General features: G+C 34.5%; 40 protein-coding genes (2 of these 40 cut by a window edge). 12 read left to right on the top strand and 28 right to left on the bottom strand.

Translation table 11 applies throughout. The features are described 5' to 3' along the window. From P2W75_RS06290 to P2W75_RS06265, 6 genes are all read right to left on the bottom strand, one after another. Nucleotides 1-1,336, bottom strand: partial view of a T9SS sorting signal type C domain-containing protein gene (locus P2W75_RS06290; RefSeq protein WP_276379581.1) — the 5' end (the start) only. The gene continues 2,210 nt to the left of window position 1, outside the view; 1,336 of the gene's 3,546 nt are visible here — the first part of the coding sequence; the start codon lies at nt 1,334-1,336; its stop codon lies beyond the left edge, outside the window. Nucleotides 1,337-1,836: 500 nt separating this feature from the next. Next, on the bottom strand, nt 1,837-1,932 hold the full coding sequence (locus tag P2W75_RS06285; protein WP_276379580.1) for a hypothetical protein: 96 nt from the start codon (nt 1,930-1,932) through the stop codon (nt 1,837-1,839). Nucleotides 1,933-1,981: 49 nt separating this feature from the next. Continuing rightward, complete coding sequence (locus P2W75_RS06280; RefSeq protein WP_276379579.1) at nt 1,982-5,662, bottom strand: delta-60 repeat domain-containing protein; 3,681 nt, start codon at nt 5,660-5,662, stop codon at nt 1,982-1,984. A 150-nt stretch (nt 5,663-5,812) separates the two neighbouring features. After that, nucleotides 5,813-8,887, bottom strand: coding sequence for a T9SS sorting signal type C domain-containing protein (locus P2W75_RS06275; protein WP_276379578.1), 3,075 nt, complete (start codon nt 8,885-8,887; stop codon nt 5,813-5,815). A gap of 163 nt (nt 8,888-9,050) precedes the next feature. Further along, nucleotides 9,051-13,115 (bottom strand): T9SS sorting signal type C domain-containing protein, encoded by a 4,065-nt coding sequence (locus P2W75_RS06270; RefSeq protein WP_276379577.1) that lies wholly within the window; start codon nt 13,113-13,115, stop codon nt 9,051-9,053. Between the two features lie 399 nt (nt 13,116-13,514). Further along, nucleotides 13,515-13,991, bottom strand: a complete 477-nt coding sequence (locus tag P2W75_RS06265) for a regulatory protein RecX (protein WP_276379574.1) — start codon at nt 13,989-13,991, stop codon at nt 13,515-13,517. 383 nt (nt 13,992-14,374) lie between these two features. On the opposite strand from P2W75_RS06265, the gene P2W75_RS06260 reads away from it, so the two are divergent. After that, nucleotides 14,375-19,621 carry a T9SS sorting signal type C domain-containing protein gene (locus P2W75_RS06260; protein ID WP_276379572.1) on the top strand — a complete coding sequence of 1,749 codons (5,247 nt, stop codon included), beginning with the start codon at nt 14,375-14,377 and terminating at the stop codon, nt 19,619-19,621. Nucleotides 19,622-19,742: 121 nt separating this feature from the next. On the opposite strand, the gene P2W75_RS06255 is transcribed toward P2W75_RS06260, so the two are convergent. The 11 genes from P2W75_RS06255 to P2W75_RS06205 form a co-directional block, all read right to left on the bottom strand. Beyond that, nucleotides 19,743-20,609 (bottom strand): TraB/GumN family protein, encoded by an 867-nt coding sequence (locus tag P2W75_RS06255; RefSeq protein ID WP_276379570.1) that lies wholly within the window; start codon nt 20,607-20,609, stop codon nt 19,743-19,745. Between the two features lie 271 nt (nt 20,610-20,880). Beyond that, nucleotides 20,881-21,519: an NAD(P)-dependent oxidoreductase gene (locus P2W75_RS06250; RefSeq protein WP_276379568.1), complete on the bottom strand. Its 639-nt coding sequence runs from the start codon at nt 21,517-21,519 to the stop codon at nt 20,881-20,883. Between the two features lie 244 nt (nt 21,520-21,763). Next, a complete protein-coding gene (locus P2W75_RS06245; protein WP_276379567.1) occupies nt 21,764-22,192 on the bottom strand; it encodes a DUF2007 domain-containing protein in 429 nt (142 codons plus the stop codon). Nucleotides 22,193-22,347: 155 nt separating this feature from the next. Then, nucleotides 22,348-22,629, bottom strand: coding sequence for a F0F1 ATP synthase subunit epsilon (locus P2W75_RS06240; protein WP_276379565.1), 282 nt, complete (start codon nt 22,627-22,629; stop codon nt 22,348-22,350). An 83-nt stretch (nt 22,630-22,712) separates the two neighbouring features. Continuing rightward, on the bottom strand, nt 22,713-24,224 hold the full coding sequence (atpD, locus tag P2W75_RS06235; RefSeq protein WP_207294306.1) for a F0F1 ATP synthase subunit beta: 1,512 nt from the start codon (nt 24,222-24,224) through the stop codon (nt 22,713-22,715). Between the two features lie 237 nt (nt 24,225-24,461). Then, a complete protein-coding gene (locus P2W75_RS06230; RefSeq protein ID WP_276379563.1) occupies nt 24,462-26,006 on the bottom strand; it encodes a G-D-S-L family lipolytic protein in 1,545 nt (514 codons plus the stop codon). Between the two features lie 75 nt (nt 26,007-26,081). Beyond that, entirely contained in the window at nt 26,082-28,892 is a 2,811-nt protein-coding gene (locus P2W75_RS06225) for a carboxypeptidase-like regulatory domain-containing protein (RefSeq protein ID WP_276379562.1), read from the bottom strand. A gap of 311 nt (nt 28,893-29,203) precedes the next feature. Further along, nucleotides 29,204-30,187 carry a hypothetical protein gene (locus tag P2W75_RS06220; protein WP_276379560.1) on the bottom strand — a complete coding sequence of 328 codons (984 nt, stop codon included), beginning with the start codon at nt 30,185-30,187 and terminating at the stop codon, nt 29,204-29,206. Between the two features lie 154 nt (nt 30,188-30,341). After that, the gene (glmS, locus tag P2W75_RS06215) at nt 30,342-32,189 is read right to left on the bottom strand and encodes a glutamine--fructose-6-phosphate transaminase (isomerizing) (protein ID WP_276379558.1); all 1,848 of its coding nucleotides are present in this window, start codon (nt 32,187-32,189) and stop codon (nt 30,342-30,344) included. A 10-nt stretch (nt 32,190-32,199) separates the two neighbouring features. Further along, the gene (locus P2W75_RS06210; protein ID WP_276379556.1) at nt 32,200-33,810 is read right to left on the bottom strand and encodes a DUF4270 domain-containing protein; all 1,611 of its coding nucleotides are present in this window, start codon (nt 33,808-33,810) and stop codon (nt 32,200-32,202) included. Between the two features lie 21 nt (nt 33,811-33,831). Then, nucleotides 33,832-34,638 (bottom strand): glycogen/starch synthase, encoded by an 807-nt coding sequence (locus P2W75_RS06205; RefSeq protein ID WP_207298624.1) that lies wholly within the window; start codon nt 34,636-34,638, stop codon nt 33,832-33,834. A 78-nt stretch (nt 34,639-34,716) separates the two neighbouring features. Between P2W75_RS06205 and panC the strand changes: the two genes are divergently transcribed. The 5 genes from panC to P2W75_RS06180 all read left to right on the top strand — a co-directional run bounded on the left by panC (nt 34,717) and on the right by P2W75_RS06180 (nt 40,733). Next, entirely contained in the window at nt 34,717-35,595 is an 879-nt protein-coding gene (gene panC / locus P2W75_RS06200) for a pantoate--beta-alanine ligase (RefSeq protein ID WP_276379554.1), read from the top strand. Between the two features lie 14 nt (nt 35,596-35,609). Beyond that, nucleotides 35,610-35,960, top strand: a complete 351-nt coding sequence (gene panD / locus P2W75_RS06195; RefSeq protein WP_008465481.1) for an aspartate 1-decarboxylase — start codon at nt 35,610-35,612, stop codon at nt 35,958-35,960. Between the two features lie 195 nt (nt 35,961-36,155). After that, complete coding sequence (locus P2W75_RS06190; protein WP_207298622.1) at nt 36,156-37,310, top strand: alpha/beta hydrolase; 1,155 nt, start codon at nt 36,156-36,158, stop codon at nt 37,308-37,310. Continuing rightward, on the top strand, nt 37,310-38,671 hold the full coding sequence (radA, locus tag P2W75_RS06185) for a DNA repair protein RadA (protein ID WP_207298621.1): 1,362 nt from the start codon (nt 37,310-37,312) through the stop codon (nt 38,669-38,671). The genes P2W75_RS06190 and radA overlap by 1 nt, the downstream gene beginning before the upstream one ends. Nucleotides 38,672-38,771: 100 nt before the next feature. Continuing rightward, nucleotides 38,772-40,733: a transglycosylase domain-containing protein gene (locus P2W75_RS06180; RefSeq protein WP_276379516.1), complete on the top strand. Its 1,962-nt coding sequence runs from the start codon at nt 38,772-38,774 to the stop codon at nt 40,731-40,733. Between the two features lie 148 nt (nt 40,734-40,881). Here the strand turns inward: P2W75_RS06180 and P2W75_RS06175 are convergent, their stop codons facing one another. Then, nucleotides 40,882-41,628 (bottom strand): LytTR family DNA-binding domain-containing protein, encoded by a 747-nt coding sequence (locus tag P2W75_RS06175; RefSeq protein ID WP_276379912.1) that lies wholly within the window; start codon nt 41,626-41,628, stop codon nt 40,882-40,884. Then, the gene (locus P2W75_RS06170; protein WP_276379515.1) at nt 41,628-43,445 is read right to left on the bottom strand and encodes a histidine kinase; all 1,818 of its coding nucleotides are present in this window, start codon (nt 43,443-43,445) and stop codon (nt 41,628-41,630) included. The genes P2W75_RS06175 and P2W75_RS06170 overlap by 1 nt, the downstream gene beginning before the upstream one ends. A gap of 147 nt (nt 43,446-43,592) precedes the next feature. Here P2W75_RS06170 and P2W75_RS06165 point away from each other — a divergent pair, with 147 nt between their 5' ends. The 4 genes from P2W75_RS06165 to P2W75_RS06150 all read left to right on the top strand — a co-directional run bounded on the left by P2W75_RS06165 (nt 43,593) and on the right by P2W75_RS06150 (nt 48,308). Next, complete coding sequence (locus tag P2W75_RS06165) at nt 43,593-44,558, top strand: SIMPL domain-containing protein (protein WP_276379514.1); 966 nt, start codon at nt 43,593-43,595, stop codon at nt 44,556-44,558. A gap of 107 nt (nt 44,559-44,665) precedes the next feature. After that, nucleotides 44,666-45,826 carry a hypothetical protein gene (locus P2W75_RS06160; protein ID WP_276379513.1) on the top strand — a complete coding sequence of 387 codons (1,161 nt, stop codon included), beginning with the start codon at nt 44,666-44,668 and terminating at the stop codon, nt 45,824-45,826. Nucleotides 45,827-45,834: 8 nt separating this feature from the next. Next, entirely contained in the window at nt 45,835-46,458 is a 624-nt protein-coding gene (locus P2W75_RS06155; RefSeq protein ID WP_276379512.1) for a murein L,D-transpeptidase catalytic domain-containing protein, read from the top strand. Between the two features lie 221 nt (nt 46,459-46,679). Then, nucleotides 46,680-48,308: a DUF4139 domain-containing protein gene (locus P2W75_RS06150; RefSeq protein ID WP_276379510.1), complete on the top strand. Its 1,629-nt coding sequence runs from the start codon at nt 46,680-46,682 to the stop codon at nt 48,306-48,308. Between the two features lie 73 nt (nt 48,309-48,381). On the opposite strand, the gene P2W75_RS06145 is transcribed toward P2W75_RS06150, so the two are convergent. From P2W75_RS06145 to P2W75_RS06135, 3 genes are all read right to left on the bottom strand, one after another. Further along, nucleotides 48,382-49,419: an aldo/keto reductase gene (locus tag P2W75_RS06145; RefSeq protein ID WP_276379508.1), complete on the bottom strand. Its 1,038-nt coding sequence runs from the start codon at nt 49,417-49,419 to the stop codon at nt 48,382-48,384. A gap of 264 nt (nt 49,420-49,683) precedes the next feature. Continuing rightward, nucleotides 49,684-50,628, bottom strand: coding sequence for a flagellar motor protein MotB (locus tag P2W75_RS06140; protein ID WP_207298613.1), 945 nt, complete (start codon nt 50,626-50,628; stop codon nt 49,684-49,686). Nucleotides 50,629-50,739: 111 nt separating this feature from the next. After that, on the bottom strand, nt 50,740-51,501 hold the full coding sequence (locus P2W75_RS06135) for an exodeoxyribonuclease III (RefSeq protein WP_207298612.1): 762 nt from the start codon (nt 51,499-51,501) through the stop codon (nt 50,740-50,742). 121 nt (nt 51,502-51,622) lie between these two features. On the opposite strand from P2W75_RS06135, the gene P2W75_RS06130 reads away from it, so the two are divergent. Beyond that, the gene (locus P2W75_RS06130; RefSeq protein ID WP_207298611.1) at nt 51,623-53,431 is read left to right on the top strand and encodes a lysophospholipid acyltransferase family protein; all 1,809 of its coding nucleotides are present in this window, start codon (nt 51,623-51,625) and stop codon (nt 53,429-53,431) included. Between the two features lie 52 nt (nt 53,432-53,483). On the opposite strand, the gene P2W75_RS06125 is transcribed toward P2W75_RS06130, so the two are convergent. The 6 genes from P2W75_RS06125 to P2W75_RS06100 all read right to left on the bottom strand — a co-directional run bounded on the left by P2W75_RS06125 (nt 53,484) and on the right by P2W75_RS06100 (nt 56,664). Further along, nucleotides 53,484-53,789 (bottom strand): hypothetical protein, encoded by a 306-nt coding sequence (locus P2W75_RS06125; protein ID WP_276379506.1) that lies wholly within the window; start codon nt 53,787-53,789, stop codon nt 53,484-53,486. Nucleotides 53,790-53,885: 96 nt separating this feature from the next. Continuing rightward, nucleotides 53,886-54,251 (bottom strand): DUF805 domain-containing protein, encoded by a 366-nt coding sequence (locus P2W75_RS06120; protein WP_276379505.1) that lies wholly within the window; start codon nt 54,249-54,251, stop codon nt 53,886-53,888. A gap of 208 nt (nt 54,252-54,459) precedes the next feature. Then, nucleotides 54,460-54,708, bottom strand: a complete 249-nt coding sequence (locus tag P2W75_RS06115; RefSeq protein ID WP_207298609.1) for a TM2 domain-containing protein — start codon at nt 54,706-54,708, stop codon at nt 54,460-54,462. An 85-nt stretch (nt 54,709-54,793) separates the two neighbouring features. Next, nucleotides 54,794-55,072 (bottom strand): TM2 domain-containing protein, encoded by a 279-nt coding sequence (locus P2W75_RS06110; protein WP_207298608.1) that lies wholly within the window; start codon nt 55,070-55,072, stop codon nt 54,794-54,796. A gap of 22 nt (nt 55,073-55,094) precedes the next feature. Continuing rightward, nucleotides 55,095-55,520 carry a DUF805 domain-containing protein gene (locus P2W75_RS06105; RefSeq protein WP_276379502.1) on the bottom strand — a complete coding sequence of 142 codons (426 nt, stop codon included), beginning with the start codon at nt 55,518-55,520 and terminating at the stop codon, nt 55,095-55,097. 193 nt (nt 55,521-55,713) lie between these two features. Then, nucleotides 55,714-56,664, bottom strand: coding sequence for a 2-hydroxyacid dehydrogenase (locus P2W75_RS06100; RefSeq protein ID WP_276379500.1), 951 nt, complete (start codon nt 56,662-56,664; stop codon nt 55,714-55,716). Nucleotides 56,665-56,839: 175 nt separating this feature from the next. Here P2W75_RS06100 and nhaA point away from each other — a divergent pair, with 175 nt between their 5' ends. Beyond that, nucleotides 56,840-57,671, top strand: partial view of a Na+/H+ antiporter NhaA gene (gene nhaA, locus P2W75_RS06095; protein WP_276379498.1) — the 5' portion only. 311 nt of this gene lie beyond the right edge of the window; 832 of the gene's 1,143 nt are visible here — the first part of the coding sequence; its start codon is at nt 56,840-56,842; its stop codon lies off the right edge, out of view.

The raw sequence follows: 57,671 nt of genomic DNA, 5'->3' as shown, positions 1-57,671 counted from the left end.
CCACAGAACAATTACCGTTTTGGATTACGGCTCTAAATTGAGTAGTTGCTGTAAGTGCTCCCGAAGTATAAGTGGTTGTAGTATTAGCAATTGGTGTCCAAGTTGAAAAGGGGCTTACTGCCGATTCCCATCTTATAATTGATCCAGTTTGTCCGCTCAAGGTTAGAGTACCACTTGTTGCTCCAGAACAAATAGTCGTTGTTCCCGCGACACTACCTCCTACGGTTGCGGCATTGATAGTTAGTGAAGCCACATTATTTGTTGTGATATTTGAAGAACACGCTGCCGATGTCAGATTCGTAACGGTTATGGTACTTGTTCCAATAGTGTTTAGACCTACGGCAGTAAAAGTTCCAGTTCCTGCTGTCGTAACCGTCATTACTGCTGTAAGACCTGTTGCACTTGGATTACTACGATTATAAGTCACTACATAAGGACCGGTTGGTAATCCTGCCGCACTTGATGCTAATGTTACTAGAGAAGTTGTTCCCGCTGAATTACAAACATCTGCTGCTGAAATTCCGGTAATGCTGTAGGCAGGACAAGTATAAGTTATAATTACACGACCAGCCGCACCATCACCACCAACTTGAGCAGCAGATCCTGCCAACTGCATACCACCACTTCCACCACCTCCTGGCGAATTTCCAGCATAACCTGGTCCGTTTCCTAAAAGTAAGCTCCCACGTGCATCACCTCCTGTACCACCACCAGTTCCGCCAGCAGTTCCTCCTGCTCCTGAGAATAGTCCAAGGCTTAATAAAGCCGTATTTCCAGTTCCTCCGTTTGCTCCAGAAACAGTTGAAACAGAACCAAATGAGGAGGTACTTAAACCTCCGGATCCGCCTGCAGGTGTGCCGCCAGCAGAATTGGCGGTACCTCCAATTCCTCCTGCTGCAAATAAGATTGTTTCGTAGCTGTCAATTGTTGAATTTCCTCCATTACCTCCATTACCTGTTGTACCTGTTGTAACTGGGGCAACTCTAACGTTTAGTGTTGCACCAGCAGTAACTGAGATATTACCGCGCGCAAAGGCTCCTCCGCCTCCGCCTCCGCCACCTCTTCCGGTTAGGGCGGCCGAGTTACTAGCACCTCCTCCGGCACCTCCTCCTCCCCAAGCTTGTACATCCATAGTGGTAATACCAGCCGGAACGACAACTGTTCCATTTGCATTAAGGGTATGCGGCGGCTGTGCCCAAAGAGAAAAACAGACAAAGGAGAGCAGTAAAGAAAGCTTTACTTTTAAAAATGATTTTTTAGAATTTACACTAGATAAAGAAAAACAATGAAGTAGATTTTGGGGAAAAATAAACGAGGCAGGTAATTTTTTTTTCATCGCACTTATTTTTTAATTAAAAGAACATTCAAAATCAGATGAAGTCTGATCAAATTATAATTCTAAATACCTCAAAAAATAAATTTTGACTATCAATGACGCATCAATAATCAAAACCAAAAAAATATTGTAGATGCACTTTTTTTAGTGGTATTTAAAATTGCAATCAATAATTTCTGGCGGATAAAAATGTAAATGCCTTTTCGATTTTTTAAAGAAATCAAAATGTGCATTTTGACGGCTTTTATTTATGTTTGTCGAATAAGATCACAACAAGGTACGATTTTATTTACAATTGAAATAAATCTGATTTGTTAAAAAACTAATTTTAACATTTTAAACCTGATTTTAAGAAACTCATTTACAGCGCTTTAAAAACCAAAAACTGCAGTAAAATCAATACTTGGCAGAAAAAACCTACGATATGTATATGGCTTTTTTTAAATAAAAAAAATCCACCTTAAAATCTAAGATGGAACTATTATTTAGTGGTTTTTACTTTAAAAAATGATTTTTTTAACTTCTGAATATTCATTTTCTAGTGTTATTTTCAGCAGTAAAACTTGATGTGCAGCATTGAGATTGGAAATCTCCAAATCTGATTTTCCAATTTTCTTTTTTGAATAGATTAATCTACCTCTTGTATCAAAAAATATCCACTGTCTTCAGATTTTCATTTAAAGAATTAATATTTATTATTTTATGTTTGGAAGAAACTAAAATATCATTTTTATGAGTCTCAATTTTTTTGTCTCCAAGGGTTTGGTATTTATAATGCAATACAAATCGATCTTCAAATGTTCCGATTGGACTGGTAAAGGCATAATCTCCAGATTGCAGGTTTTGCCAATTTTGATTTAGCTTATCTTCTAGATAAATGTCTTGATCGACAAAAATCCCGTCAGTATGATCGATTCCAATTGTAAATTCTCCTGAAATTGTAGTTTTATAACCTAAAATAATCTGATCTGTGTCTTCAAACGGAAGTCCTCTTCCTTGAATAGCTAGTTTTTTGTTTTCAACTATACTATAAAAATCTACAAATTGGTTTCCTTCTAAAATTTCACCATCATAATTAATATCATAATTGTTTGTTGCTCCTGTAACGTAACCGGCCAAAAGTTGTTTAAAAGCTCCTTTATTATTTCTTAGATTGAGCCAGAAACGGTGTTTTTCGATTTCATCTTTTACCAAATTCTTATTTTCTGATGGTTTGAAAAAAGCGTTATTTTGATTAGGAATACGCATACCGTCATTAAATTCAATGGTACCGGCTGCATTACTTTTGATAAAGAAAGATTGTCCCGACGCAATTTTACCATTAGGAATTGTTTCGTTTATTCCATCTGAATTGGCTTTGGTTCCAATGCCTCCAACGAGATTGTAAACGGCATAATCATCAGCTGTATATTCGTAATTGGTTATGGGTGTGTTGTGAGTCCAGAAATAAAGTGTTCCTTTAGTTTTAAATTCATTTTTCTTCAGAAAAACATCGGCGTCAATTGCAGAAGCATATGGATTTCCAATTAAATTGAACGAATCTTCTGCTCCCATATTCACGTCAATTTTACCATTATTGGGAATTCCTTTAAAAATGGCTTCATAAGTTGAAGCTGTGGAGGTTGAAAATTCCTGTGGGCCTCGTATTATATAGCCTTTACCTGAAATCATATCAAAATATGGATTTTCAAACTGCCATCCAGATTCGGGATTATAGGAAAAGTATTTATCATATAATGTATTGGGCGACACATCAATTAATTTTTGATTTTGCACGGGTGCAGACCAATAGGTGTAATCGAATTTTAAAATTGGTTTTGTGTTTCTTTTTAGATGTATTATTCCTGTATTTTTAATATCATCATCTGACTGATATAAACTTGCAGAGTCTTCTAGGTTTAAAATCCCTTCTCCAGAATATGAAAATTCAATACTCAAGGTTTGACCACTTGGAATTGTAACTTCTTTTCCTGAATCGATATTACAACTGCAAACATCTGAGGATACTAAAGCTGGAAAATCACCTTTAAAAAATATTTCTTTTCCTCCTGACGGATATCCATTTGACCATGAAATACCATCCCAAGTTGTCGAGTCTAAACAAAGTTTTAATCTTGCTATACGATGTTTAGAAACACCCGAAACAGAATTAAAATCTCCCCCAATTAATAATCGATGGTTATATGTTAAACCAAAAGTGTACAATTTATTATTAAGAGTTGCTGTGAAAGAAGGATCAAAATCTCCATTTTTCATCAATCTGATTAATCGCAAAGCACTTGTGTTTTTATAAGTTCCCGAAAAAGAACCTCCAACTAAAATACGACCATCCGGCTGTATAAGAAAAGCACGAACATCGCCTTTATTAAATCCAGTTCCAGAATCAAAACTGGTATCTAAGCTTCCGTTTGGGTTTAAGCGTAAAATTCTTTTTTGTGACTGTCCGTTAAAAGATAAAAAAGAGCCTCCGACTAAGATTTTATTATCAGATTGAAGCGCTATTGCATACACATTTTTATCAAAGCCATTAACTCCAATATTAAAATCTGGATCTACACTTCCATCGCTGCTTAACCGAACCAAATGTCCGTTAAATCTTCCTGCTGCTAAAATTTTTCCATCAGGTTGAACTAGGACATCATCAATAATAGCCTCAATTCTTGCATTAAAAGTAAAATCTCGAGAGCCGTCTGGTAATAATCTTAGTATTCGTTCTACGGAAGAATCGTTATTAAATCGGGTAAAATTTCCTGCTACGATTATTTTGCCATCTGACTGAATTGCCATTGCATAAATCTGATTGTTAAATCCAGATCCAATGTTAAATCTAGGATCGAAAGATCCATCAGGTAGAATTCTGGCCATACGATTACATAAAACATCATTGTATTTGGTAAAGTTACCTCCAATAATGATTTTACCATCTGCTTGCAAAATTGCGGATTTAATCAAATTATTGGCTCCGGTTTGTTCTTTGTTAAAATCAGGATCGGAAGAACCATCTTCCAAAAGTCTTGCAATTCTAGGAGCTGGGGTATTATTAAAAGTGATAAAGTTTCCCACTACAATTGTTTTTTTATTTTCTAGCGGAATTATTTTAAAGACTGAGTTATTAAATCCAATACCTGATGATAAATAACTACTATCTTGTTCTCCTTCGAAATTTACTTTAGCCAATCGTCCTTGATTCTGCCCATCAAAAACTGAAAATGAACCACCAATAAACCATGAACCTTCCTGATCATTAGCAAGTGCAAAAACAGATGCTGATGCAGGACCTAATCCTATATCAAAATCGGTTTTTAAAAGTCCTTTTGAATCCAGTAATACTACTCTGTTGACATCTGTTCCATTATACTTACTTGTAAAGTTACCGCCAACCATAATGTTACCCTGAGTATCCGTTTTTATAATCTCGACATTTCCACTATTGAAACCTGTTCCTTGGAATTCTGTATCGACAGAGCCGTCTTGATTTATGCGGATAATTCTATTTGCTGTGTTTTCTTGATAAGAAGTAAAGTTTCCTCCTAAAATAATTTTGCTATCGGGCTGAATTACAATTGCATTTACATCATCATTAAAACCTGTTCCAATATTAAAGTTTGTATCAACGCTTCCATCAGTGTTTAAACGAATTATACGGTTACTTTCTATTTTATTAAATGAAATAAAATTTCCTGTTAGTAGTATTTTCCCATCCGAAAGAATTCTGGAATTGGTAATATTTAAAGTGGAACCTGTTCCGGTATCAAAAAAGGGATCTAAAGTACCGTCTGGTAAAATGCGTGCTATTCTGTTAACGGTTTTTGTATTGTATTTGGTGAAACTACCCACAATAATAATTTTACCATCGGACTGCAGACTAATATTGTAAATAATTCCTGTTGGGGCTCCAATTGAGGTATTAAATGACAAATCCTGTGTACCATCATTGTTTAATCGAATTATTCTTCCAGCACTGTTTCCGTTATAAGCTGTAAAGTTTCCTGCGGCGATTATTTTTCCGTCGGGCTGTACGTTTATGGCGTATATTTTTCCATTAAAACCTGTTCCTGTATTAAAATTTTCATCGATGGTGCCGTCTGGTTTTAATCGTGTTAAATAGGAAACTGACGATCCGTTAAGACTTAGATAATCTCCTCCAACCAATAAGTTTTCGTCTGGTTGTAAATAAAGTGCTCTTACTACATCATTAAAACCATCCCCTTTTAATCCGTCATCAAGTGTATTAAAGGTTATATCTATTTTTCCCTGCTGGGCGTAAAGGCAATTATTATAAAATAAAAGAGCAATTAGAAAAGTCAGGAGTATTTTTTTAATCAAAACTAAAAATTAAGGTTAATACTTATTGTATAATTAACCGAAATTATAGGGTTTGCAAAATGTACACAATACCCACTTTTGGTGATTTTTTGGAAATAAAAAACTCCACTTATCAATTGACAAATGGAGTTTTTCTGTTTGGAAGTTGGTTTATTTAAAAATAATCTTTCGGGTTAACAGCGCATTGTTTTCAAGTACAGTTTTTACCACTAACACTTGATCTGCAGCCTGCAGGTTTGAAATTGAAAATTCAGCTGCCCCGATTTTCTTTTTATTGTAAAGAAGTTTTCCTGAAATATCATAAATGTTTACTTCTTTAATAGTTTCTTTTGAAGAAATAATTTTAATTGTTTTGTCTTTTACAGAAATCAATAATGCATCTTCTGTATTTTCAAAATCTCCTGTTCCTAAATTTTTATTGGTATAACGAAGAACGAAACGGTCTGTAAAAGTTCCTGTTTCGGTATTGAATTTATAATCCGAAGCTTTCAAATCATGAATGATATTTGCTTTTTTATCTTCAAGATAAATTGCTTGCTGGTTAAACAATCCGTCAGTATGATCAATTGCAATCGTAAATTCGCCTGCAACTGTAGCTTTATATCCCATTGGAACTACATCGGCATCATCAAACGGAAGTGCGCGCGCCTGAATGGTAAGCGATGTATTATCATTGATACTGTAAAAATCAATATAGGTATTTCCATCAAGTGTAATGGCATCGTATTGTAAATCCCAATTGTTTGTTGCGCCTCCTGCATATCCTACCAAAGCTTGTTTGAAAGCCCCTTCAGCATTTGTAAAATTCAGCCAGATGCGATTTCTTTCTATAGCATTTGTATTGGCTGTTTTATAAAACTGAGTATTGTTTCCTGCCACACGCATAGTGTTGGTAAATGTAATACTGCTTCCAGATCCTGTATTGGTAAAGAATGCTTGTCCTGCAGAGATATAACCATTTGGTGCTGGAGAACCGCTGGCAGTTCCGGTGGATCCCAGTAAGTTAAACACTGCATAATCTGAAGCTGTATAATTGTAAATAGCATCTCCTGGCACCGATCCGCTTGGAGGCAGATTATGTGTCCAGAAATAAAGTGTTCCTATTGTACTGTTAGATGTAATTAATGAGGTCGCATCAATTGCAGATGGATACGGATTTCCAATTAAATTCCAGCTGTTTGGAGCTACAGCGATGGTTGTGTTTCCATTATTAGGAACTCCAATAAATGAAGCTGAATAAACCGCCGGTGTTACAATACTAAAAGTTTGTGGTGCTCTTACAATATAGCCACTTCCTTTTGCCATAGTCAATGTTCCGTTGTAATTTATTACCCATCCTGTACTTGGATTATAGCTGTAATATTTATCTCCTAATGTAGCAGGTGAAAGATTTGCCAATGTAAAGGCAGGTGCAGCTGTAATTGGTGAAGACCAATAGGTATAGTCATAACGACGCACGGGCTGTGTATCTCTTCTATATGTAATATTTCCTGTATTGATATTGGTTCCTGTATTCGTTTGAACTAAACTTGAGTTATTGTTAAATACTAATGAAGCTCCTGAATTTACTGTTAATCCATTTACAATATTCAATGTAATCCCTGAAGGCACTACCATATTTACTGGAGAATTTATGGTGCATGAACACGCTGTTAAATCAGCTGTTATGGTATAGGCTCCTGTAAAAACTGCTCCTTTCGTTGAAGTTGGGGTACCATTTGACCAAGCTGTACCATTCCAAGTTGTTGAAGATTGGTCCGTGATAACTGCACTTGCACTTGCTGGTGATTTGCAACCTGTAGAATTGGTTACTCTAAAAGTGTATGTCCCGGCCGGAATACCTGTAATAGTTGCTGTTGTTCCGGTTCCAGTCGTAGTAACAAGACCTGGACTTCTTTCTACTGTCCAAGTTCCTGTTGATGGCAAATTATTTAATACTACTGTTCCTAAAGCGGTACAAGTTGTATTGGTAATTGTGCCAATTGTTGGTGGTGCTAGAAGATCAATTGTTGTTGCAATATTATCTGTATAGGTTTGCCCTGAAATATCTTCTACAATATTTAGTGAAGGATCTGTTCCGGTAACTTTTGCTGAATTTATAACTCTTCCTAAGTTCACATCGGCAGCTGTGATTGTATAGGTTCCTGTTACCGTAGCAGTTGCCCCGACTGCCAAACTGCTGATAGGATTTCCTGTAATGACTAATCCTGGCATTGGATCAGTAACATTAATATCGGTAATAGGCACCTCGCCTGTATTTTTGATATCAAAAGTATAATTGATCACATCACCTACTTTTCCGCAAGAGGTCATTGATGCTTTTTTAATTAAACTTAATTCTGCAATTTTTAATGAATTTGTATTGAATGCAATAAAAGCACAGTCTGAGCTTCCAGAAAAAGTAACTACAAAGCGATCCACCTGAGCAGCATTTGCAGATGTGATTCCGAATTCGCTGGTTTCAATTCCTAAGACACGAATATCTCTGGTTGAGGCTGCAGGAAAACCTACCGTTCCATCCATTTTAAACAAGTCAAGGCTGTATGTTCCAACTGCATTAACCGAATTAAAGTTTATCGATAATTCTGTTCCCACTGTATTTCCTAGTGCGTCAATAAATTTAAAAGTATCTGGTGTACTACCTCCCGGGTCTGCAACCTGAGTTACAATTAAATCGGGAATTCCATCACCAAGACCTGAAAGATTGAGGTTATTGGTTCCAATTTTAAATTCAGCAGTTCCTGCTTTTATATTTGCAATTCCAGTTCCCAGAGTCAAACCATTTGTACCGTCTGTTAATCTTGAAGCAAGTTCGGCACCAGTTGCAGTAGATCCTGCTATTGGCGGCACTAATGTAGCTGTAGATGCAGATCCGTCTATCATGGACCCTTGTAGAAAATACATACTCGATGTTGAACCTAAAGTCTGAATTTTTAAAGCTCTAAATCTTTGGGCGTTATAAGTAACACTATTATTATTCAAAATCGTGTTATTAACTCCAGTTGAATAAGTCGTACCATGCCATGTAAAAGCCAGCAGGTTATTAACATCATCTGGGCGGTTTCCTACTCCTGTTGTTGTAGTAGATGACCAATAACCTTTCCAGTCAGTGATAATTCTTGAAACGGTAGACTGTGCTGCCATTTCAAATGAGACTAGAAAGAAAAATAAAACTATACTTTTAAGAACTAAAGAACGGGCAAACAAAAGTAATTTCGGGGACATACAATTTGTAGTTTTGGTTTGATTTGGTTGTTTTTCACGGGGTTTGCTGCACATTTTTTGTCAGCATCAATTTGATCTTGTATTTAATTATTTATCTATTATTATAACATGGAAAAATCCGGCAGTAAAAAACTGTCGGATTTTTCTATTGATTATATTTTATTTACTTGAATATAACTTTCTTTGTCATGGTATGATTATTTTCAAGTATTACCTTCACTAATAAAATCTGGTCGCTTGACTGCAGATTCGAAATCTGTAGTTCTGTTGTTCCAACTTTATCTTTACCATATAGAAGCCTACCAGAGATATCGTATATAGTAACATCTTTTATATTTTCGGTTGATGTTAATTTGATTACCTTATTTTTTACAGAAACTAAAAGTTCATTGTCAAAATTTTCAAAATCATCAGTTCCTAATGTTTTACCAGTGTATCGTAATACAAAACGATCTCCAAAAGTTCCGGCTTCAGTTTTAAATTTATAATCACCAGTTTTTAAATCGTAAATAGTATTAGTTGTTTTATCTTCTAGATATACGCCTTGATCTTTGAACAATCCATCTACGTGGTCAATTGCGATCGTAAATTCACCAGCAACTGTTGTTTTATATCCAAGCGGCACTAAATCACTATTTTCAAATGGTAAAGAACGTCCTTGAATAGTCAATTCAGTACTATTGTTAATACTGTAGAAATCTACGTAGGTATTACCGCTTATCGTCATTGCATCATAATTTGTATCCCAATTATTAGTAGCTCCATCCATATAACCTACTAAAGTTTGTTTGAATGCTCCTTCAGCGTTAGCGAAGTTCAACCAGATACGGTTTTTTGCAGTTGCTGCTGTTTTAAAGAACTGATTATTGTTTCCTGCCAAACGCATATTGTTTGTAAATGTGATAGGGTTGCTGGTGCTTGCTACAAAGAAAAATGCTTGTCCTGATGCAATTTTTCCTGTAGGGGCTGGCGAACCTGTACTTGTTCCTGTACCTCCTGTTAAATTATACACTGCGTAATCATTTGCAGTATAATTGTATTTTGCATCTCCAGCCACAGCGCTGCTTGGAGCAGAATTGTGAGTCCAGAAATATAACGATCCTACATTGCTGTTTGCTGCCATAAGTTTATCTGCATCAAGGGCTGATGGATATGGATTACCCATTAAATTCCATCTATTTCCTGCTGGCGTTACTGTAATATCACCATTATTTGGAACTCCAATGAAAGAAGCTGTATATACTGCGGGTGTAGTAATGTTATAGGTCTGTGGTGCTCTTACAATGTATCCTTGGCCAGGAGCCATAATCTGCGTTCCGTTATAATTAATTATCCATCCTGTATTTGGGTCGTAGCTATAATATTTATCACCTAATGTTGCTGGAGATAATTTTGCCAGTGTAAAGTTTGATGCCAATGTTACTGGAGAAGACCAATAGGTAAAATCATAACGACGTACTGGCGCTGTATTTCTTAGCAATTCAAATGAAGTTGTAGTTCCTAAATATGCTGTTGCTGCGGTATTGGTTTGTAATAATGATCCGTTGTTTTGAACTTGCAGTTTTCCTGTTCCGTTTACCGTTATTGTTTCATCTACAGTTAAAGTTCTATTTGCAGGAATTGCGAATGTAACTCCTGTATCAACGGTACATGAACAAACTTGTAAGTCAGAACCTAGCGTTGTATTAGCGCTAATTCTAATAGAAGTATCACTTGCAATACTGCCTGATCCGTTATAAACTGTTGGAGTATCAATGAAATTTATCGCAATGTTAGCATCTCCTCCATCTTCTCTAAGGCGAACTTCTACTTTAGAATTTTTATTTAATTGATACGTAGTTCCACCATTTATGATGGTTGATGTTCCAGTATATGAACTTTGAGTAAAGATTTTAGTTCCATCAATATAAATTTCTCCAACATCATCGCAATTTACTAATTGAATCTGATAACGACCACAAGGGAACCCTTGACGTTTTAATGTTAATGTAAATTGATCTACTCCAATTGGAGCTCCTTGCCAGCTTGAAGCATCAGATGGTGATCCAGTTCTTGTCCAAAAAGTTTGTGTATTGATATTTACATTATTATCAACATATAATCCGGCATATGCATAAGAAGGTAACGCTATATTAGCTACTGAAAAACCATATGCATTCCATTTGTTATCTCCGTAAGGAAGTGAAACATCTCCTTTTATTTCACCATATGAAAATGCAACTCTTGAACTACCGTCGTTTTCATAATACTCTAAAATAAAGTTATGAGTTCCTGCAGTAAGATTAACTTGTGCCGCATAAGTTACATAACTATGTATACTATAATTAGTTGTTGGAGTTACATTTACTAAAGTTCCATCGATATACAATCTTACACCATCATCTCCACCAATCGTAAAATTGTAAGTCCCTGCAGTTGTTGTTGTCTGCATTTTATAACGAACAAAGAAATAATCAGAAGGAGGAGTATCACAAGTAATATTTCGGGTCAAACCATTTACTTGACCTGTTCCAACACTTCTGTCAAAAATACGGTTTTCTGTTACTGTTCCTATATAAGTTGATGTAGACGAAATTGGTAAAGTGGTTGGAGTAGCTGGGTTTGGAGTAGCACCTGTCCAATTATAAACATATCCAATCCAAGAGTTTACACCAAAACTTGTTTGGTCACCAGTAGGAGTACAAGTTACAATTTCATCTGCACCCATAAATGGTTTTACTCTTGCATCACCATCAATATCTGTTGTTATTCCAGCAATTGTTGTTCCTGTCAATGTATTATTTGCTGCAACATTTTGTAAATGAAAGTTTGTAGCAGAAACAAAAGTAGGCGCTAAAATTACAGAGTTTGAATCAGATACTGCTGTATTCCAAGCTGGAAATCCCGACGCACCAGTCCCTATGTATTCAGTTCCACCTATTCTGTTTGAAAAAGAGTTAGTACTATTCGTAACATAATAGTCATTATTACTTACCGATGATAAAGTTCCGCCATTATTAAAAATAGCATATTGTCTATTAGATTGTGAATTAATTAAAATATTATTTCTAACATTTATACCAGATCCGCCTGTTATATATATACATGAAGCATATGTTGTAGTTGTCGGCGCACCGCTAGCAATTATTGTATTATAATATATATTTGTAGCACTTCCTGATGTTACAAATATATTGTTCCCTTTATTATAAAAATTTCCACCTGAATCTGCTACAGTCTTATATACATTACTAATAATATTGTTAGTAATAGTAGTAGTACTCGTTGATTTAACCAAAATACCCGCTGTAAAATAACTGTTATCGGAAAGTATATTTGCAATATCATTAATTACATTCCCAATAATTGATCCAGAACTTGTTCCTAAAAGTATGATTGCTGCTGCATCATTTGATTGATTTACAGTATTTCTAATTCCTGAAATTGTATTACCGGAAATTTCATAATTTAAAGCATTAGAAATATACAGTCCTCTAATTGGTTTTTCAGCATCAACTGTACTACCAATATTGTTTCCCTGTATTTTCCAGTTAAGTGGTGATCTTGAGGCTGTACTATTTCCATTAATATAAATTGCATCTTTAACGTTAGTCATGTCATTATTGACAATATTCACATTTGAGTTTGCAGCAGTATTTACTTGAACATCGATTGAATTATTCCCTCCTGTACCATTATTTCCCGAATATACTCCTGTTAAAAGCGTTACTCCTTGATTACGAGTTGAAAATTTAAGAATACTATTTTTGATTGTTATGTTTGAAGAACCTGTTGTTCCATTATTAGCAATCCAAATAATAGACCTATCCGTATAATTTAAATTATCATTATTTAACAACGTCAAATTTTTAGTACTTGCTGTAGAGTTACTACCGTCGATTATCACATTACTGACTCCATTAAACATAAATACAGCTGGAATTCCTGTGTATCCATTTGGCATATTTGCTGTAATCGTAATATCCTTTGATGTATTAGGTTTAATGGTCAAAGTATTCACCGCACTACTGCCCGCGAATTGATCAATAACAATTGTTGATGTTACAGTTTGATTTTCATTCAACAAAAACCTAACAGGTCCAGTAACACCACCTGCTTTTATTGCAGCCACTGCACTAATCAATGTTGGATAATTGCCACCACTACCGATTATATAATCCCCATTAAGAGCTTGTGCACCACCCAAAAAAGGTATTAATAACAAAAATAAAAGTAAAGTTTTTTTCATACTAGATGTTTTTCTATCAGGTTGTTATGCTGGCATAACGAATATAACCAAGCAAATATAGACACATCTACGTGATGGATTTAAAAGTGGTTTTTAGAATGACCATATAATCGATAAACCGACAAAATACTCGATGAATTACATAATAAATCTGGGTATTTTATGGAATTTCTTATAAAAAAATTTAACTAAAAATAGGAAAAATCCGTAATAAGAGCGTTTTTTTACGCTTTGAAAAAATAAAATCGTCGGAAAAACGTCGAGTTTGATGAAAAAGTGACAGAAAAGTAATATTTCACAACAAAAAGTCATTTTTTATTCCGTAAGGAATTTAGGATATTTTCGACTCGATTTATGGTAAAAAAAGGATAAATTTCATTAACTGTTTTTTGAAAAATTTCAGGATTTATTTCCTTCTAATTCTTTAACCTTATCATAAACTAAATTGCTTTCATATCCTCTTCGAAGCATATAATCACAAAATTTTTTGCGTTTTTTTAGATTGTTTTTTTCCGAAATAGAATTCCAGCATCTTTCAGAAAGATTTTCAAAAGTATCTGAATATTCCTCAGCAGAAATTTGTTTAAGAGCCAACGTGATATTTGTCGAAGAAATATTTCGCATTTTAAGCTCATTTGTAATCCTGATTTTACCCCAATGTTTAATTCTATGCTTTCCTCTTGCAAAGCTGCAGGCAAATCTTGTTTCGTTCAAAAAGTTATTTTCAATCAATTGAACTACAATAAGATCAATCTCATCAGGAGTCATTTTAAGCGTGTATAGCTTAGCCACAACTTCATCATGACAGCGTTCTTGATACGCACAAAAACGTTCTAACTTCTGTAAGGCTTGTTGTGGTGTAAAAAATGAATCCATGTGTATTTTCTCGCTTTTTAACTATTAATGATAAAAATAAACAAACAACTGTTAAATTTTAAGATAAAATATTCACTTTTCTTAAAAACCATTTTTTGAAGAGTTGTTTTTTATTCCAAATTGTAATAATTTTGTGGGTAAATTCTGTTTGTTAAACTGTTTAAATCATTGAACAGTTATTAATAAGAATTTAACCCCAAAATTACATATTAAGTTTTAGACAGAAAACTTAAAGTTTTTTTACCCCCCAAATCCAAAACAAAAACTTAAATACCATGCCTACTATGATTAGAAAACTACTTTGGTTCGTTTATTCATTTTTATTTTACCCCAAATCTATTAGCAAAAAAATTTTTGTTCCTCATTTAAATCTGATTTGCTTAATGATGTTCTTTTTTGTTTCATTTTCTAACGCCGCAAATAGATATTCTGTTGCAAATGGAAATTGGAATTCTACTGCAACATGGTCAATTTCTTCCGGAGGAGCTTCTGGAGCAAGTGTTCCTGTAGCAGGAGATGTTGTATATATTGAAGGGCATTCAATCGTTGTAACTGCGAATGCAGCTTGTAGCTCTATAACATTTAGGGGAAATGCAAATACATTAACCGTTAATACTGGAATTATTTTAACGGTAGCTACAAGTGGAGCTATCATACATGAATCATCAGCTTCAAGCTCTCGAACAGTAACTTTAGCTGGAACAGGGACAATAAATTGTAGTTCGATAACCGTCGGTAGCAATGTCAATCCAAATTCTGCTATTGGTACTACCATTAACTCAACTATTTCAAATTTAAATGTAAGTGGAAATTTAACACTCGATAGTAGAAGAAATAGTGGAAACCTTTGTAATGCAACATTTAATCTTCAAAGTGGCATATTGGATCTTGATGGACAAATAATCTCTAACAATGAACACGCAAACAATAACTCCACATTTTCAAATGCAACTGGAGCACAATCAGGGACTTTATTATTAAGTGCAACAACCCCTTTCAGTTTAAGTGGAACAGGGACAAATACCATAACATTGAATGGAAGCAATTCGATTGTGAATTACGATAGAGCTGGAAATCAAACAGTGTACTCAACCACATATAATAACCTGACTATATCAGGAGCAAGTGGGACTAAAACTTTAAGCACTGCAATAACAGTTACATCTAATGCAACTATAGGAAATGGAGTAACATTTGCAACAAACAATTATAATTTAACCATAGGAGGCAACTTTACAAGCACTGGTACATTTACTCCAGGAACAGGCACAGTTACTTTAAATGGAACAGATCAATCATTTAACGTACCTAATTTCAATAACCTAACTTTTTCAGGAAGCGGAACGAAAACTTTTGCTTCTAGCGGTGCGACTTCAATAACTAATAGTTTAATTATCAATTCTGGGGTTACTGCTAATTTAGGTACTCAAACACACAACGCTAACATCTTATCTTTAGGCGGTACTCAAGTTTTACCAGGTTCTTGGGGAAGTACAAGTTCACCGGCAACCTATAAAAACAATACTTATTTCACCGCAACAACAGGACAGATCAATGTTTCATCAAGTACTTGTACTTCCTTTTCAACAGTTTCACCTATTACTTCTGTAAAATTTAATACGCTTGATAATACAACATCTGCTTCAAGCACGGTTTCTTACGAAAGTTTTCCAGCTTCTACTACTACAACCACTGTAAGTACAGGCCAGTATTATGCATTAACTGTAAAAGGAAATACAACTGGAGACAGAAACGGATATTATACTGCTTTTTTTGATTGGAATGGAGATGGAGATTTTGCAGATGCCGGAGAAGGACCATTTCAAATTGGAACAATAAACAATTCTTCAGGTATAGATAGTAAAGCAACCTCGGTATACATTCAAATTCCATCAACAGCAACGGGTACCAATATAAGTATGCGTATTATAGGACTTGTGGGATCAGGAACTTATAACTCAACACCCTGTACTGTAAGCACTGGTATTGGGCAGGTTGAAGATTATGTAATTACACTTCAATCAGGATGTTCACTACCAGCAGGTGTCAGCACATTATCGACAAGTACTTCTGTCTGCCCAAATATTCCTTTTACACTTTCTTTAGGAAGCATATTTACAGACAATACTACCTACACATGGCAGACTTCGCCTGACGGCAATGCTTGGACAAATGCTACACCGGCTCCAACAACATTTTTTAATAACGATTTCACAACTGCACAATCTGCCAATACAACTGTAGGAAATATAAGTTTGTATGGGAATGACACTTCAATAACAGGAGGCGAATTATTTTTAACTCAAAACAATGGAAGTTATCTTGGAGGTTTTTTAATTAATGCTACTCCAGGAACAAATCAAAATGCTTTTTCAGCTTCTTTCGACTATAAGATATATGGAGGAAGTGGAGCTGACGGATTAAGCTTAAGCTATGCCGGAAATATCGCCAACAATGCAGGTGGCGGTGAAAGCGGTGAAGGTTCTGGAATCGTTTTACAACTTGATACTTACGATAATGAAGGCGTTGCTACTGGCAGCCGTGTAAGAATACTTTATAATGGTTATTCGATATTTAATTCTGCAATAAATGTTCCGTTTAATTTAAGAACTTCAACGGCACGAAATGTTGTAATGTCTGTAGATTCAAATGGCAGATTAACTGTAACTATTGGAGGTACTGTTATTGTTTCTAAATTAACTTTACCTGCTAGTTATCTTACAGATGACAAATCGAACTGGAAATTTAAATTTTCTGCTCGAAATGGAGGATCAACAGATATACATGTAATTGACAATGTTAGAATTCAGTTTTTAGATGTTGCAAATTCTAATGCTACTTTCACCACATCGCAAACTACAAAAACGTATTACCGTGCAGTAGTGACTTGTGGTGCTTCTTCTATAAATTCAACTCCAGTTTTTGTAGACATGACTTCTGCTGTTATTACAACACAGCCTACGGCTCCAACAGCGGTTTGTTCTGGTAATGGTGTTCGAACTATTTCAGTTACAGCAACAGGATCAAGTTTAGCTTATTCTTGGAGATTTAATGGAAATCCAATAACGAATGGCGGAGTATTCAGCGGAGCAACTACAAATACACTTACTATAACAAATCCGTTAGCCGCAAATGCTGGTAATTATAGCGTTGTGGTTACTGGGGCATGTTCATCAAGCGTAACTTCAAATGCTGTGGCACTTACAGTAAATGCATTACCTACTCCAACATTTACAGCACAACCCGGTTCTCCAACTTGTGTGGGAACAGATGTTACTTATACAACTCAATCTGGCATGACCAATTATGTTTGGGGATTCCCAGGAGTTTTAAATACCAATTACAGCATTATTTCTGGTGGTTCAACAAATGACAATACTGTTACTTTACGATATTTAACTGCGGGAAGCAAAACCGTAACTATTAATTATACAAATGGGAACGGTTGTACAGCAACTGCTGCGACTTCATCCAATGCAATTACTGTAAACGCTTTACCTGTTATTACAACACAGCCACAAGCTTTGGCACTTTGCGAAGGACAAAACGGAAGTTTTACTGTAACAACTTCAGCGTCTAGTCCAACTTATCAATGGGAATATTCAAATAGCGCATCTGGTCCTTGGACTATAACAAACGGAGCTGCAGGAGTAAGCGGACATAATACGGCTATTTTGGCATTGACAAGCGTTCAGTTAGGTTATTCAGGATACTATGTTCGCTGTACAGTAACAAGTGCAACTTGTAATACAATATCAAATGTTGTAATGTTAACGGTAAATCCATTACCAGCTGCTCCTTCAGCAGGAACCACAACAAATGAAACTTGTACAGTGCAAGGTTCAGTGGTTTTATCAAATCTTCCTGCCGGAAGCTGGACAATCAATCAGTCAGGATCTAGCTCAAGAACAATTTCTGGATCAGGAAACAGCTATACTGTGACTGGTTTGGCTGCTGGAACCTATACTTTTACGGTTTCAAATGGGACTTGTACTTCAACATCAACTGGTTCTGTGGTAATCTCGGACAGCACAACGGCAACATGGAATGGTGCCGCATGGGTTGGCGGAGTAACTCCAGATAACACAAAACGAATTGTCATTACTTCTGCAGCAAGTCAGCCATTTACTGCAAACACAACAGGCTGTTCTTTAACCATTAATGCGGGTGTAAATGTAGTAGTTCCTGCAGGTGTTACTTTAACCATTACAAATGCAGTAACTACAAATGGTTCATTAACCTTCAATAATAATTCTAGTTTAGTACAAACTACAAATGCTGTTAACACAGGGAATATCACTTATCTACGAAATACACAACAAGTACGTCGATATGATTTTACCTATTGGTCTTCGCCTGTTACAGCAACACCTGCCTATACACTGGCAAATCTTTCACCAGCAACATTAGGAGATAAGTATTACAGCTTTAACCCAAGTTCAGGATGGGTAATAAATTATAACGGGACATTACCAATGGAAAAAGGAATAGGTTATATCGTAAGAGCACCGCAGACTTTTGACATTGTAAACTCGTCAATTTACACGGCATCTTTTGTGGGAGTTCCTAATAATGGAGATGTTACTATTCCAGCAGCTTCAAACAGCTGGAATTTAATTGGTAATCCATATCCATCCGCTATCGATGCTAATTTACTTATGAATTCAAACAGCAATATTGGATCTCTTTATTTCTGGATGCACAATTCACCTCCAAATGGTTCTGTTGTAGGAGATGCCAAATACAATTATACCGCAAATGATTACGCTGTTTTCAATGCTACAGGTGGGGTTACAACTTCAAATCCTGCACAAACACCAACAGGCTTTATTGCTGCTGGACAAGCTTTCTTTAGCAACACTGGAGTTGGAACCAACATTACCTTTACAAACAATATGCGCGTTTCTGGAAACAATAGCCAGTTTTACAAACCAGCAACTACTAACAGCATTGAAAAAAATCGTATCTGGCTGAATATTTCCAACAAAGAAGGCGCTTTCAAACAAACCCTGCTTGGCTATGTAGGCGGTGCAACAAACAACTGGGATTTACAATATGATGCTATTACACTGGATGGAAATACCTATATTGATTTTTACAGTATTAATGACAATACATCACTTACCATTCAGGCGCGTGCACTTCCTTTTGAAAACACCGATGTAGTTCCAATGGGATATAAAACTACTGTAGCTGGTGAATTTACGATTGCAATTGACCATACTGACGGATTATTTAACGATCAAGCTATTTATCTTGAGGATAAAAAAACCAATGCTATTCATGATCTGAAAGCTTCTGATTATAAATTCAATACTGCAGCAGGAACTTTCGCAGATCGTTTCACGTTGCGTTACACCAATAAAAATTTAGGAACAGGAGATTTCGAAAATGCTGAATACGGACTGTTGATTTCTGTAAAAGATAAAGTTATTAAAGCAACTTCTTCAAAAGAAAACATTACAGAAATTACGATTTACGATGTTACAGGAAAACTTCTTTATAACAGAAAGAAAATCGGGGCAGCTGAATTTTCAATTTCAAATCTACTGGCAGCGGATCAGGTATTAGTGGTAAAAGCCGCACTTGAAAACAATGCTCAGATAACCCGAAAGATTATTTTTAAATAATACCAACTTCCAAAAGAAAAACTCCATTTGTCAATTGATAAATGGAGTTTTTTAATGCTTACAAATAAATGATTTAGTCTTGTTATCTGACCATTTGAAAATTCATGATCATCTTCAAAATCTATTTATTCAGAACAGGTTTAACAGTATAACCTAAATTTCGCAACAACTTAATAACCCCAAATTCCCCCACTAAATGTGCTGCTCCGAATGCGAAAAACACACTCTGTTTTTTCATCAAATCAGGCATAATTTTCACCCAATTTAAATTCCTCTCATCCAAAATAATTTTCTTGATTTTAGCACTGGTATATTTTTCATCGGCAGCAACATCGTACATTCCCTCAATATTTTCAGATTTATATTCAGAAACCAATTTATCTGTTTCTTCCAAAGTCGATTCATCAAGCATATTAATCATTTCATCATTTGTATAAGCTCCTTCTAGAATTGCAAATTGAGATTTTACGGTTTCTAATCCACCAATTTCAATATTTCTCTCCTTAGCTTGTTCTGTAAATTCCATTTCGTAAAATTTCAAATCCAAACAACCAAAAGTTTTCATAGAAATCAAACTCATTACAGTCAGCAAATTAAAACTATCAACTTGTTTTACAGACATTCCGGTCGTTTTCTTCAAAATAGCATCTAGCTTATTCAATTGCTCTGGACTTAATTTTTTACTTAAAGGCTCTTTGCCTATTGCCAGCTGCTGCATTTCAGAAAATTCTTTGGGATCAGCAACATTAATTTCTAAAACCAATTTTTCAGATGCTTCGAAAGCTTTTTTTGTTTTATCCGAAAGAAAATAATCCGATGAGCAGATCATATGTATCGTTCCATACAAATAAGAAGGCTTTGAAAGTCCGTTTCCAGAAACTTCCCATAAGAGTGAATCTTCAGTTTTTATAGGTTCTGATTGAGCAATCATTTTTGAACCCAAAAACATCATTAAAAAAACAGCAAATAGATTAAATATATTTTTCATTTTGTACTCAGTAATTAAAATTAAAAATTATTGATTTAGTTAATTATGTAGTGTAAGTAATCAAAATTTAAAAACGTTACAAAATTTCTTCCCTATGATTAATGAAGTTCTACTCAAAAACATCTTTTCTTTAGATATAAGCTTAAAAATTATTAAAACCATCTTCTTGCTGCTTAGAAGAAAATTAATTCCATTTTGGCTTTAATTTAGCTTTTGCATTTTGAATTAAAAAAGTCGGCATGAATTTCATACCGACTTTTGAATTTATAATTTATACTTCACTAATAAATGGCGACTGCCTGATAAAATTTTCTTCAACCATTTCCTTAATCATAAATGAAGAAATATTGAAAGCACTAATTTTATCACCAAGACAATCTTCCAGATTCACAGAAATTTCAGAATTGCGATCCGTAAATTCAATTAGTGGAACGCGAACCTGAGTCCACTTAGCAGCACTTGCTTCTAAAATATCATAGGTTTTCTGACGGTCTTTCTGAATTTCTGGAAAATTAGTTTTCATCCAATCTGTAGCCATCATTGTTTTAGGACTTTTTTTATCGAAAGGAGTATCGATATTAAGACCTGCTAAAATCAAATATCGGTCAATACAATATTCCTTCATAGCATGTAGTACATTTTTTGTCGCCTGACTTGCTACCATTGGTTCGCCCGGTCTTTGACCAATTGTACTCAATACAGCCTGACAATTGTTTAACAGCAAAGAAATAGATTCTTCATAAATAGCATCACCTTTAATAATTTCGAGCTGTGGATTTTGAATGGTAAAATTATCTGGATTTCTCACTAATGCTTTAACACTAAATCCTTGATGCAATAACTGGTTTACAAGAAATTGTCCAGTTCTTCCCGCGCCGCCAAGAACAGCGACTTTTGATATATTTTTCATAAATATTCTTTATAAAATTTGACATAAGATAATTGCGCTTCATAGGCATATGAAACGAAAACATAAAAGCTTACTGAGCTTTTAAAAAGGATCAAATATTTTATAAAGAGATTCTAATACCTCAAAAGTAAAAAATAAAAAAAGCCAAACAAAACGTTTGACTTTCAAATTATTGTATTTTTCTTCGTTTTGGATAACTAGATACTTATTTCAAAACCTCATCTGAATAATTATATTATGTCTTTTAAAATTCTGCCTTACAACAATTACATTTATAACAATACCTTGTGTAAAAGGGAATCAAACTAAAAAGCAATGAAAAAATAAATATGATTAATGATTTCGCATCTCCTATTGAAGTAGTCATCTCAACTTGTTCTGCCCCACACTTAGGGCATTTAATTAAATCATTTTTTTCATCTAATGAATATTGACTAATTGTTGATAAAACTTCACTAGCCTTGTCAAAATCTTCACTTTTTACAAAAAGCTTAACTCCGCCTACAGCATTACTCCAAATAGGATTTGAATCTACAATATGATTATCTCTCAAATAAACTTCAACTCCTTCAGACTTCAATTTTCCGACAAATACTTGAGCTTCCGACGAGTATTGATAAGTCCTAATTAACTTAAAATCTTCTTTCATAATTTTAAAAACACTCTCTTTCATAAATACGAAAGTTAACTTCTTTATTACAAAACTAAAAAACATAACAAAAAGAATAAAAATTAAGATTATTCTTTTCCAATTTTGTATTCTCAATTCAATAGTTAAAAAAAAAGCCAAACAAAAATGTTTGGCTTTTCAATTTATTTTAAACTGCTTTAGTCAACTAAAACAATTATTTTATTGTCTTTCATTTCGATAGTACCTGACGTAATTTCTAATGTATAGGTTTGGTCATTAACTTTCGTAAATTTATCTGCTACCTCTTTAGAAAAATTAAAGCTTGGAGCTACAATTTTAATCGTTCCTTTTTCTAAAATAGAAACAATAGGTGCGTGATGATTTAAAATCTGGAAGCTTCCGTCAACTCCTGGCAAAGTAACCGAAGTAACTTCTCCTGAAAATAATTTCGCTTCTGGTGATACTATTTCTAAAATCATATTTTTTTTTAGTTAATAGTTGATGGTTGATGGTTGATGGTTGCTTTCTAACAACTGACAACTAGCAACTAACAACCAAATTATTATGCTTCAGCTAACATTTTCTCTCCAGCTTCGATTGCATCTTGAATAGAACCTTTCAAGTTGAAAGCTGCTTCTGGAAGGTGATCTAACTCACCGTCGATAATCATGTTAAAACCTTTGATAGTATCTTTAATATCTACTAATACTCCTGGGATACCTGTAAATTGTTCTGCTACGTGGAATGGTTGAGACAAGAAACGTTGTACACGACGAGCTCTTGATACAGCTAATTTATCTTCTTCAGATAACTCTTCCATACCTAAGATCGCGATGATATCTTGTAGTTGTTTGTATTTTTGAAGAATTTCTTTTACTCTTTGTGCACAGTTGTAGTGCTCATCTCCTAAGATGTGTGGAGTTAAAATTCTTGAAGTAGAATCTAACGGGTCAACCGCAGGATAAATACCTAACTCAGCAATTTTACGAGACAATACTGTTGTTGCATCTAAGTGCGCGAAAGTTGTAGCCGGCGCCGGGTCAGTTAAGTCATCTGCAGGAACGTAAACCGCTTGTACAGATGTAATAGATCCTTTGTTTGTAGATGTAATACGCTCTTGCATAGCACCCATTTCAGTTGCTAAAGTTGGCTGGTAACCTACTGCAGATGGCATACGACCTAAAAGTGCCGATACCTCAGAACCTGCTTGTGTAAAACGGAAGATGTTATCAACGAAGAACAATACGTCTTTACCTTGATCAGATCCAGCCCCATCACGGAAATACTCAGCGATAGATAATCCTGAAAGTGCCACACGTGCACGAGCTCCAGGTGGCTCATTCATTTGTCCGAAAACGAAAGTAGCTTTAGACTCTCTCATTCCTGGCATATCTACTTTAGATAAATCCCATCCTCCATTTTCCATAGAGTGCATGAAATCATCACCGTATTTAATAATTCCTGACTCTAACATCTCACGAAGCAAGTCATTTCCTTCACGTGTTCTTTCACCTACTCCAGCGAATACTGAAAGTCCACCGTGACCTTTTGCGATATTGTTGATCAACTCCTGAATCAATACAGTTTTACCTACACCAGCACCACCAAACAATCCAATTTTACCTCCTTTTGCGTAAGGCTCGATCAAATCGATTACTTTGATACCTGTAAATAATACTTCAGATGAAGTTGATAAATCTTCAAATTTTGGAGCTTGTCTGTGGATTGGCAGACCGTTTTCTCCAGTTTTAGGTAAATTACCTAAACCATCAATGGCATCTCCAACAACATTAAATAATCTTCCATATACATCTGGACCGATTGGCATTTGGATTGGACTTCCTGTTCCAACTACTTCATATCCTCTAGACAAACCGTCTGTTGAGTCCATAGAGATTGTACGAACAGTGTTTTCTCCAATGTGAGATTGTACTTCTAGAACTAATAAAGTTCCGTCTTTTTTAGTGACTTCTAGTGAATCATAAATTTTTGGAAGTTCAACATCCTTACCGTTGAAAACTACGTCAACTACTGGTCCAATGATTTGAGCAACTTTTCCTATTACTTTTGACATTACTTATGTATTTATTAAATAGCTATTTAGGTTTATCGAAAATACCTCTTTTTTCAGAGCGCAAAGATAATTTTTTAAAATATAAAATCAATTTTTTTTTCATAAAAAATAGCACGATTTTGTTTGATTCATAAAACTGAGCCAAAAAATATAGAAAACAGCATTTTTCTTAAAAACAAAAAAAGCCTCAACATATTAAAAATGTGAGACTTTTTTATATCTAAAATTTAAGTTTCTTTATGGAAGTGTTGCAGGATATTGAATTTGATAAGTCGCCAAATCAGCATGACGAAGTGTCGAACCATATTTTGCATTTATCGCATCAATAAAAATATTGGCAATTAAAGCATATCCTCTTGGACTAGGATGAACACCATCTAATGAAAAGGCACCACCAACCGCAAATGAAGAAGTCATAGTAAAGTTTCCAAATTTAACCCCTCCACTTGACAATTGCGTCATGGTAGCTCTTGTATCAACAAATGCTATACCTTTTTCTTTTGCTAAAGATTCGATTGTCACATTATAAGCATCAGTAGCTTTTTTGATTTCTGCTGCTTCTGTTGGAATAATAACATGTTTGTCTTGTAATGGATATGAAATTCCAAAAACATTTAACGGAGCTGGCGGAGCAATCCCCAATCCTGAATCAGCAGCTGTTGGAGCAGCACCAATTGCAGATTGTGTTGTTAAAAGAATTAAATCGGTTGATTTTGCTTGTCTTGCTTGTCCGAAAACAGCACCGTAAAAAGCCGCAGTTTGAGCACCCAATGATGGTGTTAATGCTGCGGTTATTTGAGCAGCAAGATTTGGAAGACTTTCATCTTTAATTAATAATGGATTTGCTGATGTTGTAGACAATAAATTGATTCGGTCACCAGCATTAAAGTTTGTCAAAACTTGTTTTAATGGTCCGTATAATTGGGCATTAAGTACAGCAAGATTACTTCCCAATAATTGAGGAGTAAGTGGGTTATAAGGAACCGTAGTAAAATGAGGCAAAGTTGTAATGTATGGTAAGTTTGCCACAACTCCTTTTGCACCATTCGCTGTTAAAGCTGTCAATAAAGAAGAATATACACTTGCAAAAACAGTTGGATCCGTAATATCATTGCCTCCATAAGTCGCAGGATTCATATTACCCGTTTGATCTTTTCCTGTTCCACCAGACAAAGCATAACTTAAGACATCATTTCCTCCAATAAACAAAGAAAAAAATGTAGGTGCTTGAACCAATGCATCTGCCAAAACAGTTGTGGATGGTGAGCTTGAAAATCTTGCAAAATAAGGATTCGCTGCACCTGTAGCTACACCTGCAACATTACCATATCCAGCTGCCACTAAATGGAAACTTTTTGCTCCAGGAACTCCAAGATTATTAAATGGCCCTGTAAGATGCGTAGTAACTTCTGTAGTTGGCGGACCAAGCACTGGAACTGCTGTTCTTTGTGCTGTGAAATATAAGCGTGTTCCAGCTATTACATTTCCACCTAAAAGAAGACCTCCTTTATTATCATTCATATAAGGTATTGTAAAAGCACCTCCACCCGCAGCAACAAATTGCTGCGCCAAAATATTAGGATATCCATTCTCTTGTCCTTTCTTAAAAAGTGCATTATCACTATATCCTGCAGCAAAAGAATCTCCAAGTGCTACATATTTTGTAAAAACCGCCGAACCTGGTGTTACAGGAACTTCTTCTGGCGTTTTATTATCATCATCACTATTACATGCCATAAAGGTTAAAGCAACCAAAAACAGCCATTTTATATTTTTTTTCATGTTATTACTTTTTAAATTATTAGCTCTTTCTTTTTTAAAAGAAAGCAAATCCTTTTTTGATCAAATATTTTCCAATTAAGGATTAATGATCCAAGAAGCAAACCACATTTTACCAATTGCTCCCGCTCCAATTACCTGAAGATAATCTGATCCGAAAAGGTTTGTTGCTCCAACTTTAATAACTGATTTCAGTTTTGGAATTCCATAATTAACCTGAGCATCAAGAACTGTATTTTCAGGAATCATACCGTCTCCAAAAGAAGACTGCCATAAATATTCTGTATTCCATCTCACATTTACATTAAAGCCTAAGTTTTTAGTCAGCTTAGCATTTCCAAGAGAAGCTTTAATTCTATGTTTTGGAGTGTTAAATCCTGCCACGAAACTTGGATCATCTGATTGATCAAAATTAAACTGAGCGTAATTATAGTTTACTCCAAGCTCGAAGTCTTTATATACTTTTTTAGACAATCCAACCCCAAAACCTAATGATGTAATCTGAGCAGTAGTATTAGTATAAACTTGATACACTCTTCTGTCTCCAAAAGCTAAAGCCGCATAACTTAACTGAACAGAAGGATCTGCAGAATTAATTCCTGCCGTTCCGTAGTAAGGAGAAATTACTCTTGAAGTATTCATGAAATCATTGTAGATATTATAATACCCATTAATATCAATTGACAAATCATTTTGAACCACTGTACGATACCCAGCCTCAAAAGCTTGAACTTCTTCTGGTTTCACTAATTGAACATTTGCCACTTTAAGATCTGCTGGATTTGCAGAAGCCGCAAATGCTTGAACAGAAGCTAATGTATATGCATTTTCGTATGCATTACGACCAGACATCCCTATAGTCGCAGGCTGTCCCGCCAAAGCCTGACCTGAAGCACTCACATTAACTGTTTCTTGAAAACGATCTAAGTTATCAGCGGCTGATCCAATTAAGGCAAATGGCCCTAAATCTAAACCAATATATTGATCCTGTGTAGTAGGGTTACGGAAACCCGTTTGATAAGAAACTCTGAAGTTGTGTCTTTTAGAAGCTCCTGCAGAATACACAAATGATACTCTAGGCGAAATATTTCCGTCGAAGTTTTGGCTTTTGTCATAACGTAAAGATCCTGTAAATTTCAATCTGTCGTCTAACCATTTTTTTTGTACTTGGGCATATGCACCGTATTCTTTATATTCGATTGGACCATCATAATCTGTAAAAATTGTTCCTTCAGAATCCATTACATATTTTCTCCACGATCCTCCAACTTGGATTTCAGCAAATTTGATAAGGTCTCTGAAATTATAATTTACATCTGAATGATATAATTTTGAATGATCTATAAATTTAGCTCCCTGAGTTAAATCGGCATTAGAAGTTACCGTTGCAAGCGCATTATTAAACTGTGCTGATCCCGGTTCAAATCTTGCTGATCTTGGAGCACTTGGATTAGCTGGGTCAATATTCGGAACCAATGGCAAGTTTGGAGAAACATTGTAATCAGCAAAATTTCTAGCATAAACCGCAGCATCATTAGCATTAAGTCCTAACAAGGCAGAAGACAATTGAAATGCTGTTCCATAATCAGTAAACCAGTTTTTATCTGATTTAGCCAATCTGTTAATGTTCCAACCTGCGAATCTCATGTCATAAGAATCTCCCGCATCTTCACTTGTAAAATAAATTCTACCAAAAAAGTTTTTACCTTTTATTTCAAATTTACCTTGTTGCATCAAGAAGTCTTTCAACGCATATCTATTTGCTCCTTGATAAATAGTACTTCCTGTACCAATTTTATATTGTAAAATAATTTCTGTGTCATCAGCCCAAGGCTTAATATGAGCACTAAAGTCAGCTTTCATACTTTTAACTTTATTATCAGTTAAATCTTGTTCACGATATCCTGTTCTACTCACTTGACCAACATTTGGAATAGAAGTAGTAACCTCATCACCGTAAATATTTAACCCATCATAATTTTGATTCATTGCATGTCCAACAGAACCACCAGTCATACTTCTTGTATCAGCAGCAATCCACTCTGATGCTTCCATATAAGTGAAGTTTGCTTTCATCGCAAAATGTCTGGTAAATGCTTTTGCAGCTCTGATTCCAAAATCATTGTAATCGTTTGTTCCTGCTGCTTTTTGAGTAGTCTGTCCGTATTTATAATACACACTAATACCCTCATTTGTGAACGGACTTTTACTATTCATAAACATAATACCGTTAAAAGCATTTGCTCCATAAAGAGCAGATGATGCTCCCGGCAAAAGCTCAACACTAGCCACATCGATATCAGAAATACCAATTAAGTTTCCTAATACAAAGTTCAAAGCTGGAGAAGAGTTATCCATACCATCTACTAATTGCATAAAACGCGTATTCGCAACTGTAGCAAAACCACGAGTGTTTATTGATTTAAAAGAAATACTGCTCGTATTGAAATTTACTTCTTTTAAGTTTTCTAAACCATCATAGAAAGTTGGAGCAGTGGTATTTTTTATTTCCTGAATCCCCATTCTCTCAATAGTAACCGGTGACTCAATTACTCTCTCAGGAGTTCTCGAAGCCGAAACTACGATTTCATCTAATTTAGTTTCTTCATCTTTCAAAACAACATCTATCCTTTGGCTTAATGACGTAACATTTATAGTTTTCGCCTCAAAACCTACAGCCGATATTTTAATAGTAAACGGCGGTTTAGATGAAGTATTCAGTTTAAATGTACCATCAAAATCGGTAGAAGTTCCATTGGTACTTCCAACCACATTAATATTGGCACCAGGGACAGACTGTTTGTTACTATCGGTAACAGAACCTGTAATTGTATTCTGCGCAAAGGATATTCCGCTAAAAAACAACATAATTAGTAAATAGACTCTCATTAGGGTTAGTTTTTGGATTAGTTACTTGTTAGTTTATTATAGCCAAAATACAAATATTTTTAATATTATTAAAAAAAGGCTAAAAAAAACCAACATTCAACACATTTTTTAAAACAATCTTAACTATTTCGTAATTAAATTTCTTGTAATAAAATCAAAATATCAATGTTATATATTCAACAATACTATGCATACATATAATTTTCACTAATTTTATTACATATTTAATAAAAATACACCCTTTAGAAAAAAAATTCGACAAATAAAAAAAGCGAGACCTAAATCTCGCTTTTTTAACATTCTTCATTGTTTTACTTTTTACTTGACTCCAAATTATTCAACCGATTTTTCAAGTTTAGTATTTCTTTATTTTGATCAATTACATATAAGGTCAATTCTTCAATCTTTTGTAAGAGCTTAGCGTTCATCTCTCCAAGATTAATCCCATTTTTCAACACCTCTTGTTCACTTGGAATATCTGCTAAATACCCTTTTTCTTGAATATGCTTCTCCACTTCTTGTAACGTAGGTAAATCATAATCCTTTTTAAAGACGAAGTCTGCCCAACCTGTAGCCAATACTTTCACTTCTCTTGAAGCGATTGAACCTTCAACAGCCAGCTTATGTGTACCTGTAGTAGCTGTTCCAATACCTAAACTTCCATTAGAATTAAGAGTCATTTTTCGTGCTCCGTATGAGTCCCATGCAAAAAGAGGTCTTGTTACTACAGATGTAGTACCCATTCTTGAATCAAACACCATAAGTGGGTTAGTACCATTATCATTACTAGCATCAATGCTTCCTGTTATATAAAGAACTGATCTATTATCGCTCATTTTATAACCTTCAATAGTTGGAAGAAATTGATTCCCAGTATTTGTTCCGTTAGAAATTTTTAGATAATCCTGAGAAGCGTCGCTTACAGTTAATTTCATTAATGTTTCGGCACCTGTTACTGCAGTACTTTTAATTTCTAAATTAGCAGATGGTGTTATTGTTCCAATGCCAACATTTTTATCACTTCCTACTGTAAAAATCGGACTTCCCAAGCCATAGGCAACATCTAGATAAGCAAAACCAGAAATATCTCTAGCTTTAAAATTCCATGGCCCAGCGGTATGTCCATATGGCTGTAAAGATAACCGAACAATCTCTCCAGCCGTATTTGCAGCCGCTTCTTGTTTTCCTATTTTTAAACTGGTATCAAAATAAACATTCCCATTTGTAGGATAAGTATTTTGACAAAAAATACTCTTTACACTAAACATCATAATTATTACCGCAATCTTTTTCATTTATCTTTTAGTTATTTTTAAATTTTAAATACACTCTTTTAACAAACAAAGATATTTTTTTTAATGAATTTATTATGAAAAATAATGGATTGTTAAAAATAAAAAAAGCGAGACCTAAATCTCGCTTTTTTAACATATATAGTTTACATAATTACTATTCTACGGTAACTGATTTTGCCAAGTTACGAGGCTGATCGACATTACATCCTCTCATAACTGCAATATAATATGAAAGCAATTGTAATGGGATTGTCGTAATAAGTGGTGACAATGCATCTGAAGTTTCTGGGATTTCGATTACATAATCCGCTAATTCACGAACTTGAGTATCACCTTTTGTAACAACAGCAATAATTTTTCCGCTTCGTGACTTAATTTCCTGAATGTTACTTACGATTTTATCATAATGCCCTTGTTTCGGAGCAATTACAATTACTGGCATATGCTCATCAATTAAAGCAATTGGACCGTGTTTCATCTCCGCAGCTGGATATCCTTCTGCGTGAATATACGAGATCTCTTTTAATTTTAAAGCACCTTCTAAAGCAACTGGAAAATTATATCCTCTACCTAAGTATAAACAGTTTGGCGCATCTTTAAATGCTGCTGCAATTTCTTTTGCTCTGTCATTTGTTCCCAAAGCCTCGCCTACTTTTTCTGGAATCAATTCTAATTCCTGTAAATAAGCATGGAAATCAGGGTTTGACAAAGTTCCTTTTGCTTTTCCTAATCGAAGCGCAATCATAGCCAAAACAGTAATCTGTGTGGTGAAAGCTTTAGTAGAAGCTACTCCAATTTCCGGACCTGCATGTGTATAAGCACCTGCATGGCTTTCTCTTGAAATAGATGAACCTACTACGTTGCAAACGCCAAAAACAAATGCGCCGTTTTCTTTTGCTAATTTAATCGCCGCCATAGTATCTGCCGTTTCTCCAGATTGAGAAATCGCAATAACTACATCATTTTTATTAATGATTGGGTTTCTGTATCTAAATTCAGAAGCATATTCTACTTCAACTGGAATACGCGTAAATTCTTCAAAAATATACTCAGCAACCAAACCTGCGTGCCATGAAGTACCACAAGCTACGATTAATATTCTTTGCGCATTTAAGAATTTTTCAAGATTATCCTCAACACCTGCCATTTGAACAATTCCTTCATTGGCATGAAGTCTTCCTCTGTAAGTATCTTTAATTACACTTGGCTGCTCATAGATTTCTTTAAGCATAAAGTGATCATAACCTCCTTTTTCAATTTGCTCCAAATTCATTTGAAGTTCCTGGATATAAGGATCTACTAAAGAATCATCTTTAATTTTTCTAATTTTAAGCGGCTTGTGTAATCTGATATTTGCCATTTCACCATCTTCAAGATATACCGCATTCGAAGTATATTCGATAAATGGAGATGCATCAGAAGCAATGAAATATTCGCCTTCTCCTACTCCAATTGCTAATGGGCTTCCTAATCTTGCCGCTACAATTTCGTTTGGATTTTTTTTGTCGAATACCGCAATCGCATAAGCACCTACAACCTGATTTAAAGCAATCTGAACTGCTTTACCTAATTTAATATTTTCTTTCTTTTGAACTTCTTCTATTAAATTTACTAAAACTTCTGTATCAGTATCAGATTTAAAAGTGTAACCTCTTTTGATTAATTCTTCTTTAAGAGGTGCATAATTTTCGATAATTCCGTTGTGGATAATTACTAAGTCGCCAGAATTTGAAAGATGTGGATGGGAGTTCACATCATTTGGTACACCGTGCGTCGCCCAACGCGTATGTCCAATTCCAATATTGCCGCTTGTTGTTAAATTATCACTTGCTTTAGTTTCTAGATCAGAAACTTTTCCTTTTGTTTTACAGAGTTTAATACCTATTTCGTCATACAACATAACGCCGGCACTATCATATCCTCTGTACTCAAGACGCTTTAATCCTTTTATTACAATAGGATAAGCCTCTCGATGACCGATATACCCAACAATTCCACACATATATTTATTATTAATTTGGTTTCGTATAGTAAACCTCGAGTCTCAGTCTCTTATCGTAATTAGAGTCTCCAGCAGGAATGTTATTACCAAATAAAATGGTTCCCGACGGATTGACTACTGATGCTCTCGGTACTTCAGAAATGACATCATTTTTAAGCTTCAGCTTGTTTGAAGTTACAAGACTGATGTCATCCATAACAACTAATCCTAATTTTACATTAGTTGCCGTTGTTGTTTTTATTAGATTACGAATATGATTTGTAAGTCTGATTTTATAGCTGGTTCCTCTTTTAGTCGTGGCATCAACATTTATAATACCTCCGTAGACTACTTTTGACATTCTTGAATCGGTAGTAACACTCGAGCTTCCATCTGAAGTATAGTCTAAAATAGGAACATTATTAGTAAGGTCGTACAAATAAACCCTTTTTGGCTCTTTAGCCTTGATATTATCTGTACCAACAGCATTCATTTTAGTGGCATCTATAGTAAAAACTAAATTAGCTTCGTTTACTTTCCAGCCATTATCTCTGATTTCTTTTAATTTAGAAGCAAAATCATTCAGCTCAATAACTGCCAGCGAACCTTGCCCTCCTTTTAAATATAATCTTGAATCCCCCGTTGTTTTATTTCTCGCTGTTAATGCATCTTGGTATTCCGTTTTTTTAACTTCCTGAAGAAGGTTAACATTGCTTCCCGTTAGATTAATTACAATTGAACGGTTTTCTTTAGTATCACCATCTGTCGTGATATCTGTTTTAGCTTTATAATTAATGGTAATTTTTCCTTTTGAAAAATCCATTAAAGCCATATTTACAGGATCTGCTCCAGATTTTGCTACTTTAAAGTATAATCCTCTGAAATATTCCTGAAAAACATCGGCTGCAGAAAGTTTAGAAGCAGCGGCTTTTAAAATTTTATCTTGAAAAAATGCCTTATTCAAATTTAAACGCATTTCAGGAGCTGAATACGTATATGTATATTTTTTAGATGAATCATCATAAGTAGAATCCTTCTTTTGTGCTACATCAAAAAAGAATTTAGTGTTTTGTTTTACATCGGTAGAATCGTTTAGCTTTACCCCTAAATGACCTTCAAAATCCGGAGTTTGATCCGTATAATACATTTGTGTCAACTGACTTCCGTTATCATAATAAGAACTTCTCATTTGATAAGTAGACTCATAAATACTTAAATCAAGCCTTCCTTTATCTGCTGGAGTACCATAAATAGAATCTAATTGATAATTATAACCTCCTTTTTCATTTACAGATATAGTATGGCTGAAGTATGGAATACTTAAAATTACATTCTTAATTACAGGCTCTTCTCCAATTGAAGGAGCATAAGCAGAAAGTGTTACTTGTGTATTATAATTCGCTGTTGTGGTTCCAAAAACTGGATCTTCATAAATCCCTAATTTATTTATAGTTAGAGAATTTGACTGAACTGGTGTTACCTCTTGATTATAGGCTACCACATCATACTTTTCAGACTCAAGACCAAAATGATCATCACCAATCAAATCATCACCAATCGCATTAAAATCTTTATCGCAAGAACAAAAAAGAACAACTGTTGCAGCAAATAGAATTTTCTTAAAAAAAGAAGTATTATACATATTTAATAATAAAGTTAAATTTTAAAGACCAAACGTTCTATAGAAATTTGTATACGCTTCAGCGAATGCATCTTTCGTGGCGAAAGGTAAAAAAGGTTTTCCTGAAGATTCTATAAATTTTGTTAAACTTGAAGAAACATTTGGTGAGGCAATTACTACACCATCAGAATGCAGGATACTCGCTTTTAAAATATTCTCATAATTTGGCACTTCGAGATCCGCCACAGATTCGTGCGGCACACCATCAAATTTAACTTTGTTGATCATCTCTAGATCTAAATTTTCATCAAAAGATTGACCATAAACTGAAGTAATGATTTTAGTATCATTAAATAATGCTTCGTTTTTGTAGTAATGCTTCATGTAAATTGGAAGCATAGCCGCAAGCCATCCGTGAACGTGAATAATATCTGGAACCCAGTTTAATTTTTTTACAGTTTCGACTACACCTTTTGCAAAAAAGATGGCGCGTTCGTCATTATCAGGATACAAGACACCTTCTTCATCGGCAAAAGTAGCTTTACGTTTAAAATATTCATCGTTATCAATAAAGTAAACCTGAATTCTTTCTTTAGGAATCGAAGCTACTTTAATAATCAATGGCATATCTAAGTCATTCACTACCAAATTCATCCCTGAAAGTCTAATCACCTCATGCAATTGATGTCTTCTCTCGTTGATATTTCCATATCTTGGCATGAAAATTCTTATTTGTCCGCCCTGATCATTAATCATTTTAGGAACGTCATAAGACATTAAAGAAACCTCATTTTCAGCCAAATATGGCACGACTTCAGATGATACGTACAATATCCTCTTATCTTTCATAATAGTATTTTACTTAATTTTTGGTAATAAAAACGTCGCAAAATTACAAAATTTTATGCAGTTTATAACTAATATATTATGTTTGCACTAAATTTTAATAATACCGCCATGCATATTTTCTACAGTAAAGCAGCGTTGATAGCGTATTTAAAAACTATCAAAACCGCAAATTCAACCATTGGATTTGTCCCAACAATGGGAGCTTTACACCAAGGGCACCTAGCTCTAATGCAGCGATCACTTAAAGAAAACGACGACACAGTTGTAAGTATATTCGTAAACCCAACACAATTTAATAATCCTGAAGATTTAGAAAAATATCCTCGTACTCTTGAAGAAGATGTAAAGAAAATGAGAGGTTTAAGCGACAAAATGATTCTTTATGCTCCTACTGTGGATGACATTTATGAAGGACATACTGTTTCGCAGACATTTGATTTCGATGGTTTGGAAAATCAGATGGAAGGAAAATTTAGACCAGGACATTTTAATGGTGTGGGAACAATTGTAAAGCGATTATTCGAAATCGTAACTCCGACCAATGCTTATTTTGGAGAAAAAGATTTCCAGCAGCTCCAAATTGTTAAAAAACTAGTTGAGAAAAACAATCTTCCGGTACATATTGTAGGCTGTCCTATTTTTAGAGAAGATAATCAGCTGGCGATGAGTTCTCGAAACGAACGTTTGACTCCCGAAGAAAGAAAAGAAGCGTCGATTATTTATAAAACCCTGACCGAAGCCAAAGAAATATTCCAAAACGGTACACCTGAGGAAACCATCAAATTTGTAGAAAATGCTTTTAAAGACAACGAAACATTCGAACTTGAATATTTTGTAATTGCTGACGAATCTACATTATTACCTATCGATCATAAGATAAAAGACAAAAACTACCGCGCCTTTATAGCGGTATTTGTTAATTCTATAAGGTTAATAGACACCATTTCATTAAATTAAATTACCTTTGCTGCATGCAAATTCAAGTTATAAAATCAAAAATTCATCGAGTTAAAGTAACTGGAGCCGATTTGAACTATATTGGCAGTATTACTATTGATGAAACTCTGCTCGAAGCCTCAAACATTATTGAAGGCGAGAAAGTATCTATTGTTAACATTAATAATGGAGAGCGTTTTGAAACTTACGCTATTAAAGGCGAAAAAAACTCAGGCGAAATTACCCTTAACGGTCCGGCTGCCAGAAAAGTTCAAAAAGACGATATTATTATTATCATTTCATATGCTACTTTGGATTTTGAAGAAGCTAAAACCTTCAAACCATGGATCATATTTCCTAATGAAAACGATAATTCGTTAACATAACCTTTTTCTTTACTTTTATTCTTCATTTGTCAAAAAATATTTTTTGTACAAACAGATTTTCTTTTGCCATAATCGAAATAAATCTGCGTAAGAAATCATTGCTTTTTTTCATCCCCAAAATCTCAAAAAGCAAATAAAGTATTATATTGCCATACAATTTTCAATACTTTTTAATTCACTGAAATGCCACAAATCATGAAAAAAGTTTACCTGCTGATTATTTTAATTTCCGCATCTGTATTTTCCCAGAAAAAATTTGACAACATTCAATCTGAAAAACTGGGAGAAGAAAGAAGAATAACCATTGGACTTCCTCCTTCTTATGATGCAAAATCAGATAAAAAATATCCAGTTTTATATTTATTGGATGGAGATTATTTATTTGATCCGTTTTCGGGTGCTGTAAGTTATGGATCATATTGGGATGATATTCCAGAAATGATCATCATTGGAATTCATCAAAATAAAGACGAAGAACGTTATGATGATACTACTATCGATCAAAATGCAGGATTACCTTTTGAAAAAGGAGCAAAATTTTTCGAATTTATAGGTGCCGAACTTATTCCATATATAGAAAAAAAATACCGCACTACGCCTTTCAGAATTATTGCGGGACATGATGTAACAGCAAGTTTTGCTAATTTTTATTTGTATAAAGAAATTCCGCTTTTCAATGCCTATATCTGTTTAAGTCCAGAATTGGCCCCAAAAATGGAAGTTCGTATTGCCGAAAAGTTTGCCAAAATACAAAAACCAATATTCTATTACCTTTCTGCTGGAGAAGGTGATATCAAAAAAATAAAAGAACCGATTGAAAAATTAAACGGAAATATTAAAATTGCTAATAATCCGTTAGTGAATTATAAATATGAGGTATTCAAAGGTGCAACACATTACACAGAAGTTTTACACTCTATACCAAGTGCGCTGTATCAGATTTTTGAAATTTACAGACCGATAAATTCTGCTGAATACAATGATAAAATTGCCGTTCTTCAAGAAGGTTATGCAGAATATTTAGAAAAAAAATATACTGACATGTCTGAAGTTTTAGGAGTTCAGATTCCAGTTCGAATGAGCGATTTTAAAGTAGTAGAGAATCTTATTTTAAAAAGAAATGCTTACAGCGAACTAGGGAAAATGGCTGAAATAGGAAATGTAAATTACCCGAAAGCCATGTTGGGAGAATATGAATTAGGATTAATGTATGAAAAACAAGGCGATCCGAAACATGCTTCAAAAAAATACCAAAACGCTTCACAAATGGAGCCAATTGGGGATTTGAACAAAGATTTGATGTATGAGAAAATTGACGAAATGAATACGCTTGCTAAAAAAACCAAATAATGTCAAAAGTTAAGACTTCCTTTTTTTGCCAAAACTGCGGCACCCAATACTCCAAATGGCAGGGACAGTGCAACGCATGTAAAGAATGGAATACTATTGCTGAAGAAATTATTCAGAAGCAGGAAAAAGTGGCTTGGAAAAGCGAACCCACTTCAAGCAGTAAAGCTCCAAGACCGTTAAAAATAAACGAAATTGATTCGGCACAGGAAATTCGAATGGATACAACTGACGGCGAATTAAATCGTGTTCTTGGCGGCGGAATTGTTCCTGGATCTTTAACTCTTCTGGGCGGTGAACCCGGAATTGGAAAAAGTACACTTTTACTTCAAATCTCCTTAAAATTACCCTACAAAACGCTTTATGTTTCCGGAGAGGAAAGTCAGAAGCAGATCAAGATGCGCGCTGAAAGAATCACACCAAACAGCGACAACTGTTACATCCTGACCGAAACTAAAACACAAAATATTTTCAAGCAGATTGAAGCCATTCAGCCTGAAATTGTCATTATCGATTCGATTCAAACACTGCATACAGATTACATTGAATCGACCGCTGGAAGTATTTCCCAAATTAGAGAAACAACAGCTGAACTCATCAAGTTTGCCAAAGAAACCAACATTCCCGTTATTTTAATTGGACATATTACCAAAGATGGAAATATCGCTGGACCGAAAATTCTAGAACATATGGTCGATACGGTTCTTCAGTTTGAAGGCGACCGCAATCATATCTATAGAATTCTTCGTTCGTTGAAAAACCGTTTCGGGTCAACATCTGAACTTGGAATTTACGAAATGCTTGGAAGTGGTTTACGCGAAGTAAGCAATCCGTCGGAAATATTAATTTCTCACAAAGACGAAGAATTATCAGGAACTGCTATTGCCACAACACTTGAAGGCATGCGTCCGTTAATGATCGAAATTCAATCTTTAGTCAGCACAGCCGTTTACGGAACACCACAAAGAAGCACTACAGGTTACAATGCCAAAAGACTAAATATGATTCTGGCTGTTCTTGAAAAAAGAGCTGGTTTCCGTTTAGGTGCAAAAGATGTTTTCCTGAATGTAACAGGTGGAATTTCTGTTGACGATCCTGCAATTGATCTTGCTGTTGTCGCTGCGATTTTATCATCAAATGAAGATATTCCGGTTGGAAAAGGTTTTTGTTTTGCTGGCGAAGTCGGACTTTCTGGTGAAATCCGTCCCGTAAACCGAGTTGACCAGCGTATTCAAGAAGCCGAAAAATTAGGTTTCGACACTATCTTTGTTTCAAAATACAATAAAATAGCTTTAAAAAATACGGGAATCAAAATTGAGCTTGTAGCTAAAATTGAAGATGTTGCAAGCATACTTTTTGGCTGATTTTTTTTTCGCCACGAATTCACAAATTAATATAATATAATTCGTGAATTCGTGGCAGAAAACCTACCCTCAAAAAATTAAATATTGTAAATTCAACATTATGAATTTTCCAAAACAAAAAATATTCAAAGCTTTAAAAATATTGGCCGTAATATTGGTTCTGCTTTGCATTGCATTATATTTTTTCAGAAACTCGCTTTTAAAACAGGCTATTGCCAAAGTAACACACAAAATGGCCGTGAGTTACAATAGTGACTTTTCCATTAAAGAAGCTTCTTTTGACGGCTTATCCAGTATTAAACTTACCGATGTCGTATTAGTGCCTAAAAATGCTGATACCCTTTTAAAAATCAAAAACCTTGAAACCAGTGTCAGTTTAAGCAGTTTGCTAATTGGAGATGTTCAGGTTGGAACTTTAAAAATCAACAACGGTTATGTGCAATTAGTGAAAAAAGGAAAAATCAAAAACTTTGATGCTTTCCTAAAAAGAGACCGAGATAATTCAGAAACCAACGAAAAACGCAAATACGGTGCTTTTGCTTATAGAATCATTTCTAAATTGCTGAATCTGGTTCCCACTGATATGAATCTGGAAAACTTCCAGTTCAAAATTGACGACAATGGAAAAAAGACTTCTATTGCTGTAAATAAATTGGTTTTAAGCAACAAACAGCTAGAAACAAGCATTCACGTTGTTGCAAAAGATTTTGACCAGCGCTGGAACTTAAAAGGATTTGCTGATCCGAGGAACCAAAAAGCTGATATTCGTTTTTTCAATTTAGATACTGGAGCCATTCGTGTTCCTTATCTGGATGAACGTTACAATCTAAAAGCAAGTTTTGACTCGATTCGTCTGAATGTTCAAAATATTGATAAAAGCGGCAGTGAGTTTCATCTTGACGGTTTTACTTCTATCGTAAATTTAAAAATCAATCACCCGAAAATCGCGAGCAAAGATGTTATCATCAAAAATGCCCGTTTCGATTATCGCTTTTTATTAGGAGATGATTTCATTTCGATCGACAGCACTTCAACAATGCAGTTAAATAAGATAAAACTGCGTCCTTACATTTCTTACAATACGGAAAAAGATACCGTTTATACTTTGAAAGTTGATATTCCGAAAATGAAAGCGCAAGATTTTATTGTTTCCCTTCCTGATGGTTTATTTACCCATTTTCAAGGAATGCAGGCGACTGGAAATTTCAATTATAAACTGGACTTCAAATTCAATAAAAACAAACCGAACACGCTTGTTTTTGATAGTAAACTGAACAAAGAGGATTTACGAATTACCAAATATGGCGAAGCCGATTTAAATAAACTAAACGGCGAATTTGTCTATCGTGCGATTATTCAAAATGTATTACAGCGGCCAATTTTGGTTGGAAATGCCAATCCGAATTATACGCCTTTAGACCAAATGTCTCCTTTTTTAAGAAAATGTGTGCTGACTACCGAAGATCCGTCGTTCTTCTCACATCGCGGATTTATTAATGAAGCTTTCAAGCAATCTATTCTGAAAAACATCAGAACCAAAAAATTCTCTCGCGGTGCCAGTACGATCAGTATGCAGTTGATAAAAAATGTCTTTTTAACTCGTGAAAAGACGCTTTCGCGAAAGCTGGAAGAAATACTTCTTGTTTATATTCTAGAAAACAACCGAATTGTAAGCAAAGAAAGAATGCTGGAGGTATATTTCAACATTATCGAATGGGGACCAAACGTATACGGAATTGGCGAAGCAAGTCATTTTTACTTCCAGAAAAGTCCAGCGGCTTTAAGTTTAGACGAATGTTTGTATCTAGCAACCATTATTCCGAAGCCGAGAAAATTCATGTATCAGTTTAACGATCAAGGAAACTTGAAAGATTATGCGGTAAAGAACCAAAAATTCTTAAGCAATTTAATGTTACGCCGTGGTCTTATCATTCCAGATGATACTATTGGCCGACTTCCGGTTTATATTTCGGGAAATGCACGTTCGTTATTACGAATCAAAGTTCCGGATTCCACTGCCATTCAAAATGATTCTCTGTCTACAGACGAATTTGATTTGTAACGATTGCTGTCAAATTTAACCGCAAAGTTCGCAAAGGATTACGCAAAGTTCGCAACGTTTTTTTCGGAAAGCTTTGCGAACTTTGCGTTTATAGTAAGTCCAGCTGAAAATAAAATCTTTGCGCTCTTTGCGGTAAAATGTACACAGTTTATTTGAAGTTTTTAAGAAACTCTTCTTTGTAAGTGGGCGAAACTTCGATTTCTGTTCTGTCGTTTAAGGTGACGATTCCGCCTTTATTATATGATTTTACACAATTGAGATTGATAATATGCGATTTGTGAACGCGAATAAAAGGCAAAGGCAGAATTTCTGAAAAATGCTTCAGAAATCGGCAGACCATTTTCTTGGCTCCAGTATTTAAATACAAATCGGTGAAATTTCCATTGCCACGAAGTCGTACAATATCTTCCATTTTCACCACTTCAAAACCTTCTAGCGTTGGCAGAATAACTTGTTGTTTCTCTGGTTTCTGTTCGTGAAAATTCTCAACAATAATTTTATTTCGGTTGAAAATTTCATGATTTAAAATCTGATGATGCACTTTGTTTACCGCAATAATCAGTTCTTCGATGCTAATCGGTTTTAAAAGGTAATAAGCCGCACTTTGGTTTAAAGCACGAAGTGAATATTCAGAAAAAGCAGTTACAAAAATGGTTTCAAACTGAAGATCTTTGCAGGCTTCCAAAACATCAAAAGCATTTCCAAAAGGCATTTCTACATCTAGAAAAATCAACTGTGGTTTAATGTCATGCAACAACGGAACAGCTTCTTTGATATTCTGCGCTTCACCAACAACCTCAACTTGCGGACAATATTTGCTCAAATAATTTTTAAGCACTTCGCGTGCTGCCAATTCATCTTCGACAATTACACTTTTTATTTTCTGCAAAGTCATCATATTTTGTCAATTAATGGAAAAACAATTCGAACAATCGTGCCGGATTCTGGTGCTTCTTTTTCTGAAATCGAAAACGAAATATCCTTTTTATACAATTCATTCAAAAGGTCAATTCGTTCTTTCGTATTGTTCAAACCGCGTGATTCGTAAATTTTCTGATTGGTTGTTTTGAGTTCACGGCTTTTGGTTAAACCAATTCCGTTGTCTTCAATTATCACATTAATCTTTCCGTTTTTGTACTCAAATCGAAGCGATAAAAAGCCTTTTTTATCCAAATAACGTAATCCGTGCCAAATAGCATTTTCCAGATGTGGCTGCATAATCATATTCGGAACAAAAACTCTTTCGGTATCGAGCGACTCATCAACCACAATTTCAAAATCGAATTTATCCAGGAAACGCAAATGTTCTAAGTCCAGATATTTCTTTAATTGTTCGACTTCTTTATCCAGCGAAATAAAATCTTTATTGGAATTTTCCATCATATTTCGCATCAAATTCGAATAAGAAGTCAAATATTTATTGGCTTCCAATTCTTTATTTTCGGCAATAAACTGATTGACACTGTTCAAACTATTGAAAATAAAATGCGGATTCATTTCACGACGCAATGATTGCAAAGCGATTTCTTTGTTTTTAATTCGGATGGAATACAACGCTTTTACGATGAAAAAAAACAAAAGCAGCAACAAACCAATGGATCCTAAAAGGAAATAATTGAAAGAGTTTTTCTTCGAAATCAATTCGTCTTTTAAGACCTTTTCTTTTTCAAGCTGTCGGATTTTATCTTCTGTAATCTGAAAAGTTTTGGCATCAATTAAAGTTGTATCGGATTTGATTAATTTTTCGAAATTATTAAAAAACTGTTCATACAAAGCCATACTTTCCTTGTCTTCTCCTTTTGTTTTATAATATTTGATTAAAGACGACAGACTCTTTCTGGCTTCGGTTGAATTTCCTTTTTGAAAAGATAAATTGTAAGCTTCTTTTAGAGACGAAATGGCTTTTTCTGGTTCTTTCTTTTCAAAATAAAGCGACGCCAGCGATTGCAGCTGTTTTATTTCGGTCGTAAAATCGTTATTGGTTTTGGCATCTGCAAGTAGTTTTTCGCTAATGGCAAGCGCTTTATCAAACTGATTATCGGCCACATACACTTTTGCGATTTCATTTTTGATCTTAACTTCTTCTGGCTTGTCTTTAGCGTATTTTAAAGCTTTTTTATAACTTTCAATTGCTACCGCTTTGTCATTTAACTGCAACGAATTTTCTGCTTTTTGAACATACGCTTTACTGACTTCTTCGGCTTTTTTTTCTTTTTTCAGCAATTCAATATTCGAATCTACATAAGTGGTCTGGCTTGCCGGATTGGATTGATTTCTGAGTCGGTTTGCATCGTTCTGGTTTATTTTCTCTTCAGATGCATCTTTGGTCAGCGAACCTGCCGCTTCATAATTTTTTATAGCCGAATCGAAGTTTTTCTGGTCTTCCTGAACTTTCGCCAAGCTTCTGGTAACTCGGGTTTTATCTTCGGTTAGTTTTAATTTGGTATACGAATTTAAAGCTCTTTTAAAATATTCTTCTGCTTTTGCATTATCGCCTTTACTTAGAAAATCATTGGCTAGTTTTTCATAATTAAACGCAATTTTCGCTTCATCGTTTTCATCTAAAGATTTCGATAATTCTTCAGCAGTTTTACTGATTTTGGCTTTACTCTTCGGTACACTTTTTTCAGGAAGCGACTGCGCAGTTATTTCTTGAGGAAATAAAAACGCTAAAAAAAGCAGACTAAAAACAATTAATACATGACGTTTCACAAACAAGTTATTTAGAAAGTGTAAAGTAACTTAATTTCAAATTCCTATCCTATCGCATTCACCAAGTCAAACGGCTTGTTGACCCATTGTCTCAAAAATACGTTTTTTCGATCAATACTTTTACCTCGTAATCTTAAAACCATCATTATGAAAAAACTATTTTACGCTTCTTTTATTCTTTTTTCTCAGTTCATTATTGGACAAGTTTCTGGAAATGTCAATTATCAAAATCAATATTCTCCTAGCAATACGATTGATATTGGTTTTCCAACTAGCGAAGGCATTGTAGCCAGTGTAAAAGGACTTGCGAATGTTAAAGCAGATTCATACATGGCAATTTTCAGCATAACTCAAACGGGTAAAACTACCAAAGAAGTGAATGAATTACTTGACCAGAGAATCAATAAATCGCTTGAAGAGATAAAGCTTAAAAAAGGTGTTGAGACTTTTGTCGATATGATTTCGTTTGTTCCGGTGTATGAATATGAGGTTGAAAAAAAGGTGTTCAGCCGTAAAACGTATAATGAAGTTCCGGTGGGATTTGAGTTAAAGAAAAATATTCACATAAAATTTACCGATCCAAACTTGCTGAATGATTTTATTTCGATTTTATCCAATCATGAAATATATGATTTAGTGCGAGTTGACTATTTCTCCAATGCGTTGGAAACCATCAAAAAGGAAATGATGAACAAAGCCAAACTGCTGATTCAGGAAAAAATCAAGAACTATGAACTTCTCCTTGGAGAAACATTTACAAACGTAGAAAAAAGAATCGCCGATGGTTTTGCTGTTAATTTACCCGTAGAAATGTACAAATCGTATGAAGCGTACAACAGTTCTTCTTTAAACTTAAAAAAAGCAGCAAATGTAAATCAAGCCAGTAAATCGACTACGCTTTATTATCAGCCTGTGTTTAATAAAGAATTCGATTTTATCATTAATCCAGCGGTTTTGGAACCTGTTATTCAAGTACAGTATGAAGTAAAGATTTTCATTAACAGGGAAAAAGAAAAGAAACAAGCTGCCAAAGCAGATAAAGAATTTATTCTGATTACTCCAAATGGCGATTTAAAACCTATTAATGTCAATTCTCCAAAGCAAACCTATTAATCTATAAAGTTTCACCAAGTCGAAAGACTGTTTCACCATTTGTCCAAAAAGTGCGCTTTTTTAGTTTTTAAGTTTGATTTATAATCATCCAATTAAAAACTAAAATTATGAAATCAAATCTTTTTATAACAGCACTTTTGGCTTCGTCAATATCTTTTGCAAGCTGTAATTCTTCGAATGCGAAACCCATAAAAAATACTGAAATCGAAAAACCAGATTCGGCTGAAACGACTAAAATTCAGGTTGCTCTTTTATTGGACACTTCTAACAGTATGGACGGGCTAATCGATCAGGCGAAATCGAGATTATGGAACATTGTAAATACTTTGACCACTTTAAAATACGAAGGAAAAACGCCAGATATCGAAATTTCTTTATACGAATATGGAAACGACGGTTTATCTGAAAGGTCAAATTACATTAGACAAGTCACGCCTTTATCGACCGATTTGGATTTGATTTCGGAAAAATTATTTGCTTTAAGAACCAACGGCGGAAGTGAATATTGCGGTGCCGTAATTCAGGATGCGACCAAAGAACTAAAATGGTCTACAGAAAGCAACAGTATGAAACTGATTTACATTGCAGGAAATGAAGGATTCGATCAGGGAAAAATCAGTTATAAAGAAACTATTAGCGATGCCTTAAAAAATAATATTTATGTGAATACTATTTTCTGTGGCAACAAAACCGAAGGCATAAATACATTCTGGAAAGATGGCGCCGACCGCGGAAAGGGAAAATACTTCAACATCGATTCCGACAAAGCAGTCCAATACATTGCAACGCCATACGATGAAGAAATTGCCAAATGCGATGAAAAAATAAACAAAACCTACATCAATTACGGTTCTAAAGGAGCCGAGAAAAAAAGAAACCAAGTAATGCAGGATCAGAATGCCAAAAAAGTTTCGGCTTCTAATTATACAGATCGTGCGGTAAGCAAATCAAAAGCGGTTTACAAAAACGAAAGTTGGGATTTGGTTGATAAAGTAAAAGATGATGCAGGCGCTATTTCTAAAATACAGAAAGAAGAACTTCCGACGGAACTTCAAAACAAAACTACTGCTGAAATTGAAGTATTCGTAAACGAAAAGAAAAAAGAAAGAGAAACAATCCAGAAAGAAATTAGTGTTTTGGCAAAAAAACGTCAGCAGTATATTGATACAGAAGCTAAAAAAACCAAAACTCAGGATGATTTGGGAAATACGATAAATTCTTCTATTCTGGCTTTCGCCAAAGTAAAAGGCTATACGGTTGAGAAATAAGAATCCTGATGAAAACGAGAATTTTATTTCTGCTCTTTACGGCGATTCCGTTGATTTGTTTGAGCTGTGAAAATAAAAAAGAGAAAACGATAAAAACTAAAACTTCAAAACCGATTTATTCCTATGAAGAGAAACTAAAAAGTGAAATAACTGAAATCAGGAGTTTTTTGGGGAAATCTCCGAAATACAATTCAGATGTGGCGCTGTTTTTAGATATGAAGATAGAATCTGGAAGAAATCGGTTTTTTGTTTATGATTTGAAAAACAACAAATTACTTAATAAAGGTTTGGTTGGACATGGTTCTGGTTCAGAAACAGGAATTCAAGGCGAACTAAAATTTAGTAATATCAAGAATTCAAATTGCAGTTCGTTAGGCAAATATGCCATTGGCGGTTCTTATATAGGAACATTTGGAAAAGCCTACAAATTATACGGTTTGGACAAAACCAACAGTAACGCTTTTGATCGCAATATTGTGCTTCACAAATACTCCGAAATTCCGTTTGATGAACAACCTTATCCAATTTGCAACAGCTTGGGATGTCCAATGGTAAACGAAAAGTTCTTCGGCGTTCTCGAAAAACTAATTGACCATTCTAAAAAGAAAATCATTCTGGTCATGTATTATTAACTCATTGGGTGTAATTAAAATAAAATCATTTTTAACACATAGAAACATAGATTTTCGGTTCAAAAAGAGACTGTAAGAAACTCGTTTCCACATATAGATAAGCTATTGCACTTAAAATAAGTGAAACGCCTTTTTTTAATCTTAAAAAGACTCTATTTCATTCTGTTAAAAAACAATTCCAACGAATTAAATATCTTTCCTAATAATCTAAACTCAATCTTATGAATAAAAAAGTAATTCTATTCATCGTACTTTTAGTTGGCGCTTTCGCGAAAGCACAAAAACCAATCTTCACAACAGCAAAAGTGAAAGCCGCAACAGTATATTTTAATGCCGCCGAAATTTCGCAGACAACAAGCATTACACTGCCTGCTGGAACAAGTGAAATTGTCATTAAAAATGTGGCTTCGTATTTAAATGAAAATTCGGTCCAAATTGGCGCTCCGGCAAATGTGACCGTGCTTTCGCTTCAATTCACCAATAATTATATTTCAGAATACGAGACAGATTTGAAATCGCCTTTAATTAAAAGAGTAAATGATAGTATTGTTTTGATTGAGAAAGAACTTCAAAAAGTAAACAATACGATTAATTCTGAAAACAAAACCATGCAACTGCTGGATCGAAATCAACAAATTTCGGGAGTAAATTCTGGATTAAATGTAGCCGAATTAATGAAAATGGTCGATTATTATAAAAACAAACAAATCGAAATTGCCAATAACATCAATACATTAACCGATAAACAGAAAAAACTAAATGAAACACTTGAGAAACTCAATAACAAACTTGAGTTTGATACCAACAAAGAAGAACGAACTTCATCAGGAAAATTAATTGTCCAGGTAATGAATAGTGCCGCCGGAATTGTTCCGCTAGAGATTTCCTATTTAACACAAAGTGCTTCTTGGAATCCTTTTTACGATTTGCGTACCGAAAGTGTAAATGCTCCAATCAATATGGTTTATAAAGCACAGGTTGTTCAAAACAGCGGTATCGACTGGAAAAAAGTTAAACTGACTTTATCAAGCGGTTATCCGAACCAAAATAATCAAGCTCCGATATTAAGTTCTTGGTTTTTAAGAAACAATGTAAATTATGGTTATAATCAAAGAGCTGCTGCCAACCAATTGCAAAGTGCTATGGGAGTAATAAAAGAAGAAGCAATTCAAGATGTGGTTATATCTGCGGCACCGAAGATGAAAAAATCTTCTGTTTCCGATTTTACAACTGTTGCAGAAAACCAGCTTAATATTGCTTTTGATATTGATATTCCGTATGATATTCTTTCTAACGGAAAAGTACACAGTGTTTCCTTAAAAGAAATCAAACTTCCGGCAACGTATAAATACTACGCAGTTCCGAAAGTAGAAAATGAAGCTTTCCTTCTTGCCGAGATTGCCGATTACAGCAAATACAATTTATTGCAAGGCGAAGCCAATATCATTTTTGAAGGAATGTATGTTGGAAAAACTTTCATTGAACCAAATCAGACTTCTGATACTTTAAATTTAAGTATGGGACGTGATAAAAAGGTTTCGATTAAACGCGAGAAAGTTGCCGACAAATCGGGAACTAAATTTTTGTCTTCTAGAAAAGAACAGACTTTTACTTATGACATAACTGTTCGAAATAATAAAAAAGAACCGGTTGAGCTTTTACTAAAAGATCAATATCCGTTAACAACCAACAAAGAAATCGAAGTGGAATTGCTGCAAAGTGACAGCGCAAAAGTAAATGCTGAAACTGGAATTCTAACTTGGCAATTACAGCTGAAACCAAATGAAACCAAAAAGATCAGAATAAGTTATCGTGTAAAATATCCTAAAGATCAGGTTTTGAATTTATAAAATCTTCCCAAAAACAAATCCCGATAGTTGTAAAGCTATCGGGATTTTATTTTTATTTAATTTGCAAAAAACCTTAAGGCGCTGGATCTGGAATTATAGCCTGCACAGCATCAATTTCTGCTAAGATTTGTTTTGAAAGTACAATATCAATTGTGTCGATGTTTTCTTTTAATTGTTCTAAAGTGGTTGCTCCAATAATTGAGCTTGTCAAAAATGGTTGCTGCAATACAAATCCCATTGCTAATTGCGTTAATGTCAAACCGTGCTTTTTAGCGATTTCCTGATACAATTTTGTTGCTTCGGTACATTGGTCGCTATTGTAACGTTTGTATTGCGGAAAAAGGGTAATTCTCGCTTTTGGGTGAATTTCTCCTGTCAAGAATTTCCCAGTGAGAACTCCAAAGGCTAAAGGCGAATATCCCAATAAACCAACATTTTCGTATTTCGAAACTTCTGCTGAATTCACTTCAAACAAACGGTTCAATAAAGAATACGGATTTTGAACGGTTTTGATTCTTGGCAGATTGTTGTATTTGCTTTCTTCTAAAAGACGCATCATTCCCCAAGCATTTTCATTTGAAACCCCAATATGTTTGATTTTACCTTCTTTGATTAATCCGTCGAAAGTTTCTAAGATTTCTCTGAAGTTATCCTCCCAAACATCATCATGTCCGTGAAAAGCGCGCGTTCCGAAATTATTCGTTTTTCTTTCCGGCCAGTGCATTTGATAGAGATCGATATAATCAGTCTGCAATCTTTTTAAACTGTTTTCAACTGCGTATTTAATACTTGCAGGAGAAAAATCCAGCTTCTCGCGCATATACCCAAAATTCGGATTTGGTCCTGCAATTTTAGAGGCTAAAACAACTTTATCTCTGTTTCCTGATTTTTTAAACCAGGTTCCAATAATTTTCTCTGTGCTCCCGTAAGTCGCTTCACTCGCAGGAACCGAATACATTTCGGCTGTATCGAAGAAATTTACGCCTCTTTCAAGAGCATAATCCATTTGTTCGTGGCCTTCGGCTTCCGTATTCTGCTGTCCGAAAGTCATAGTTCCCAGACAAATTTTACTAACTTTTATATCGGTGTTTGGTAATGTAGTGTATTTCATTTTTTCTTTAGGTTCAAAGTTGCAAAGAAGCAAAGGTACAAAGTGATTTTTCAAATCGAAATGTGAGAAAGGTTAAAAAAAGTACAAGATTTTTACACCTTTCTGCAAGGTTTCTCAAACCTTGTAGGTATTTATAAATTCAAACAAAAGCTAAACCTACAAGGTTTTGAAAACCTTGCAGGATAAAAATTCCAAAAATCGAAAAAGTAAAAAAGGCTCAAAAGTAAAAACCTTTGAGCCTTTGCATCTTAGAACCTTTGTCCCTTAGTTTATGCTATTCAACATCTCAGCAATTTCGTCTAATCTTGGAGTTAAGATAATTTCGATTCTTCGGTTTTTAGCTTTTCCTTCTGGAGTTGCGTTACTTGCCAAAGGAGAGAATTCGCTTCGTCCTGCTGCTGTTAATTTTTGTTTGTTGATTTTTGGGTTTTCACTTAAAATTGCTACGATTGCTGTTGCTCTTTTAGTCGATAAATCCCAGTTGTTTGCAATTGGTCCAGAACCCGCATATGGATCATCATCTGTATGACCTTCAATTAAAACGGAAAGATCTGGATTATCACCTAAAACTTTTCCAAGTTCTACAACGGCTTTTCTACCTTCTGTTCCCACTGCCCAGCTTCCTGAATTGAAAAGTAATTTGTTTTCCATAGAAACATATACTTTTCCGTTTTTATGTTCAACTGTTAAACCTTTACCTTCAAAACCTGTTAAGGCTTTCGATAAAGTTTCTTTCAGTTTACGCATGGCTTCTTCTTTGGCAGCGATCATATCCTCAAGTTCTTTTAAACGACTTGCTGTTTTGTCTAAACGAGCTTGTTCATCTGCAAGAGCTTTACCTTTTGCTTCTAATTGCGCTAATAATTCACGGTTTTTAGCCAAGTTTTTTTCTAATGCATCGTTACTGTTTTTTTCCAATGCATTATAAGAATCCTGTAATACTTTGTATTTATTTTGAGCTGCGGCTAAATCTGCTTTTTGTTTTGCCAAATCATCATTAGCACTTGCTAAATCTTTAGTCAGTTTATCACGATCAACTTCTAATTGATTCTTTGCTTTCTTTAAATTTTCATTTTCGTCAGCGATAGAACGGTTTTCTTTTTTTAGATCTGAATATTTGGTTTCAAGATCATTGTAAATCTTTTTGGATACGCATGAAGTAGCTGATAATGCTAAAACTACTAATCCGATGGAGGCTTTTTTAATCATGTTCTTTTTGGTTTTATTAGGGGCGTATTAATACTCTGGATCATGTTCGAAGAAATTGAGATTCAATATTCTTCAAACCGCAATTCTTTCAACAAGAACAATACCAAACTTTTATTCAATCTCGACTAAAACCGGACAATGATCTGAGTGGACTGCATCTGGAAGAATAACCGCACGTTTTAATCGATGCTCCATTTCATTACTCACCAAATTGTAATCGATACGCCAGCCTTTGTTATTGCCTCTTGCTCCTGCTCTATAGCTCCACCAAGAATAATGATGCGGATCTTTATTAAAATGACGGAAACTATCAATGAAACCTGATTTCATAAACGCATCCAACCAAGCACGTTCTGCCGGTAAAAACCCTGAAACAGTCTTATTTCGAACGGGATCGTGAATATCGATTTCTTCATGGCAGATATTATAATCACCACAAATAATAAGATTCGGAATAGCCAATTTCAATTCGTTTATGTAAGCCTGAAAATCATCCATAAACATAAATTTATGATCTAATCTCTCAATATTTGTTCCTGATGGAAGGTACAAACTCATCACCGAAACATCTTCAAAGTCTGCACGAAGGTTACGTCCTTCAAAATCCATATGATGAATCCCGGTTCCATACACTACTTCTTTGGGTTCAATTTTAGATAAAATAGCAACACCGCTATATCCTTTTTTGGTGGCCGGATAATAATATTGGTACGGATAACCTGCCGCAGTAATATCAGCAACAGGAATCTGATCTTTAGTTGCTTTTATCTCCTGAAGGCAGATTACATCAGGGCTTGCCTGTTTCAGCCATTCGATAAAACCTTTGGTAATTGCAGCACGGATTCCGTTTACATTATAAGAAATAATTTTCATCAGTTAGTCTTTTTTAGGATTTCAAATGTAATAAAAATGTGGAAAGTTTATAATCGAATCTTCGAAAAGTAGAGTTTTTTGTTATCTTTGTTCGCTGCTCTAATAATATTAAAAATAGTACATGGGTTTAGTTACCGCGAAAGAAGTTGCAAAAGCAATAAATGTTGAAAAGTACGGAGTTTTCGGTACGTTTTCTGGCTGGATTCTTATGAAGGTTCTTAAGATCTCTACCCTTAATAAAATTTACGATCGCAATAAACATTTGGAAGATCTTGCGTTTTTGAACGGAATTTTGGATGAGATGGAAATCAAATTTGAAATACCGGAAGAAGATTTAAAACGTCTGCCGAAAGATGGTGCGTATATTACTATTTCTAATCATCCGCTTGGAGGAATTGATGGAATTTTATTATTGAAATTAATGCTTGAAAGAGAGCCAAATTTCAAAATCATTGCCAATTTCTTATTGCATAGAATTGTTCCGATGAAAAAATACATTATGCCGGTTAATCCTTTTGAAAATCACAAGGATGCTAAATCGAGTGTAATTGGTATTAAGGAAACGTTACGTCATTTAAGTGATGGAAAACCTTTAGGAATTTTCCCTGCCGGGGAAGTTTCGACTTATAAAGATGGAAAATTAGTAGTCGATAAGCCTTGGGAAGAAGGCGCTTTAAAACTAATCAGAAAAGCCAAAGTACCAGTTGTTCCTATTTACTTTCATGCAAAAAACAGTAAATTATTCTACTGGCTTTCTAAAATTGATGATACGTTACGTACTGCCAAATTACCATCTGAGCTTTTAACGCAGAAAGATCGTGTGATTAAAGTCCGTATTGGAAAACCAATTTCGGTTAACGAACAAAATGAAATCGAATCTTTTGAAGAATATTCAGAATTCTTAAGAAAGAAAACCTATATGCTTGCCAATCCTTTTGAAAAGGATACCAAATTGATTGATACCGCAACCGCAAGTCTTAAGATTACAAAAGCACCTAAAAAGATTGTTACGCCTGCAAATGAATCAAAATTAATTGATGAAGTTCAGGCTTTAAGAAATAGCGACAGTAGATTTCTACAAAGTAAAAACTATGAAGTTTTCTTTGCGAGCGCAAAAGAGATTCCGAATATTTTACATGAAATTGGACGTTTACGTGAAATTACTTTTCGTGAAGTGGGCGAAGGAACCAACGAATCTATTGATATAGATGAATACGACCAATATTATCACCATATGTTTTTATGGGATGATGAAACCAAAAAGATTGCCGGAGCATATCGTATGGGATTGGGTTCTGAGATTTATCCGAAATACGGAATTGAAGGTTTCTATCTAACCGATCTTTTCAGATTTGAACCGGAACTTCACGATATGATGCACAAATCGATCGAAATGGGACGTGCCTTTATCGTAAAAGAATACCAGCAGAAACCAATGCCATTGTTCTTATTGTGGAAAGGTATTATTCATACTACTTTGCGTCATCCAGAACATAAATATTTAGTAGGCGGTGTAAGTATCAGTAATCAATTCTCTGATTTCTCTAAATCACTGATGATTGAGTTTATGAAATCAAACTATTACGATCCGTATATTGCACAATATATTCATCCGAAGAAAGCTTATAAAGTAAAACTAAAAGACGCTGACAAAGATTTTATCTTCGATGAAGCGGAATCTGACCTTAACAAGTTTGACAAAATCATCGACGAACTGGAACCAGGAAATTTACGTTTGCCAGTTTTAATCAAAAAGTACATCAAGCAAAATGCGCGTGTAGTAGCTTTTAACGTCGATCCATTGTTCAATAATGCTATAGACGGTTTAATGTACATTAGAATCGCAGATATTCCTGAAAGCACCATGAAACCTGTAATTGAAGAGTTTCAGATTGAATTGGAAAAGAAATTATCTGAGAAAGAAGATTAAGCACCAAACTATAAATAAGAAAGCCGTTTCTGATTAGAAACGGCTTTCTTATTTAATCTTCAAGAGCAATTGCTAATTGTGGAAAATCTTTAGAAGCTTCTTCTATATTAGTTATGATTTTTGTTTGAATCTTATCGCTCTCATTATTAATTTCAAATTGGATTATTTCATTATTGCTAGTAATAAAAACACCACATTCATTAGAATATTCATCTTCACAAAATGCAACAAGGCGTCCATTATCTATTTTAATATTCACTTTGTGCAGAGCGTTACGCAAATCATCCCATTCATTATAAAATAATTGCGTGAGTTCATATATCTCCTCTCTCAAAAGTTCTCTTTCTTTATCATTCATCTCATTTCTTATTAAATCATAAAACAAAAAACCCTCATTTTCATCATATGAAATAAGGGTTTCCGTTTATATTAACCTATCTAAAACCAGAAAAAATTATTCTTTTCCAATTTCACTAATATCTTCTAATTGGTTTTTAGGATCTGCACCGTATTGATTTGGTCCTTTATCGCCTTCGATAGTAAGTAAATAAATATTATAAAATGGTATTAGTATATACCACCATTCTTTATCAATATCGTGCATTCTACGAACTCCAACTGCAATACCAGGAATAAGTACTGCTAAACTATATATGTTTCCAATTATAGTCAGACTAGGCGAAATTAAGCCCGCAATAAACCCAAGAACAAAAGAAATAATAACGTTCACTAAAAAGAACATCCAATATTCTCTTCTCCTTGCTCTTCCTTTAAAATTCAAATAGTTTTCAAAAACTACTTTTTTATACACTTCTAACATAATAACTCTTTAAAAAATTTCCCTACTCTTATGGATTTTCAGTTACTCCTTTTGCCATTTAAGACGTGCAATATTAAACACTTCAAATGGTATGTAGTGGAACTATACGTTTAAAAACTAACAGAATAAGGTTATTTTTTAGCGTGTTAAAACTGTAAAAAGATCAAATAAAAAATCCCATTTTTTCAAAATGGGATTTTTAATGCTTTTAGAACCAAGGCTTTCTACCAACTTGATACGTCTGATAAAAATCTTCATCCGTTTTTGTTAAGTAGATAATACCTTCTATGAAACCAACTAAACTTGCTGCACCACAAGTAACGATGGTAAGTATTAATTGAATAATTCCTTCTTTTTGATAACCTAAATAAAATTTGTGTATTCCAAATCCTCCTAATAAGATTCCTAAAACACCTGCAGTAACTTTTTTGTTTTCTGGTTTTAAATTATTTTCCATGTTTACTGTTTTAAAGTTTGTATTTAAATCAAAAAAATATTCATAAAAAAATCCCATTTGCATCTAGCCAAATGGGATTAAAATATTAGAACCAGCCTTTTTTACCTACTTGGTAAGTTTGGTAGAATTCTTCATCCGATTTTGTTAAATAGATAATTCCTTCAATAAAACCTATTAAGCTTGCTGCTCCACAAGTAACAATAGTAAGTATTATTTGAATGATTCCTTCTTGTGTGTATCCTAAAATGAATTTATGTATTCCAAATCCTCCTAATACGATTCCTAAAATTCCGGCTACAACTTTTTTATTTTCTTGTGTAGGCTGTGATGGAGTATTCCAACTTTCTGGTTTTGTAGTTTCCATTTAATTATATGTTAGTTAATTATTATTGCAATTCAACTTTTCCAATTTCATTGATTTCTTCAACATTGTTTTTAGGATCAGATCCGTATTGGTTTGGTCCGTAGTTTCCTTCTGTACATAATAAAATCAACGCCCAGATTCCTCCAATAAGCGGAATAAAAGATACAAAATAATACCAGCCGCTTTTGCCAATATCATGCATTCTTCGTACTGTAACAGCTAATAACGGAATTAATGTAGCCAAAGAATAAAGAAGAAAAAGACCATATCCAATAAATATGCCTGTAAGGGCATCACCCAGAATACCACCAATAATTAAACCTATAATCATTAATGCAAAACAGATTAAACTGCTGGCAAGTGCAAAATACCAATATTCACTTCTTCTCGCACGTCCCTTAAAGTTGGCATAGTTTTCAAAAACTACTTTTTTGTACCATTCAATCATAATCAATTAAAATTAGTTTAAACACCTACTCTTTAAGGATTTTCGGTTTCTCCTATTTCAAAAGAATTCTGCCTATTTAGACTCATTCTTTTAAGAATCGGCAACAATATTATTAAAAATTAACAAATAAAACTAATCGGTAACGAAAAATTTACAGGAAAAGACTCGTTATTAAAATTAAAAAAACGTAAATCTAACTTTGGGCATAAACAGCCTTGATTTTATCTACGATTACCTGCGCCAAACGTTCGTGACTTTCAAAAGTCCAACCCGCAATATGCGGCGTTAATAAAACATTTTTTGCTTCTAGCAGATATTGAAATGCTTCAGGGGTATTTTTATCCTGAAAAAGGGTTTCAAATGAAAGCTTTTCATATTCCAAAACATCCAAACCAGCACCTAAAACCTTTTTTGATTTCATGGCTTCAACTAAATCAGCCGTTACGATATTTTTACCACGAGATGTATTAATAATCCAAAATGGTTTTGCAAAGGCATTTATAAAATCTGCATTTACCATTTTGTCGGTTTGCGGTGTCCAAGGAAGGTGAAGACTTAAAACATCGGTTCTTTTTTGTAATTCTGCTAAAGAAACCTGTTTTGCATTTTCATCGCCTACATTATCCAAAATATCGTAACACAAAACCTCAGCATCAAAACCACGTAGTTTTTTGGCAAAGGCTTTTCCCATATTTCCATACCCAATAATTCCGACTGTTTTACCGTCTAATTCATGTCCGCGATTGCTTTCACGATTCCATTGACCCGCTTTTACTTCGGCGTCGGCCTGATTTAAATTATTAAAAAGGGACAATATTACTCCCAAAGAATGTTCTGCAACAGCGTTGCGATTTCCTTCAGGTGCCGCAATTAAATGAATTCCTTTTGACGAAGCATACTCACAATCAATACTTTCCAGACCAGCACCTACCCTAGCAATAAACTGCAGATTTGTGGCTTTATCTAAAAAAGTCTTATCAATCTTGAAACGGCTTCGAATTACAATTCCGTTATACTCTTGGATTTTAGCTTCGATTTCTTCTTTAGAAGATTTAAAATCGGCATGATTTTCAAAACCTGCTTCTTCTAACTGGTTCCAGAGAACTGGATTATTACTATCGATATGAAGAATTTTTACACTCATTTTTATTGTATTTAATGTTAGACAAAAATACGAGTAAAGCTTTATACTTTATCTGGGAAGAAGGTAAAACTCACCAACAAAACGATCAAAGTTTTGTATTGCTCAGATTTTTTTTAACTTTGAAAGTATAGCACAAAGAATTTAGTATTTCTAATTCTTCAGAAAATCTTCCGCAATGAAACTAACCAAGACTTTTAAAGCCTTTTTTGAAAACGAAAAATCAGGAGGATTGCTCTTATTATTTGTTACGCTTATTTCATTGTATGTCGCCAACTCATCGCAGGGAACAACCTATATTGCTTTTTGGGAAAAAGATCTCGGCGGACATTCGATCACACATTGGATTAATGATGGTTTAATGACCATTTTCTTTTTATTGATTGGTCTGGAACTTGAACGTGAAATTTACCATGGCGAATTATCGAATATAAAAAATGCATCACTGCCTATTATGGGCGCGCTTGGCGGAATGCTTATTCCGGCCGCTACATTTTTAGCTTTAAACCTTAAAACTTCAACCCAAAATGGAGCGGGAATTCCAATGGCAACAGATATTGCTTTTGCAATAGGAATTTTATCGCTTTTAGGTAATAAAGTTCCGGCATCATTAAAAGTATTTTTAACCGCTCTTGCCGTTATTGATGATCTGGGGGCAATAATTGTGATTGCCGTTTTTTATACCAGTTCGATTTCTTTTTTAAATCTTGGAATCGCTTTGGGAATCTGGATTGTATTGTTTGTTTTAAACCGAATGAAAATTCACAACCTAATTCCCTATTTAATTGGCGGTGTGGTTATGTGGTATTTTATGCTGAATTCGGGTATTCATGCTACGATTACTGGAGTTATTCTAGCATTTGTGATTCCATTTGGCGATGGCGGCAAAAAAACTTCTTCATACCGATTACAGCATTTCCTGCACGAGCCAGTAGCTTTTATTATTCTGCCTTTGTTTGCAATTGCTAATACTTGTATTGCAATCGACGCAGATTGGTATTCAGGATTAC

It is taken from the genome of Flavobacterium sp. H4147, assembly GCF_029360735.1.
Lineage (GTDB): Bacteria > Bacteroidota > Bacteroidia > Flavobacteriales > Flavobacteriaceae > Flavobacterium > Flavobacterium endoglycinae.
The sequence above is the reverse complement of the archived record's forward strand: the minus strand, read 5'-3'. Positions and strand labels throughout refer to the sequence as shown.

Bases quoted from the DNA above. Each gene is read 5' to 3' on its own strand.
- P2W75_RS06275 (WP_276379578.1), bottom strand. From the start codon at position 8,887: ATGTCCCCGAAATTACTTTTGTTTGCCCGTTCTTTAGTTCTTAAAAGT.
- P2W75_RS06270 (WP_276379577.1), bottom strand. From the start codon at position 13,115: ATGAAAAAAACTTTACTTTTATTTTTGTTATTAATACCTTTTTTGGGT.
- P2W75_RS06265 (WP_276379574.1), bottom strand. From the start codon at position 13,991: ATGGATTCATTTTTTACACCACAACAAGCCTTACAGAAGTTAGAACGT.
- P2W75_RS06260 (WP_276379572.1), top strand. From the start codon at position 14,375: ATGATGTTCTTTTTTGTTTCATTTTCTAACGCCGCAAATAGATATTCT.
- P2W75_RS06255 (WP_276379570.1), bottom strand. From the start codon at position 20,609: ATGAAAAATATATTTAATCTATTTGCTGTTTTTTTAATGATGTTTTTG.
- P2W75_RS06250 (WP_276379568.1), bottom strand. From the start codon at position 21,519: ATGAAAAATATATCAAAAGTCGCTGTTCTTGGCGGCGCGGGAAGAACT.
- P2W75_RS06245 (WP_276379567.1), bottom strand. From the start codon at position 22,192: ATGAAAGAGAGTGTTTTTAAAATTATGAAAGAAGATTTTAAGTTAATT.
- P2W75_RS06240 (WP_276379565.1), bottom strand. From the start codon at position 22,629: ATGATTTTAGAAATAGTATCACCAGAAGCGAAATTATTTTCAGGAGAA.
- atpD (WP_207294306.1), bottom strand. From the start codon at position 24,224: ATGTCAAAAGTAATAGGAAAAGTTGCTCAAATCATTGGACCAGTAGTT.
- P2W75_RS06230 (WP_276379563.1), bottom strand. From the start codon at position 26,006: ATGAAAAAAAATATAAAATGGCTGTTTTTGGTTGCTTTAACCTTTATG.
- P2W75_RS06225 (WP_276379562.1), bottom strand. From the start codon at position 28,892: ATGAGAGTCTATTTACTAATTATGTTGTTTTTTAGCGGAATATCCTTT.
- P2W75_RS06220 (WP_276379560.1), bottom strand. From the start codon at position 30,187: ATGAAAAAGATTGCGGTAATAATTATGATGTTTAGTGTAAAGAGTATT.
- glmS (WP_276379558.1), bottom strand. From the start codon at position 32,189: ATGTGTGGAATTGTTGGGTATATCGGTCATCGAGAGGCTTATCCTATT.
- P2W75_RS06210 (WP_276379556.1), bottom strand. From the start codon at position 33,810: ATGTATAATACTTCTTTTTTTAAGAAAATTCTATTTGCTGCAACAGTT.
- P2W75_RS06205 (WP_207298624.1), bottom strand. From the start codon at position 34,638: ATGAAAGATAAGAGGATATTGTACGTATCATCTGAAGTCGTGCCATAT.
- panC (WP_276379554.1), top strand. From the start codon at position 34,717: ATGTTTGCACTAAATTTTAATAATACCGCCATGCATATTTTCTACAGT.
- panD (WP_008465481.1), top strand. From the start codon at position 35,610: ATGCAAATTCAAGTTATAAAATCAAAAATTCATCGAGTTAAAGTAACT.
- P2W75_RS06190 (WP_207298622.1), top strand. From the start codon at position 36,156: ATGAAAAAAGTTTACCTGCTGATTATTTTAATTTCCGCATCTGTATTT.
- radA (WP_207298621.1), top strand. From the start codon at position 37,310: ATGTCAAAAGTTAAGACTTCCTTTTTTTGCCAAAACTGCGGCACCCAA.
- P2W75_RS06180 (WP_276379516.1), top strand. From the start codon at position 38,772: ATGAATTTTCCAAAACAAAAAATATTCAAAGCTTTAAAAATATTGGCC.
- P2W75_RS06175 (WP_276379912.1), bottom strand. From the start codon at position 41,628: ATGACTTTGCAGAAAATAAAAAGTGTAATTGTCGAAGATGAATTGGCA.
- P2W75_RS06165 (WP_276379514.1), top strand. From the start codon at position 43,593: ATGAAAAAACTATTTTACGCTTCTTTTATTCTTTTTTCTCAGTTCATT.
- P2W75_RS06160 (WP_276379513.1), top strand. From the start codon at position 44,666: ATGAAATCAAATCTTTTTATAACAGCACTTTTGGCTTCGTCAATATCT.
- P2W75_RS06155 (WP_276379512.1), top strand. From the start codon at position 45,835: ATGAAAACGAGAATTTTATTTCTGCTCTTTACGGCGATTCCGTTGATT.
- P2W75_RS06150 (WP_276379510.1), top strand. From the start codon at position 46,680: ATGAATAAAAAAGTAATTCTATTCATCGTACTTTTAGTTGGCGCTTTC.
- P2W75_RS06145 (WP_276379508.1), bottom strand. From the start codon at position 49,419: ATGAAATACACTACATTACCAAACACCGATATAAAAGTTAGTAAAATT.
- P2W75_RS06140 (WP_207298613.1), bottom strand. From the start codon at position 50,628: ATGATTAAAAAAGCCTCCATCGGATTAGTAGTTTTAGCATTATCAGCT.
- P2W75_RS06135 (WP_207298612.1), bottom strand. From the start codon at position 51,501: ATGAAAATTATTTCTTATAATGTAAACGGAATCCGTGCTGCAATTACC.
- P2W75_RS06130 (WP_207298611.1), top strand. From the start codon at position 51,623: ATGGGTTTAGTTACCGCGAAAGAAGTTGCAAAAGCAATAAATGTTGAA.
- P2W75_RS06125 (WP_276379506.1), bottom strand. From the start codon at position 53,789: ATGAATGATAAAGAAAGAGAACTTTTGAGAGAGGAGATATATGAACTC.
- P2W75_RS06120 (WP_276379505.1), bottom strand. From the start codon at position 54,251: ATGTTAGAAGTGTATAAAAAAGTAGTTTTTGAAAACTATTTGAATTTT.
- P2W75_RS06115 (WP_207298609.1), bottom strand. From the start codon at position 54,708: ATGGAAAATAATTTAAAACCAGAAAACAAAAAAGTTACTGCAGGTGTT.
- P2W75_RS06110 (WP_207298608.1), bottom strand. From the start codon at position 55,072: ATGGAAACTACAAAACCAGAAAGTTGGAATACTCCATCACAGCCTACA.
- P2W75_RS06105 (WP_276379502.1), bottom strand. From the start codon at position 55,520: ATGATTGAATGGTACAAAAAAGTAGTTTTTGAAAACTATGCCAACTTT.
- P2W75_RS06100 (WP_276379500.1), bottom strand. From the start codon at position 56,664: ATGAGTGTAAAAATTCTTCATATCGATAGTAATAATCCAGTTCTCTGG.